The sequence below is a fragment of the Janthinobacterium sp. genome (genome assembly GCF_031995485.1).
In the GTDB taxonomy this organism is placed as follows: Bacteria; Pseudomonadota; Gammaproteobacteria; order Burkholderiales; family Burkholderiaceae_D; genus Janthinobacterium.
Genome location: NZ_DAMAGB010000019.1, coordinates 18688 through 76358, shown reverse-complemented (window position 1 = coordinate 76358; position 57671 = coordinate 18688). Strand labels below are relative to the sequence as shown.

The following is a 57671-nucleotide window of genomic DNA, read 5'->3' as shown; positions in this document are numbered from 1 at the left end:
GACCTGGAACGCGCCGTGGACGGCAAGGCCGAAAGCTTCTTCTACACCCATACCGCGCCCGGCAGCGCGCTGGCCACCGGCGCGCAAGCGGCACTGCAGGAATCGGCTGCCAAGCTGCCGATTCCAAAGCTGATGAGCTACCAGCGTCCGGACGGCACCACGGTGCAGTTCGTGCGCCCGGCCCACAGCCTGATCGCCCTGCACGGCATCAATGTGCTGCCCCTGACCCTCTTGGGCTTGAGCGCCGGCCGCGAGACCCTGGGCCACCGCTTCCTGACCAATGGCGAGCCGATCGTCATCAAGCATGCGGAAAACTATGCCGCCAGCTTGATCCTCGACGCCAGCGTGATCGCCAGCGTCGAAGAGCGCAAGGCCACCATCCGCGCCCAGCTGCTGGAAAAAGCCGGCGCCGACCAGGTGCTGATGCCCGAGTCGCTGCTCGATGAAGTGACCGCGCTGGTCGAATGGCCGGTGGTCTACGAGTGCCACTTCGAGGAAGAATTCCTGGCCGTGCCGCAGGAATGCCTGATCCTCACCATGCAGACCAACCAGAAATACTTCGCGCTGACCGATGCCGATGGCAAGCTGCGCTCGCGCTTTCTGATCGTCTCGAACATCGCCACCGACACGCCCGAGCACATTATCGGCGGCAACGAGCGCGTGGTGCGCCCGCGCCTGTCCGACGCCAAGTTCTTCTTCGAGCAGGACAAGAAGAAAACACTGGCGTCGCGCCTGCCGCTGCTGGCCAATGTGGTCTACCACAACAAGCTGGGCACCCAGGCCGCCCGCACAGACAGAGTCACGGCATTGGCCGGCGCGATTGCCGCCAAACTCGGCGGCGACGTCGAGCTGGCAAAACGCGGCGCGCTGCTGGCCAAGGCCGACCTGCTGACCGATATGGTTGGCGAATTCCCCGAGCTGCAAGGCATCATGGGCACCTACTACGCGCGCCATGACGGCGAGCCGGAAGAGGTGGCGCTGGCCGCCTCAGAACATTACCAGCCGCGCTTTGCCGGCGACGCGCTGCCATCGACCGCCACCGGCACCGCCGTGGCGCTGGCCGACAAGCTCGAAACCCTGGTCGGCATCTGGTCGATTGGTCTCGCGCCGACCGGCGACAAGGACCCGTTCGCGCTGCGCCGCCATGCGCTGGGCGTGCTGCGCATGCTGCTGGAAAAACGCCTGCCATTGTCGATCCAGGGCCTGCTGGCTGACGCCGCAGCCCAATTTGCTGCGATTCCCGGCTTCAAGGACCCGGTGGCGGATGTGGCCACCTTCATGCTGGACCGCCTGCGCGGCATCCTGCGCGAACGCGGTTTTTCGCCGAACGAGATCGAAGCGGTGGTCGCGCAAAACCCGGACCGCCTGGACGACATCGTGCAGCGCCTCGAAGCGGTGCAGGCCTTTGCCGCGCTGCCGGAAAGCGCCTCGCTGGCCGCCGCCAACAAGCGCATCACGAATATCCTGAAAAAGAACGAGGAAGCGGTAAGCCAGGTCGCCGCTGGCGGCGTCAACGTGGCGCTGCTGCAGGACGAGGCGGAGAAAAAACTGGCCGCCGCCGTCTCGCGCGTGCAGCCGGAAGTCGATGCGGCGTTTGCCAAGGGCGACTTCACCGGCACCCTGCAGACGCTGGCGCAGCTGCGCGACGATGTCGACGGCTTCTTCAACGACGTGATGGTGATGGCCGAGGATGTCGCCCTGCGCAACAACCGCCTGGCGTTGCTGTCGTCGCTGCATGGCATGATGAACCGCGTGGCCGACATTTCCAAGCTGGCGGCATAATGGGTGCGCCGGCGATGAAACTGATTATCCTCGACCGTGATGGCGTCATCAATCATGACTCGCCGGACTTTATCAAGTCGCCGGCCGAATGGCTGCCGATCCCCGGCTCGCTCGAAGCGATCGCCCGCCTGAACCAGGCCGGCTACCGCGTGGTGATCGCCTCGAACCAGTCGGGCATCGCGCGCGAATACTTCGACATGGCGGTGCTCAACGCGATCCACCAGAAGATGCACACCCTGGCGCAGCAGGTGGGCGCCGATATCGACGCCATCTTCTTCTGCCCGCACGCTGGCGCCGACAATTGCGACTGCCGCAAGCCCAAGCCGGGCATGTTCCACGAGATCTCGCAGCGCTACAATGTCAGCCTGAAAGGCGTGCCGACGGTGGGCGACTCGCTGCGCGACCTGCAGGCCGGCTTCATCAGCGGCTGCGTGCCCTACCTGGTCCTGACCGGCAAGGGCGAAAAAACCAATGAAACGGGCGGGCTGCCTCCCGGCACCCAGGTCTTTGCCGACCTGGCAGCCGTCGTCAGCCATCTGCTCAAGGCGCCAGCGACAGCGGCGCCGTCGCCCACTGTGGCATTCAGTATTTAATCCGGAGAAGCGATTGCGTAATATTTCCCTGTTTTTGAGGTCCCTGCTGTTCATGGTGATCATGATCGTGGCAACCATCATCTGGGCCTGCGCCTGTTTCTTTGCGGCGCCATTCAGCTATAACAAGCGCTATTGGTTTACCTCGCGCTGGAACGTATTCATCATCTGGTGCGCCAAGGTCATTTGCGGCATCCGCTATGAAGTCAAGGGCGCCGAGAATTTCCCCGACGCGCCGGCCATCGTGCTGTCGAAACACCAGTCGGCATGGGAAACCATCTACCTGCTGCCCAGCCTGCCGCGCCCGCTGGTGTATGTGTTCAAGAAGGAGATCCTGTACATTCCGTTCTTCGGCTGGGCCATGGCGCTGCTGCGCATGATCCCGATCGACCGCAAGCAGGGCAAGCACGCGTTCAAGAGCGTGGTGGCGCACGGCAAGCGGCGCCTGGCCGATGGCCAATGGATTATCATGTTCCCCGAAGGCACCCGCATTCCGGTCGGCCAGGTGGGCAAGTACAAGAGCGGCGGCACGCGCCTGGCGATCGCCACCGGCGCGGTGGTGGTGCCGATCGCGCACAATTCGGGCGAGTGCTGGCCCAAGCAGTCATTTCTCAAGCGGCCGGGATTGATCACGGTCTCGATAGGCAAACCGATTTCGCCGGAAGGGCAAACCCCGGACAGCATGATGCAACAGGTGGAAAATTGGATAGAATCAGAAATGCGCGTCATTTCGCCTCACGCCTACAACGCTGGCTAGACGGCATCAGCGCGGTCATCCAGGAGCCGACCCTGCGCGAGCAGATGAAGACCATCAAGGTCGGCGACCAGCAACTGGATTTGTTCGCGCATGACGTCTCGACCAGCCCGCCCCCGGTGGCGCGCCCCACGGCGCCGCCGGCGCCTTCCATTGCACCAGCGATTGCGCCGCCCCTGGTGGCCCTGGATCCCTCCGCTGCCGTCCCCGTTTCGCCTGCTGCACCTTCCCTGCCCCCGCTTCCTTCTCCACCGCGCACTGCCGACGGCCCGCCGCTGCGCCAGCTGCAGCTCGGCCCCCATCTGCTGGAATTCGCGCTGCGCCGCTCGACGCGCCGCTCGATCGGCTTCATGATCGACGATAACGGCCTGCGCGTGACCGCCCCCAAGCGCGTCACGCTGGCCGAAATCGACAACGCCATCCGCGCCAAGCAGGGCTGGATCATCTCGAAACTGCAGGAACGCGGCGAGCGCAAGGTACAGCGCCAGCAGCGCCCACCCGTGGTGTGGGTCGATGGCGCCGTGCTGCCCTACCTGGGCGGCGAGATCACGCTGCGCCTGCACCAGGCACCACGCCACAGCGCCAGCTTCCAGCACGATACCAATGAGCTCCATGTATGGGTCACGCCGGCCGGCACCGAACAGCAGCTGAAGGAAAAAGTGAAGGCCTGGTTCCAGCACGAAGCGCGCCAGCTGTTCGAGGCGCGGCTGGACCTGTATGCGGCGAAACTGGGCGTGCGCTACGACTCGCTGTCGCTGTCCTCGGCCGGCACGCGCTGGGGCAGCTGCACCGTGCAGCGCAAGATCCGCCTGAACTGGCGCCTGATCCACTTCGCCCTGCCGCTGGTCGACTACGTGGTGGCGCACGAACTGTCGCACCTGCTGGAAATGAACCACAGCCCGCGCTTCTGGGCCACGGTGGAATCGATCTATCCCGATTACGATGGCGCCAAGCAGGCCTTGCGCAAGCGCTCGCAGGAGCTGCCGGTTTTATTCGGATAGGCCGCGTGGGCCGGGCAGGTCGCGTAGGTCGGATTAGCGTAGCGTAATCCGACGCCACCACGGTCAGCGCCAATACTGTTGTCGGATTACGCGCGTAGCGCTAATCCGACCTACGGTCGTTATATCATCCGGGCAGCAAAGGTTTGATCGCCGCTATGGTGCGCGGCGTAGCGCCGCGGTGCTGCGCCGCGAACGCCAGCGCCCTGGCGCCCATGTCGGCCAGGCGCACCGGATCCTGCAGCAGCGATGCGGCCTGCGCCATCAGCGCATCGGCATCCAGCACCAGTACGGCGCCGCCAGCGGCGATGGCCTGCTCGGTCACCAGCGCAAAATTGAAGGTATGCTGCCCGATCAGTACCGGCTTGCCCAGCGCTGCCGGCTCGATCAGGTTTTGTCCGCCCAGCGGCAGTAGGCTGCCGCCAACGAAGGCACAGTCGCAGGCCGCATAATAGGCAAACATCTCGCCCATCGAGTCGCCCAGCAGCACCTGCGTGGATGGCGAAATCACTGCATCGCCGTGCAGCGCGGACCTGCGCTGCACGGCCAGGCCGCGCGAGGCCACCAGTTTTTCCACTTCGTCGAAACGCTGCGGATGGCGCGGCACGATCAGCAGCAGCGCATGGGCGGGCAAGCCGCTGCGCTGGTACGCGTCGAGTATCAGCTCCTCCTCGCCTTCGCGCGTGCTGGCGCACAGCAGCACCGGGCGCGTGCCAATGGCGCTGCGCAGCCGGGCGCCAGTGGCCAGCGCCGCCTCGGGAACCACCACGTCGAACTTGATGCTGCCGGTCACCACCACCTCGCGCACGCCCAGCTGGCGCACGCGGGCCGCATCGTCGGGCGTCTGCGCCGCCACCAGCGTGATGCCACGCGCGGCGTCGAGGATCAGCTTGCCCAGGCGCTGCGCCTTGGCCAGCGAGCGCTGCGACAGCCGTGCATTGGCCAGCACCACCGGCACCTGGTGGCGATTGCATTGGTGGATCAGGTTCGGCCATACCTCCGTCTCCATCAGGATGCAGATTTTCGGCGCGAAGTGGCGGATAAAGCGTGCCGGCATGGCCCCCGTGTCGTACGGCAGATAGCTTTGCACCAGCCGCGCACCGTGTTTCGCAAACAGCGCTTTGCCGGTGGCGCGGCCGGTCGGCGTCATGTGGGTCAGCACGATGCGGCAGTCCGGCCATGCGGCCAGCAGCGCGTCGACCAGCGGCTCGGCCGCCCGCGTTTCGCCGACGGAAACGGCATGCAGCCAGATCGTCAGCGGCGTGTCAGCCGCTTTGCTGCCATAAAAGCCCAGGCGTTCGCCCCAGTGCTGGCGGTAGCCCGGTTCCTGGCGGCCGCGCAGCCATAGCCGCGCCAGCACCAGTGGCAGGGCCAGCCACCAGGCGAGAGTATAGAGAAGTCGCATTGTATGAACCTTGAAGTAAGCCTAGGCTGCCTGGAGTTGCTTTACGGCCGCCAGCACTTCCGCCACGCCGGGCGGCGCCCCCTGGTCGCCCAGGTTGATGATCTTCGGCGACCAGTTGCCCTCGGTTTTCCAGCGCGGCGAATCGGCGTAGATTTCCACCGTCGGGCGCACGAAAGCGGCGGCGATATGGGTCAGGCCGGTGTCGACGCCGATCACCAGCGCCGCGTGGCGCGCCAGCAGCGTGGCATCGCTCATCGACAGTTTCGGCAGCACGCGCGCATTCGGCAGGCTGGCCGCCAGCAGTTCGGCTTCCAGCTTTTCCTTCGGCGAGCCCCACGGCAGCAGGATGGTCATTGGCGCCAGCGCATGGCCCAGCGCGATCCAGTTTTCCGGTGCCCACTTCTTGGCGTCGCGCGCGGTGCCGTGAAAATACACGGCATACGGCGCCTCGCCCATCCAGCCGGGGCGCGCTTCGCTGTCCGACACGGCCGGCAGGCCGAAATCGGCCGGCGTGTCGACCGTATAGCCCAGTGCGGCGGCGGCGACCAGGCGGCCGCGCGCCACCGCATGGGTGCGTGGATCGAGGGGAATGCTGTTGGTATGAAAGATGCGCGATATGCCTTCGTAGCCCGAACCTTCGCTGCCATTGGCGAGACCCACCTTCTGGCCGCCGGGCGCCAGGCGCGCCGCACCCATGATGATGCCGGTCTTGAGCAGGCCCTGGGTGTCGAAGACGTAATCGTAGCGAGTCTGGCGCAGCGTGCGGAAGAAGGCGGCGATTTCGGCGCGCGTTTGCTTCTTGCCCAGGCTCTTGCGCCAGCGCCGCAGCGCGAACGGAAAGATGGTGCCGACGCGCGGGTTCAAACGCACCAGGCTGGTATAACCCTCTTCCACCACCCAGTCGATGGTGGCGTCCGGATAGTGGCGCGCGATATCAGCCACCATCGGCAGGTTATGCAGCACGTCGCCCAGCGAGGAGACGCGCACCAGCAGGATTTTCAACGGCGCCCGCGCGCCGGCCTGGCCCGCCACTGTCTTAAAACGGCAGGACCGCGTCAGGCTTGGCAGCCAGGATCACGCTCTTGAACTGCCCCTGGATGCGCGCCAGCGCTTCCGGCGTTTCCGCCTCGAAGCGCATCACGATCACCGGCGTGGTGTTCGACGAACGCGCCAGGCCGAAGCCGTCCGCATATTCGACGCGCAGGCCGTCGATGGTGATGATCTGTTCATTGCCCGGGAAAACGGCGTCGCGGCGCAGCATGTCCATCAGCGCGACATTTTCGCCTTCCTTCAGTTCCAGGTGCAGCTCGGGCGTGCTGTCCGACTGCGGCAGGGAGTTCAGCAGCGCGGACGGATCGGCCTCGCGCGTGAGGATTTCCAGCAGGCGCGCGCCCGAATACAGGCCGTCGTCGAAACCGTACCAGCGGTCCTTGAAGAAAATATGGCCGCTCATTTCGCCGCCCAGCGGAGCGCCCGTTTCACGCAGCTTGGCTTTCACCAGCGAGTGGCCGGTCTTGTACATCAGCGGCACGCCGCCATGCTTGGTGATGTACGGCGCCAGGTGGCGCGTGCATTTCACGTCGTACAGAATCTGTTCGCCCGGATGGCGCGTCAGCACGTCGGCCGCGAACAGCATCATCTGGCGGTCAGGGTAGATGATCTGGCCATCCTTGGTGACCACGCCCAGGCGGTCGCCATCGCCGTCGAACGCAATGCCGATTTCGGCGTCGGTCTCGGCCAGGCAGCGGATCAGGTCCTGCAGGTTTTCAGGATGCGCCGGGTCCGGATGGTGGTTCGGGAAATTGCCATCGACTTCGCAGAACAGTTCGATCACGTCGCAGCCCATGCCGCGGAACAGGTCGCCCGCAAACGCACCGGCCACACCGTTGCCGCAATCGACGGCGATCTTGATCGGGCGCGCCAGTTTCACGTCGCCCAGGATGCGGTCGATATACGCAGCGCGGATGTCGTGCGTGACATAGCTGCCAGGCGTAGCGCTCTCGCTGCCGTCGTGGTGGACGATGCTCTGGTACAGCGACAGGATCGCCTCACCATGGATCGCTTCGCCGGCCAGCACCATCTTGAAGCCGTTGTAGTCGGGTGGATTGTGGCTGCCGGTGACCATGATGCCCGACTTCGTGTCGAGCACATTGGTGCCGAAGTACACCATCGGCGTGGCCACCACGCCCAGGTCGATCACATCCACGCCAGCCGCTTGCAGGCCCTGGGCCAGCGCTGCAGCCAATTCCGGACCGGACAGGCGGCCGTCGCGGCCGATCACCACGCGCTGTTCACCCTTGGCCAGCGCCGCCTGGCCGAATGCCTGTCCGATCTTTCTTGCCACGCTGGCGTCGAGGGTTTTATCAATGATGCCGCGGATATCGTAGGCTTTGAAGATCGTTTTTGACAGTGGGAGCATGGTGTGAGTGTATGGAGTGGAGATGGTGGCAAATCGGCGCAGCGGACTTGCCACTGCGCCAATAGTATACCGAATTATACGCGCAGCAGATCAATCGACTTGCCCGATTCCACCCAGCTCCTGACCCACAGCGGCTGGCGGCCACGGCCAGTCCATTGCTCGCTCGCATTATTCGGATTGCGGTACTGTACTGCCACCTTGCCCGCGCGCGGGTGCAGGCCATCGAGGATCAGCTGTTTCAGCGGAATCCCGGCCTCTTGTGCAATCGCCATGATCTGTTCGCGTGCCTTGTTCAGGTCCTGCCGTTCGCGGTTCTGCACTTCCTGCCGGACCTTGTCCGCCAGATTGCGCAATTCGGCCAAATTCAATGTCGATAAATTCATGCTTTATTTCCCAAAAATTAATGTACTACACAAAAAACGTAGAATATACACGATACACGGAAACACATTAATTCTTCTTGTTCCCAATCATCCAGCACGGCGACTTGAAACGAATAATCCGCAGATATAACCAGATATAAACGGCAATGAATATCAGGGAACAGCAAATCAGCGACCAGGCAGGGTGCCACCACAGCGGTGCCGGAATCACCACCATCAGGGAAAACAGCCACAGATAAGGCGAGGTCATGGAATTACGGTGTATCAGCGTACGCTTCCTTTTTACCCGCCATCCATTACACGATGCGGCAGAAAATCCAGGCCATGCAAATATATCCCATCGGGCATGACCACGCTGGCCACGGCCAGCACCGTGATGGACAAGCTGAGTCCGATAAATGGAATGGCCCGGCTGGAAAACAGCCGAGCGATGCGCTCGATGCGCGTCTCGATCAGGAAAAACGCCTGCATGACGACAGCCATGGTCAGCCACAAACGCCCCATGGGACTGATCTTGCCGCGAAATCTTCGACGATGCCGATGCGCGTAACGAAATGCGAATGAACTTTTCGCACGCCATGAAAAACCGAATCGAATGCGCATTTATGCAATTGCACCTGTTTGATAATCAACAGTGTCAATGGCGCTGATACGACCAAAGCGCGCGACGGAAGAAAAATTATCAGTAAATTACTATTTCCAACGACGAGAAGTACATCGATTATTGGCCCATCTGCGGCGATGGAGCATGGTTCCCGGCTTGCGCCGGACAGGCACAAAGCAGCGTTTCCAGCCGCTTGTTCCGCTTGAACATCTTCAAGCGCACATGCAAATACACTACCCGCAAATATATTATTCCGTTGCAACGGCAACATAAATTCATCTTATAATTTCATCAATTATACGTTGCGCGATGTCCGTTTCAGCATGGCGAGCGATAGTAGCAATGCATCCCATAATTGCTGACACTATTTGCCATTTGATGCTGCCAGCTTTTGACAAGCAGAAATTCGCTATCGGCAGCGGTGCCGAGAAAATCATGTTTGCGCACTGGCAGGCACGACTTCAGGCATGATGTACCCCATCTCCATACCGCCCCGCGCACCATCACACGACCTGACCTCCATGAAAACTTACTTTATCGGCGACCTGCAAGGCTGCCACGCGCAAACGGTGGAACTCCTCGCACGCATCGCCGATACGGCGGACCAGCCATATCGCCTGCTGTTTGCGGGCGACCTGATCAACCGTGGCCCGGACTCGCTGGCCACGCTGCGCCTGGTGGCCGGCCTGGCGCGCCAGGGCCTGGCCGACAGCGTGCTGGGCAACCATGACCTGCATCTGCTGGCGGTCGTCAATGGCATCCGTCCTGAGCACGCGTCCGACACCCTGGCCGATATCCTGGCTGCGCCCGATCGCGATGTCTTGATCGACTGGCTGCGCCGCCGCCCGCTGGCGCTGCGGCATGAGGACCATCTGCTGGTGCATGCCGGCCTGCTGCCGCAATGGAGCGTGCAACAGGCACTGGCCCTGAGCGATGAAGTGTCGCGCATGTTGTCTGGCGACGGCTGCATCGATTTCTTGCGCAGCATGTACGGCAACGAGCCAGCCAGCTGGAGCGACGAGCTGCGCGGCGCCGACCGCCTGCGCTGCATCATCAACGCCATGACGCGGCTGCGCTTTTGCACGGCCGATGGCGTGATGGACTTCAAGATGAAGGAAAGCGGCAGCGCGCCAGCCGGCTCGAACCTGATGCCATGGTTCGAGGTGCCTGGCCGGCACAGCGCGGGCGGCACGGTGGTCTTCGGCCATTGGTCGGCGCTGGGACTGAGGCTGCTGCCTGACCTGATCGCCCTCGACAGCGGCTGCGTGTGGGGCGGCAAACTGTCCGCCGTCTGCCTGCAGGACCGCACGCTGATCCAGGTGGACTGCCCCACCTTCCAGCAGGCGGGCGGCAAGAAATAAGCTGCATATGCTTACTCGGAATTCATCGTTGGCCTGGGCCGGCGCGCGCCGTATGATCATGCTTTTGCCTTTGCGACCCGATGACTCCTGATACCGACCAGCTGGCGCGCTGGCTGCTGGACAGCCTGCAACTGGATACCGCCGTGCTGCACGTGGGCCAGTATTGCGGCCACTGGCGCGCCTCCACCGCCGGGCGCGAGTTGGGCAGTTTTCACCTGGTGCTCGGCGGCCACTGCTATCTGCATCTCGAGGGTACGGCGCCGATTGCGCTCGGTCCGCGCGACGGCGTGTTCCTGCTGCGCGACCTGCCGCATTTTCTCAGTCCGCACGCGGACCCTTTGCACCCCGTTGGCGCGCAGGCGATGGCGCCGCTGCACACACAGGCAGATGGCGCCGCCACGGCGCTGGCCTGCGGCTTTTTCCAGTTTCATGGCGTGGCCTCCAGGCTGATCGTCGACTCGTTTCCTCCATATCTGCTGATCCGCGGCGGCGCGCCCGCCTTTGCCGCCGCCGCGTCGCTGTTCGACCTGATCCTGCAGGAAGCCGGCGGCGACCCGGAACAGCCGTCGCCGCTGATCACGCGGCTGGTCGAACTGCTGTTCTTTTACCTGATCCGCCATGTGGCGCAGGGCGAACAGGTGGCCGGCGGCCTGCTGTCGCTGCTGCAGCGGCCCGAATTTTCGCCGCTGCTCGAACGCATGCTGGCATCGCCAGCCGCCGACTGGTCGATCGAAAACATGGCCAGGGCGGCATGCATGTCGCGCGCCAGCTTCTGCAAGCACTTTGCCAGCGCCAGCGGCCATTCGCCCGCCCAGTTCCTGCTCCTGCTGCGCATGAAGATCGCCGCGCGCCGCCTGCATGACGGCGCCTCGGTCGAACGCGTGGCCGAACTGGTGGGTTACCGCTCGCACGCCGCCTTCACGCGCGCCTTCAAGCGCGCCACTGGCGAACAGCCGGGCGCCTACCGCCGCGACCAGCGGCAACGGCAACTATCGAACTGAGGTCAAGGATTTCAATATCGCAGACGAATGAGCAGAAAATGGCGACGTTGGCGTCTGTTATGCGCCAGAGCGGGTCGATATAATCAAACGGTGACCAACCAACCTGGCAAGGCTCCCCATGTCCCGACTGACACTGCACACACCAGTTACCGCCCCGGCCGACAGCCGCCCATTCGTGGAAAAGGCGATCGCCAACAACGGCTTTTTGCCCAACCTGATCGGCGTGCTGGCCAATGCGCCACTGGCGCTGGAAACCTACCTGACCGTATCAAGCATCAACAGCCGCGCCAGTTTGAGCCTGATGGAGCGCGAAGTGGTGCAGATCACGGCCGCGCGCATCCATGGCTGCGACTTCTGCATTGCCGGCCATAGCGCCATCGCGCTGAAAAAAGCAGGCCAGACACCCGACACCGTGCGCGCGCTGCAGCATGGCCAGGGTACCGGCGACGCAAAACTCGATGCGGTAGCCGCCTTTGCCAGCGCCGTCATCGCCACGCGCGGCGCCGTCGCCGACGACGAATACCAGGCGTTCCTGGCGGCCGGCTATAACGAACAGCAGGCGCTGGAAGTGGTGCTGGGCATCAGCCTGGCAACGCTGTGCAATTTTTCCAACAGCCTGGCCGGCACGCCGGTCAATCCGCAACTGACGCCCTACCTGCCGGGCGCCGTCTGAGATGGCACACCTGATGCCCAATCTCGTGCACTGGCTGCGCCTGCATGCCGACCGCCTCGACGAATCGAACGAACTGGCTGAAAGCGTGCTGCCGGCGCTGGCCGCCGACCAGCTGCTGGCCGCCGGCGTGCCGACAGAATACGGCGGCAGTGGCGGCGACGTGCGCGACGCCATCGAAGCGATCGCCAAAGTGGCGGAGCTGTCGCTGACCACCGCGTTTGTCTTCTGGGGCCAGCGCTGCTTTATCGAGTTCATGCTGCAAAGCCCGAACCGCGCACTGGCAGAACGCCGCCTGCCTGCCCTGCTGGCCGGCACCCAGGCCGGCGCCAGCGGCCTGTCGAACGCGATGAAATTCTTGTCCGGCATCGAGCAGCTGCAAATCACCGCCGCGCGCGATGGCGACGGCCTGCTGGCCGATGGCGCGCTGGCGTGGGTGACCAACCTGCGCAAAGCCGGTTTCGTCGCGGCCGCCGCCGTCGCGCCGCATGACGGCGCGCCGCCCATGGTCGTCGCGTTCGACAGCCAGCTGGCCGGCGTGCAGCGCAATGCGGACCTGGACCTGATCGCCCTGCGCGGCAGCAATACGGCGTCCGTCAAGCTGACGCAGGTACGCATTGCGGCGGGCGATATCATCAGCGACAATGCGCCGGCCTGGCTGCCACAGGTGCGCCCGGCGTTTCTGGGCATGCAGTGCGGCATGTCGATCGGCCTCGCGCGCGCCAGCCTGGCGCAGGCGGCGCGGATTTCGCAGGGCTCGCAAGGCCGGCACAACGCCCTCTCGCCGCGCATCGCAGCGCTGAAGGAAACGCTGGAAATCGCCGCCGCCACCCTGCTGGCCGGCGTACACGATGGCCGCTTCGTCAAGCAGGCGCCCGCCATGTTCCGCCTGCGCATACAGCTGGCCGAACTGGTGCAGCAGGCGCTGATGCTGGAACTGCAGGCCATGGGCGGACGCGCCTATCTGACCACGCAGCAGCAGGGCTTTGGCCGCCGCTGGCGCGAATCGGCCTTTATTCCCATCATTACGCCGAGCCTGACGCAATTGCAATCGGCGCTGCAGCAGTTCGACAGCCAGCAGGCCTTGAAGCAAGGCGCACAGGCATGACGCCGGACGACTGGGCATTGCAGGCGCAGGGGCTTTCCTACGCGTATCCCGGCCTCGATCCGGTGTTTCACGATATATCGCTGGGCGTGCGCAGGCGCGAAATCGTCTGTCTGCTGGGCGGCAGCGGCTGCGGCAAATCGAGCCTGCTGCGCGTGCTGGCCGGCCTGCAGGCGCCGTCCGCCGGCACCATCGACTTTCTCGGCGCGCCGATGCGCGAGCCCGATCCGCGCAGCGCGCTGGTATTCCAGCAGGCCAGCCTGCTGCCGTGGCTGAACGTCAGCGGCAACGCCGGCTTCGGCCTCGGCTTCAAACACCAGCCGAAACTCACGCGCGAGGCGCACGCCGCGCGCGTGGCGCAGGCGATCGAGGCGGTCGGTCTGAAGGGCCGCGAAAAACTGTATCCGTCGGCGCTGTCGGGCGGCATGGCGCAGCGCGTGGCGCTGGCGCGCGCGCTGGCACGCGAACCGGAACTGCTGTTTGCGGACGAACCGTTTTCGGCCCTCGACGCCATCACGCGCGCCGAAATGCAGTCGCTGCTGGTCGAAGTGGTGCACCGCTGGCATACCGCCGTGCTGCTCGTCACGCACGATATCGATGAAGCGATCCTGGTGGCCGACCGCATCCTGCTGATGGGCGGCAAACCCGGCCATATCGTGCGCGAATGGACGGTCGGTAGCGCCCAGCCGAGAATAGGCCACAGCGCCGATGTCATTGCCCTGAAAATGGAGATCCTCGACGCCCTGCAGCAGCTGCAAAAACCACCATCCATGGCGACCCTTTAATCGAACGGAGCATCCGCATGTCCTTACAAAATCAGAATCCCCTGCATATCTGCGCCTCGTCCGACTGCGACTGCGGCTTGACGCGGCGCGACTTTTTGCGCATGTCGGCGCTGGCCACCGCCAGCGTCGCCTCGCCGCTGCTGTTCGCCGGCGACGCCATGGCCCAGCAGGGCCCAAAGGGCGACGACCAGCCCGTCAAGATCGGCTACCTGCCGATCACCGATGCGACGCCGCTGCTGGTGGCGCACGCGCGCAAGCTGTTCGAAGCCGAAGGCCTGCAAGCGGAAACGCCGCGGCTGTTTCGCAGCTGGGCGCAGATCATCGAAGCGTTCGTGGCCGGCCAGGTCAACGTGATCCACCTGCTGTCGCCGGCCACGCTGTGGGTGCGCTACGGTTCCAAGTTCCCCGCCAAGGTGGTGGCCTGGAACCACGTCAACGGTTCGGCGCTGACGGTGGCCAACGAGATCAACAAGGTGCAAGAGCTCGGCGGGCGCACGGTGGCGATCCCGTTCTGGTACTCGATCCACAATATCCTGCTGCAGCAGATTCTGTCGGCCAATGGCTTGACGCCCGTCACGCGCGCGCGCAATGCCACCATCAAGTCGAATGAGGTAAACCTGATCGTGCTGGCGCCGGCCGAAATGGTGTCGGCGCTGGCCAGCAAGGCGATTGCCGGCTATATCGTGGCCGAACCGTTCAATGCGGCCGCCGAAAACGCCGGCATCGGCAAGATATTGCGCTTCTCGGGCGACGTGTGGAAGAACCACGCCTGCTGCGTCACCTTTTTGTCCGAGCGCGACATCAGCACCCGCCCCGAGTGGGCGCAAAAAGTCACCAACGCCATCGTCAAGGCACAGCTGTGGACGCGCTCGAACCAGGTCGACACGGCCAAGCTGCTGTCGAACGTGGGCGAGCACCGCTACACGCCACATCCGCTGCAGGTGCTGACCAAGGTGCTGGCCACCACCGATTACGCCACCTATGAAAAGCAGGGCCTGATCGTGCACAAGAACTGGCAGCAGCGCCGCATCGACTTCCAGCCGTATCCGTTTGCCTCGTACACGGAAGAACTGGTGCGCGCGATCGGCCGCACCAAAGTCGAGGGCGACACGCGTTTCCTGGCCAGCCTCGATCCGAAGTTCGCCGCGCGCGACCTGGTCGATGACCGCTTCGTGCGCAAAGCGATCAACGCCGTCGGCGGCCCGTCCGTCTTCGGCCTGCCGGCCAATTTGCTGCGCAGCGAAACCGTGGCGGTCTGACGATGGCAAGAACGTGGTTGATGCGCCTGGGCCTGCCTCTGGTGGGGCTGGCCTGTGCGCTGTTATTGTGGTCGCTGGGCGTGTGGCAGCTGGAAAAATCGACGCCGATCGCCAGCGCGTTTGCGCCGCTGCCGACGGCGCTGGCGTTTCGCGAGATGGTCGCTGGCGCCGATATCTGGCTGCATGTGACGCTCAGCTTGCAACGGGTCGCCGTTGGCCTGGGCCTGGCCATCGTGATCGGCGTGCCGCTGGGCGTGCTGGTGGCGATGTCGAAGCGTTTTTCGGGCGCCGCCATGCCGCTGTTCCAGCTGCTGCGCATGATTTCACCGCTGTCGTGGATGCCGATTGCCGTGATGGTGCTGGGCGTGGGCGACGCCCCCGTGTATTTCCTGCTGGCGTTTGCGGCCGTCTGGCCGATCCTGCTCAATACGGCGGCCGGCGTGGCGCGGCTCGATCCGAACTGGCTGCTGCTGGCGCGCAGCCTGTCGGCCACGCGCAGCGAAATCGTTTTGAAGGTGATTTTGCCGGGCATTACCGCCGATATCCTGACCGGCGTGCGGCTGGCGATCGGCATTATCTGGATCGTGCTGGTACCGGCGGAAATGCTGGGCGTGTCGGCCGGTCTCGGCTACTTTATCCTCGACACGCGCGACCGGCTGGCGTACTCGGAACTGATGGCCGCCATCGTGCTGATCGGCATACTTGGTTTTCTTCTCGACTACCTGGCCCGCGCCGCGCATGCGCGCTGGCTGCATATCAAGCGTTAACCGGCAGTCCCAAAGATGTGGCGACGGCGGCATGCGCCGCCAGCGCCAGTTCGCGCCGGTGCGCGCCCACGCTGTCGAGCGGGGCCAGGCATTCCAGGCGCGCCGTGACCGGCTTGCCGCACAGGATGCGCACCATGCTTTGCGCGAACGTCATCTCGCCGATAAAGTCGATGGAATCGTGCGGCATGCCCGCCGCATCGACATACGACACGGCATACGGCTGCACCGGCGCCTGCGCGTCGATGGCCGCCTCGAACAGATTGGCGTGAAACGGCAGCAGCTTGCCCTGCGCCGCCGTGGTCCCTTCGGGAAACACGCCGATCCGTTCGCCGTCCTGCAGCTTGTCGACCAGCCCCTGGAAGATCTTGCGCAGGTCGCGCTTGTTGCCGCGCGAAATGAAAATGGTGCCGGCGCGCGCCGCCAGCCAGCCCAGGATCGGCCACGCGCGGATTTCCGCCTTGGCGACAAAGCGGCAGGGATGAACCGCGTCGATCACAAAAATATCGAGCCACGACACATGGTTGGCCACCACCAGCGCATGGCCGAGTGCAGCCGCGTGGCTGCTTGAGGCCTCCACGGTGACATTGCAGATGGCCAGCAGCTGGCGCGACCAGGCGCGGATGCGCCGGTTGCGGCCGTCGATGTCCAGCCACGGAAACAGCACCAGGCTTTTGGTCATGCCGACGGCCAGGTGAATGGCGACGCGCGCGAGGCGCCAGGTAAGCAGAAGTTTCAAATCACACCAAAGTTGAGAGCAAGGCCGCGTAGGTCGGCTTGGCCGGGCTGCCAGGCCCGGCGTAAGCCGACAGGAGTCGCCACAGGCTCGTCGGATTACGCGTGCCGCCAATCCGACCTGCGGCTGACATGCAGGCTGCAATCAGCGCTGAAACGCCACCCGCCCGCCCACGATGGTCGCCCTGACCACGCCGCTCAGCTCATAGCCGAGAAACGGCGTGTGCTTGCCCTGGCTGGCCAGCGAGGACGAGGAAACGGTCCAGCGCGCGGCCGGATCGAACACGCAGATGTCGGCCGCTTCGCCGATGGCCAGGCTGCCGGCAGGGATACCGGCCACGCGCGCGGCGTCGGCCGTGACCTTGGCCACGGCGCGCGCCAGCGGACGCGCGCCAGATTGCGGCTGCGCCAGCGCATAGTCGTCGGCCCATTTCAGGGCCAGCGACAGCAGCAGTTCCAGGCCGGTGGCGCCGGGCGACGCTTCGCCGAACGGCAGCAGTTTTTCGTCGTCGTCGACCGGCGTATGGTCCGAGCACATGGCGTCGACCGTGCCGTCGAACAGGGCGGCGCGGATCGCGTCGCGGTCGCGCTGGCTGCGGAACGGCGGCGTGACGCGTGCGTTGGGGTCAAAAAAGCCGATATCGGCATCGGTCAGGTGCACATGGTGCACGCCCACGTCGCAGGTCACCGGCAGGCCTTCGGCTTTCGCCGCGCGGATCAGTTCCAGGCCGGCCGCCGACGAAATCCGGCACAGGTGCACGCGCGCGCGGCTGGCGCGCATCAGTTCGAAAATCGTGTGCAGCGCGATGGTTTCGGACATCACCGGCACGCCGGACAGGCCCAGGCGCGAGGCCAGCGGGCCGCTGTGGGCGATGCCGCCACGGCCGATATGCGGGTCCTGCGGGCGCAGCCACACGGTGTAGCCAAAGGTATTCGCATACTGCATCGCGCGCAGCAGCACGGTGGTGTCTTCGATCGGTTCCTCGGCCTGCGCAAAGCCGATGCAGCCCGCCTCCGTCAGTTCCGCCATTTCCGTCAGCGACTGGCCTTTCAGGCCCATGGTCAGCGCGCCCAGCGGGTGCACATGCGCCTTGTCCTGCGTCTTGGCGCGGTATTTCAGCATCTCGACCAGGCCCGGCTCGTCGAGCACGGGGTCGGTGTCGGGCGGGCATACCAGGCTGGTGACGCCGCCTTGCAGCGCGGCCTGCAGTTCCGATTCCAGCGTGGCCTTGTATTCGTAGCCCGGCTCGCGCAGGCGCGCCGACAGGTCGACCAGGCCGGGCGAGACCACCAGGCCGGCCGCGTCAAAGGTGGTGTCGGCCACGAAGCCGGCCGGCGCCGCGCCCACGGCGAGCACTTTGCCGTCGGCGATAAACAGGTCCTGCACGCCATCGATGCCGTTGGCGGGATCGATCAGATGGCCGTTCTTGATATGTAGTGTCGTCATGCTTGCTTCTCGTCCTTGGGCCATCAGCCCTGATTACCAGCCAAAATACTCATCACCGCCATGCGCACGGCGATACCGAAGGTCACCTGCGGCAGGATCACCGCCTGCGGACCATCGGCCACGGCCGAATCGATCTCGACGCCGCGGTTCATCGGACCCGGGTGCATCACGATGGCGTCCGGCTTGGCCAGCGCCAGGCGCTCGGGCGTCAGGCCATAGCTCTTGAAGTATTCCTGCGCCGACGGCAGCAGCGCGCCGCTCATGCGTTCGTTCTGCAGGCGCAGCATGATGATCACGTCCACGCCCTTCAGGCCTTCTTCCATATTGGTGAAGGTGCGCACGCCCATCTGTTCCAGGCCGCCCGGCAGCAGCGTATGCGGGCCAATGGCGCGCACTTCGGGCACGCCCAGCGTGGTCAGCGCGTGGATGTCGGAACGCGCCACGCGGCTGTGCAGGATGTCGCCGACGATGGCCACTGTCAGGTTGGTGAAATCCTTCTTGTAATGGCGGATCGTGTACATGTCGAGCAAGCCCTGGGTCGGGTGCGCGTGGCGGCCGTCGCCGGCATTGACCACGTGGACATGCGGCTGTTTCGTATCGATCAGGTGCTTGGCAATCAGGTACGGTGCGCCCGACTGCGCGTGGCGCACGACGAACATGTCGGCGTGCATGGCCGACAGGTTGTCGATGGTGTCGAGCAGGGACTCGCCCTTGCTGGCCGACGAAGCCTGGATGTTCAGGTTGATGACGTCGGCCGACAGGCGTTTCGAGGCGATCTCGAAAGTGGTCCGGGTGCGCGTCGAGTTTTCAAAGAACAGATTGAATACGCTTTTGCCGCGCATCAGCGGCACTTTTTTCACATCGCGGTCGGAGATGCCGACGAACGAGGACGCCGTGTCGAGGATGTGGTTGACGATAGACTTCGGCAAGCCTTCGATAGTCAACAGGTGCTGCAGTTCGCCGTGTTTGTTCAGTTGCGGATTAAGCATGGTGGGTGTCTATGGTGAGCGTGAATTTATCGCCGGCCTGCTTCAGGACCAGCGCCTGGCCCGGCGGCACGGCGGTAAAGGCGGCCACGAAATCGGCGGCCACCGGCAGCTGGCGCTCGCCCCGGTCTACCAGGGCGGCCAGCATGATCTTGGCCGGACGGCCGTAATCGAACAGCTCGTTGATGGCCGCGCGCGTGGTGCGGCCCGTGTACAGCACGTCGTCGACCAGCAGGATGGTGGCGCCGGCCACGTCAAAGGCGATCCGGGTCGGCTTGACGTCGGCGTGCAGGCCCTTCTGCGCGAAGTCGTCGCGGTAGAAAGACACGTCGAGCACGCCCAGGCGCTGCGTCAGGTCCAGGTCGCGCGCCAGCCGTTCGGCCAGCCAGGCGCCGCCCGAATGGATGCCGACGATGGCCACGTTGCTGGCGCCGGCCAGGCCGCTGCGCACTTGCTCGAGCAGGACCCCGTACAGGGCCTCGGCGTCGAGTTGGGTAGGATTCACAAGATTGGACATAAGTGGAGGATCAGTCAAAAAAACGGTTCAGGACTGCGCGTCGAAATACTGCTGCAGGATGATGGCGGCGGCACGGTCGTCGATCACTTCGCCGCGTTTGGCGGAAATCACGGCTGACGAATAGCGCTCGTCGACCAGTTCCACCGGCAAGCCGAAGCGCCCGTGCACCTGGTTGGCAAAGCGGCGGCAGCGCGCACTCATCTCGTGTTCGGTGCCGTCCGGATGGCTGGGCAGGCCGACCACGATGCGCGTCGCACCCCATTCGGCAATCAGGGCGGCGATGGCGGCAAACTTCGGTTCGTTCGCAATCGCCGTGATCACGCGCAGCGGCTTGGCCTGGCAGATCATGGTGTTACCGATGGCCACGCCGATGCGTTTCAGGCCAAAGTCGAAAGCGAGGACAGTGTCGATGGCCGCGCCGTTCATGCGTGGCCGGCCTCGCTGGCCAGCATCAATGGATCGATGCCCAGCAGCTTGATGGCGGCCACGTAGCGCTCGGCGATCGGGAAGTCGAACAGGATGTCGGCCGAGGCGCCGACCGTCAGCCAGCCGTTGCGGCCGATTTCTTCTTCCAGCTGGCCCGGGCTCCAGCCCGAGTAGCCGATCGAGACCAGCATGCGCTCGGGGCCTTCGCCCTTGGCAACCGCTTCGAGCACATCGATCGAGGTGGTAAACGCCACTTCGTCGGTCACCGTCAGCGACGACGAATAGCGCGCGCCGGGCGTATGCAGCACGAAGCCGCGGTCGTCCTGCACCGGACCGCCGAACATGATCGGTTCGTTGACGATCGGCGCATCGCTGCCGGCCGCCAGTTTCAGGTCGATGCGCTCGAACAGCACATCCATGGTCATGTCGGTGGGTTTGTTGATGACCACGCCCAGCACGCCGTTTTCATTGTGCTCGCACACATAGACAACGGTGCCGCCGAAAATCGGATCTTGCATCGCCGGCATGGCGATCAGAAAATGGTTGGCCAGGTTCAAGGTGGACGAACCGGGCGCAGCGCCTTCGCTGGCGCTCTGCATCAAACGATGTCCCGGCAGCGTGTGGTCGATTTTACTCTTTTTCATACGCGGTGCTCTCTCTGTGGGCTTGCTGGCAAGACACTTTACCCCTGCTGTCGTTATTGTTTTTTAAATGCGGTTTTTACAATGCGGCTTGTTTAGTGCGCGTGGCTTGCGTGGGGAGGTCGATTGTAAAATCGTTACCGTTCTGCTGGCGCACGCGTAAGCACTGCGAAATCAGGCGCTAGTTTACACTGAATTGCCACACCGGCGACGTCCAGGGCACGGCGCGGGAAGGCATAATGCGCTGCCAGCGGCGAAAAATCGCTCTTTCTTGACCTTTTACAACGCAACATACGCGAAATCGCTTACTCATGACAATTCATACTTCCCTGGTCTGGTTCCGCCGCGACCTGCGCGCGTTTGACCATGCTGCGCTGCATCATGCCCTGCGCCAGAGCCAGGCCGTGCACTGCGTCTTTGTCTACGACACTGCCATCCTGGACCGCCTGCCGCGGCGCGACCGGCGCGTCGAGTTTATCCACGCCAGCATCGCCGAACTGGCCGGCGAACTGCGCCAGCTGGGCGGCGATCTGATTGTGCTGCACGGCAATGCCGCCGAAGCCATTCCCCGCCTGGCGGCCGAATTGAAAGCGGATGCCGTGTTTGCCAACCACGACTATGAGCCGCAGGCGATCGCCCGCGATGCCACCGTGGCCGAGGCGCTGACGGCCGATGCGCGCCTGTGGTTCAGCTTCAAGGACCAGGTGATCTTTGAAAAAGACGAGGTGCTGACCCTGTCCGACAAACCGTATACCGTCTACACGCCATATAAAAATGCCTGGCTGAAAAAAATGCGCGCCGACCCGTCCTGCCTGGCGCCGTTTGATATCGAGCCGCACGCCAGCCGCCTGGCGCCGCCGCGCGTTCAGGGCGCTACCCTGCCGACCCTGGCCGAGCTCGGTTTCGAGCCCGGCAACCTGGCCGAGCTGTCGATTCCCACCGGCATGTCCGGTGGCGCGCATCTGTTCGAGGATTTTTTGAAACGCGTCGACAAGTACGATGTGGCGCGCGACTATCCCGCCCTGAAAGGGCCATCCTACCTGTCGCTGCATCTGCGTTTCGGCACCATCTCGCTGCGCTACCTGGTGCGCACCATCATCGACCTGATGGAACGCGGCGGTGGCGGCGATGGCGCGCCTGTGTGGCTGGCCGAACTGATCTGGCGCGACTTCTACGCCATGATTCTGTACCAGAACCCGCAGGTGGAACACGGCGCCTTCAAGCCTGCCTACGACGCCATCGCCTGGGAAACGGGCGAGCTGGCCGACGAGGCGTTTGCCGCCTGGTGCGAGGGCCGCACCGGCTATCCGCTGGTGGACGCGGCCATGCTGCAGCTGAACCAGACCGGCTACATGCACAACCGCCTGCGCATGGTGACGGCCTGCTTCCTGATCAAGGACCTGGGCATCGACTGGCGCCGCGGCGAAGCCTATTTCGCGCTGCACCTGAACGACTTCGACCTGGCCTCGAACAACGGCGGCTGGCAGTGGGCCTCGTCATCGGGCTGCGACGCCCAGCCCTACTTCCGCATCTTCAACCCGATCACGCAGTCGGAAAAATTCGACGCCAACGGCCGCTTTATCCGCCGCTACCTGCCGCAACTGAAAGCGCTGGGCGACAAGGAAATCCACGCGCCATGGATGCTGCCGCGCATGCTGCTGGAGCAAAAGGGCATCGTGCTGGGACGCGATTATCCGGTCCCCATCGTGCAGCATGACGAGGCGCGCAAGGAAACGCTCGAACGGTATGAGGTGGTGAAAACCGTCAAGGTCGCGTAGGTCGGATTAGCGGGGCGACGCCCGCGTAATCCGACAACATGGTTGGCGCATGCGGTATGTCGGGTTACGTTGCGCTAACCCGGCCTACGAGATGTGAAACGTTATGCTCCCGTCAACAGGCGATCGACCTCCGCCAGCAATTCCTCCTCCTGGAACGGCTTGCCGAAATACGCATTCACGCCCAAGGTCAATGCGTGCTCGCGGTGCTTGTCGGCGCTGCGCGAGGTGATCATGATGAGGGGGATGGCGCGCGTGCGGTCGTCGCTGCGAATATTGCGCGTCAAATCAAAACCGTCCATGCGCGGCATCTCGACGTCCACCAGCAGCAGCGCCGGCAGCGCCTCCGGTTCCAGCTCGTGCAATTGCTCCAGCGCGTCGACGCCGTCCTTGGCCAGCAGCACCAGGTAGCCTTCGCGCTCGAACAGGCGCTGCATCACGCGGCGCACGGTAAGCGAGTCGTCGACCACCATCACGCAGGCGCGTGGCGCCGGCAGCGCCACGCTGCCTTCGCCGGCGGCCGCCGCATACTGCGCCAGCAATTCCGGATGATGGGCGAGGTGCTGCGCCAGCGCCACCGGGTTCAGGATCAGCACAATGTCGCCGGTGCCCAGCACGGTGGCGCCGGCGATGCCCGGCATGCGCGCCAGCTGCGGTCCCACGTGCTTGACCACCACTTCGCGGTTGCCCAGCACATCGTCGACCTGCAGCGCCAGCCGGTCGTTGCCGTTACGAAGCAGCAGCACCGGCGCATGGCGCGCCACGGCTGGCGCGGCCGGTGCGTCGCCCAGCATGGCCGACAGATGGTGCAGCGCCAGCATCTGGCCGTGCGCGTCGATCTGCCCCGCTGTTGTCACCTGTTCCAGCTGCTCGCCTTTCAGGTGCAGCACCTGCTCGACCAGCACCGAGGGCAGCGCGTAGGTCTTGCCGTTCGCCGCCAGCAGCACCACCTGCGTGACGGCCAGCGTCAATGGCAGGTGTATGGTAAAGCGCATGCCCTGGCCCGCCTCGCTGCTGGTGTCGACGCGCCCGCCCAGCGCCAGCGCTTCCGAGCGCACGATGTCCATGCCCATGCCGCGGCCAGCCAGTTCGGTCAGGCTGTCGGCGGTGGACAGGCCCGGCGCGAAGATCAGCTCGACGGCCTGCGCGTCGCTGATATCGGCGCCCGGCGCCACCAGGCCGGCGCTGCGCGCCTTGGCGCGGATGCGCTTGAGATCGAGTCCGGCGCCATCGTCGGAAAACGCGATCGCCACTTCATTGCCCTGCTGACTGACCTGCACCAGCAATTCGCCGGTCTCGCTCTTGCCGGCGTCCAGGCGCGCGCCGCGCGGTTCGATGCCGTGCACGATGGCGTTGCGCAGCAGGTGTTCGAAGGGCGCGGCCATGCGTTCCAGTACGCTGCGGTCGATCTCCACGCCACCGCCGCGGATATCGAGATTGACGCGCTTGTCGACTTCCTTGGCGCTTTGCCGCGCCACGCGGAACAGGCGTTCGGCAATGCTGGCAAACGGCACCATGCGGATCTGCATCAGGTCGCGCTGCAGTTCGCGCGTCAGGCGCGCCTGCAGCACCAGGTCGTCGCCGACCGTGCCCACGCTCTGGCTGAGGTTTTCATGGAACGAAGCCACGTCGTTGACGCTTTCGGCCATCATGCGCGTCAGTTCCTGCAGGCGCGTGAAACGGTCGAATTCGAGCGGATCGAAATCGCGCTCGCTGCCGACCGCCATGCGCGAGGCGATCTGCGATTCGGCCTGCATTTCCACTTCGCGCAGCTGGCGCCGCAGGCGCGCCAGGTTGTCGGAAAATTCGCCCAGCGAGGCGCCCAGCAGATTGATCTCGTTGTCGATCTTCGAGCGCGTGATCGACACTTCGCCAGCCTGGTTGACCAGCCGGTCGAGGATGTCGGCGCGCACGCGCACCAGCGCCGCCTTCGGCTCGGGCGGCGCCACTTCCATGCCCGGCAATGGCAGCAAGGGCTGCTGCAACTGCTCGAACAGATGCAGCGCATGGTCGTAATGGGCCAGCAGTTCCTCGAACGCCTGCGGCGTGGCGGTACCCGCATGCAGCATGTTTTCGATATGCGTTTCGATTTCATGCGCGTGCTGGCCCAGGCGCATGGCGCCGGCCATGCGCGCGCTGCCCTTGACAGTATGCAGGGTACGCAACAGCATCTGCGCCTGGCTGCTGTCGTCGGGATGCTGCTGCCAGTTGCGCAGCGCTTCGCCGATCTGCGGCAGCAGATCGGCGCCCTCTTCCAGGAACACCGGCAGCAGGTCGAGGTCGAGTTCGTCGCTGATGCCGGCGCTGGCGGCCAGCAGCGCCAGTGCGTCGGCCGGCACAGCGGCCGGCGCGTCCGGTTCGGGTTCGGATTCAGGTTCAGGTTCGGGTTCCGGTTCCGGTACCGGTACCGGCATTGCTGGCGGCGCGGCCGGCGCCATGTCGAACACGGAATCGAACAGGTCGTCGATATCGCTGGTGTCGGGCGCCGGCGGCAGCTTGATGCGCGCTGGCGGCGCGTCGGCTGGCGGCGGCGCAGCACCCTGGCCCGGCCCGTCGGCCACGATGCTGGCATAGGTGGCGGCAAACAGCGCGTCGAGGCCGGACACCGGCGCGATCGGCGCCGCGCCATCTTCCATGATGCTGGCATAGGTGGCCGCAAACAGCGCGTCCAGGCCGGTTTCAGGTTCTGCCTTGGCTTGCGCCGTGGCCGGCGGCGCCGTCAGCGCGCGCCACAATGTGTTGAGTTCCTCGACCAGCGCCGGCTGGGCCGGCGCCAGGTCGCCCAGCGCAAACGCCTGCAGCATGTGCGCGATGCCTTGCGTGGCCCGATCGAGCACATCGTGCTGCGCAGCGGCCAGCCCGGCACGCGGCGCCACCACCGTTTCGATGGCGATTTCCAGCGCATGCGCCAGGTCGCGCAAGGCCAGGAACCCTACCGTGCCCGAGGTGCCGGCCAGCGTATGCACGGCCTGCAGCGCCTCGGCGCTGACGGCGCGCTGTTCATGGCGCCACTCGCCGAAGTCGCGCGTGAGCACGCGCAGCAGTTCATCCGTCTCGGCCAGGTAAATGTTGTACAGCGGCAGGCTGATGCGCAGCTCGCCCACGTGTTTCAGGTTGTCGTCGGGCGCCTCACGCAAGGCTGGCGCGGTAGCCAGCGGCAGGCCGATCACATTGCCGTTGCTGGCGACCGCTGCTGGCGCAGCCTCCTTGCCGGGAGCCCGCCGCTTGCGCAATTCGAACGGCCCGCCTTCGCGCACGCGCTCGGCCGCGTCGATCAGCATGCCCGCTTCCCGTCCGCGCGCGCCGCCGCCCTCCAGTTCGGCCACCCATTCGCTGAGCTGGTACCAGCCATAGTTGAGCAGTGTGAACAGGTCGTCGCTGACGGGCTGCGCTTCGGCCAGCCAGGTATTGAGCACGCGTTCGATGGCGCCGGCCGCCTCGGCAAACTGGGCCAGGCCGATCATGCGGCTGCTGCCTTTCAGCGTGTGCCACGAGCGGCGCAGCATGGCCAGGTGTTCGCCGCTGCCGGCCTCGGCGCGCAGCGCGGCCATGCTGGTGTCGATAAAGGCCAGCACTTCGCGCGCCTCGGCCAGAAATATCTCGAGCATCTCGGCGTCGACATCGCCGGCGCCGGGCGCCGTGGCTTCGCCTTCGGCGTGCAGGTCCGGCGCCGGCGGCAAGGCCTGGTCCAGTACCGGCACGGGGACGCTGCCGGCGGCGGCCACCTTTTCAAATGGCAGCGCGCGGAAAGCGCCGCTGGCCGCATCGAACTGGAAGCGCGCCCTGGCTGCCTGCGCATTGCGGCCCAGCATGTCGACAAAGAATCCCAGTGCACTGACGTTTTGCGCGATCTCGTCGAGCGCTTCCAGTGGCGCCTGGGTGCCGCCTTCGAGCAGCCGCAGCACGTCAGCGTCCACCTGCTCCACGGCGGCGCCGGCAGCCGTCTGCTCGAGTTCCTCGAGCGTGCGCCGCATCGGTGCGAGCAGCGGCGCCACGCCGGCCAGTTCCGCGCGCCGGCCAATATCGGCGTAATAAGCGTTGAGCAGCTGCTCGACCTGGCGCAGGCCCGCCTTCATGGTGTCGGCCAGCGCGGCCGCGGTCTGTCCCTGCGCGATCTGGCGCGACAGCTCGCCCTGCGCCGGCGCGGGCGCCTCGCCGGCCAGCAGCGCCTGCAGGCGCGCGGCGATGGTTTCGGCATTGCCGGCGAAATCGTCGGGCAGGCGGCGCAATTGATCCAGGCCGGTTTCGGCAAACAGCAGCGCCGTGTCCATTTCTTCGGCCAGTGGCGAACCGCGCCCGCTGGCCAGCACTTGCGTCGCGGCTTGCGCGCACTGGCGCAGCAGGCTGGCCAGCGGCGCCACCTTCAGGGCATCGGCATGCCGCGCCACGTCATCGAGCGCCTGGGCGAAGGAGTCGCCCGGCCCGGCGCCGTCCCAGCTGGCGCGCGCCTGCGCCAGCGCCGCGCGCGCCGCGTGCAGGGCGTCCTGGTCGACCTGGCCATAGCGGCGCGCTTCCACGTCGTCCGGCACCAGGCCATCGAGTCCGAACGCGTCGCGCAGTTGGTGCGCCGCCGGGGTCGGCTCAGGGGTGGCGGCAATCAGGAACAGCGCATCGCGCAGCAGCTTGTCGGGCAGGCTGGCCGTGCCTTGCGCCAGATGGCGCAACTGCAGGTTGACCAGGCCGAACAGCTGTTTCATGTACAGGCTGTCGCCGCCCTGGCCGGCCGCCGCCAGGCCTGCCACAGCCTGCATCACGAACCAGAAAGTACGCGCGGCAGGCTCGGCTTGCGCGTCGGCCACCAGCTGCAAGGTGTCGTGCAGGGCCTGTGCATGCAGCTGCCGCGCATCCAGGTCAGGCGCCTTCAAAAACGGCAGCAGCGACTTTTCAAAGCGCGATCGCCAGGCAGGATAGTCGGCGGCGATGACCGGATCGGCCAGCGCAATCGCGTGGGACTTGCCTGCCGGCGGGAAAAACAGTTCGGCCGGATGCACGCGCTCAAAGCCCAGCATGGTTTGCAGTGCGCGGTAGTAAGGAAACAGGCGGGTCGCTTGCGGCGGCGCGCCGGCCAGCAGGTCTTCCAGGTATTCGACCAGCGCCTGGTACAGCTCGGCCACCACCTGCGCATGGTCGACCGTATATTCCAGTGTACCGTCGCGAAAGCGCGTCAGCGCCTGTTCCGCGCCGGCCGTCAGCAATCCGGCGCCGGCCACGTCGACCATCACCAGCGCGCCATGCGCCTGGTGCAGGTGCGAGCGCGCATGCTGCAGGGCGGTCGCGCGTTCCTCGCGTTCGCGGCCGCCCGCTTCGAACAGGGCGGTCCGGGAGCGGCCCAGCGCTTCGCGGATTTCCACCATCACCCAGGACAAGGGCTCGCTGTCAAACGGCTTGGAGTGCTGCGGCCTGGACTGCTGCGAATTGTCTGCTGTGCTCATGCATGCCTCGGTAAAGAATTCATAACGCGAAAATCGGCGCGCGCCGGGCCCTGGCTCAGGCGGCGACGCGGAAGCGCGACACCGAATTTTTCAGCTCCTGCGCCAGCAGCGACAGTTTATGAATCGACTGCGCCGTTTGCTGCGTGCCATCCTGGGTCTGTTCCGTCACGCTCAGGATATGCTGGATGTTCAATGCCACGCCGCTGGCCGAACCGGCCTGCGTGCCGGTGGCGAACGACATGCCCTGGATCAGTTCGGCCAAATGCTTCGACACCTGGCTGATATCGTTCAGCGCGGCGCCGGCCGCGTCCGACAGGCGCGCCCCTTCCACCACGCCCTGGGTCGATTTTTCCATCGCCCGCGTCGCATCCTGGGTATCGGCCTGGATGGTGCGCACCAGCGCGCCGATCTGCTTGGCGGCGCCGGCCGAGCGTTCGGCCAGGCGCTGCACTTCCTCGGCCACCACCGAAAAGCCGCGCCCTGCCTCGCCAGCCGATGCGGCCTGGATGGCGGCGTTCAGCGCCAGCACATTGGTCTGCTCGGTGATGTCGGAAATCAGTTCGGTGATCTCGCCGATCTCCTGCGACGATTCGCCCAGGCGCTTGATGCGCTTGGAGGTGTCCTGGATCTGGTCGCGGATTTCATGCATGCCCTTGATCGCGTTTTCCACCGCCGTCGAGCCTTGCAGGGCGGCCGCCACCGACTGGCGCGCCACGTCGGCCGACACACTGGCCGACTTCGACACTTCCGTGATCGCATTGGCCATATTGACCACCGTGGCGCTGACGCCCTGGATTTCGCGCGACTGCTGCTGCGAGGCGATCAGCAGTTTGCTCGATATGCTCTGCGCCTGCGTCGAGGCGCGGTTCACCTGTTCGGCAGTGGCGGTGACGCGCCCCACCAGGCCGCGCAACTCCTCGACCGTGTAGTTGACGGAATCGGCAATCGCGCCGGTGATGTCTTCCGATACCGTTGCCTGCACCGTCAGGTCGCCATCGGCCACTTTCTGCAATTCGTTCATCAGGCGCAGGATCGCCGCCTGGTTCTGGTCGTTCTGCGCCTTGGCCGCTTCTTCCTTTTCCTGCGACAGCAGGCGCCGGATTTCCGCCTCCTGGCGGCGCCGCTCGGCGTCGCGCGTGCGGTTGGCCGAGTCCTGCAGCAGCACGCGGCCCATGCCGGCCGCCGCGATCAGGGTCAGCAGCACGCCGCCCACCATCAGCCAGAACGGGGTACCCAGCGCTTCCTGGTTCACATGGTACATCTGCTGCAGCAGGGTCAGGCGCTGGCGCAGGTCTTCGTTCTCGCTGAAGATCAGCTGCTCGGCGCTCTTGGCCGCACTGAATTTGTCAAGACCGTCGAGCAGGGTCGAGACCTGCTTCTGGTAGCTGTCGAAGCCCGCCTTGAGCGCCACCAGCTGCTCGCGCAATTGCGCGTCGCGCGTGGGCGCCAGCTGCAGCGCGGCGCTGCCATCGAGCAGGCCATCGACGGCGGCGCGGAAATACGTGGTGTCGCGGCCCAGCGCGAATGCCGTTTCGGAACTGATGCTGCCCGAGCCGATAAAGCCGCTGGCGCTGCGGCTCATGCGCTGGGTCAGCATCATCAGGCGGCCGATCACGGCCAGCTCGCGCGCATTGCCGCCCTTTTGCACCTTGAGCGCGGCAATTTCTTCGGTCTGCGCCAGCAGCGCCGGCGAACGCGCGTTCAGCTGCTGCAAGGTGCGGTCGAAGTCGCCCAGCTCCGCTTTCAGGCGCAGGATGGTGCCGGCCGCGCGGTCACTGCTGGCCCATTTTTTACGCGCGTCGGCCACCGCCGCCAGCAGGCCGGCGCGCGATTCGCCGATATCGCGGCCATGATAGGTGCCGCCGCGTACCATCAGGCGAAAATCCTGGTTCAGTTCATTGCGGCTTTCCTCGAGCTGGCGGAACGCTTCGGGATTGCCCTGCACCGCATTCGGCGCCGCCTTGCCCAGGCGCTGCGAGTGCATCAGCGCGTCGCTGGCCAGCTGCGTCTGCGCCGAGGCGATATTGCTGTTGCGCGTGTTGAGACCGACAAACAGCAGGCTGGCGGCCAGGCTCAGCGCCATCACGGTGGTCAGGATCGACAGCTGGCGCTGCAGCGGCAAGTGGCCGATCAGCGGCAGTTTCAGGTCGGCCGCCGGCGCGCTGGCCAGCGTCTTGCGCCGGCCCAGCGCATCGCGCAGGCGCAGCGGCAGGTCGTTCGGCGCCACCGCCTCGGCCAGCACGGCGGCTGGCGGCTCGGCCGGCGGCGCAACGTCGGCCAGGATCGAGGAATGGTCGCCCATCAGCGCATATCCTTGACAGCAAGAGCACCGGCAAAGCCGGCGTCGAGAAAACGTTCCGCCTGCGCCAGCTGCGCCAGGTCCAGGCGCAGCCACTGCTGCTGTTCGCTGTCGCGCAGCGCGTGCGCGGCCCACGGAAAAGCCGCCATGTCCGGCGGCGGCGCCACGGCGCGCATGCCGCGCTGCTGGCGCAGGCCCAGCACGCGCTCGACCAGCACGGCGCAGTCCAGCCCGAGCCGCGGCGCAAACGTGATCAGGCGGCTGTCGGCCTTGATGGCGCCAGCCGGCTCGCCCATGTAGCGCGCCAGGTCGATGATGGCCGTCAGGCGTCCGCGCATGGCCGCCAGTCCCAGATACCAGTCCTGAGCCAGCGGCACGCCCTGGATGGCCAAACCGGCCGGGATCACGATTTCACCGAGCTGCGTCAGGTCGAGCAGGCAATGGCGTCCGCCCAGCACTACGCCCAGGTCCTTGCGCCCGGCCAGCGCGCCGCTGCGCGCGGCCTGCACCCGTTCGAGCAACTGCAGCTGGTACTGGCGCAAGCGGCCATGCCGCGCGCCGCCCTCGAAGGGCTGCGCTACGGAAGCGGCCATGCCGGGCGTGATCTGCATGGGTCAGGACAGCGCCGCGATCTTGGCCAGCAGGTCCGCTTCGACCACCGGCTTGACCAGGTAATCGCGCGCGCCCTGGCGCAGGCCCCAGATGCGGTCTGTCTCCTGGCTCTTGCTGGAACAGATAATCACCGGCACGTGTTCGAGTTCCGGGTCGCGCGCAATCGCACGCGTGATCTGGAAGCCATTCGCACCCGGCATCACCACATCCATCAGGATCAGGTCGGGCCTGGCCTGCTTCAGCTGCGCCAGCGCATCGGCGCCGTCTTGGGCCGTGGAGACGGCGTAACCGGCGCGCACCAGCATCTCGCTCAGGTAGTAACGTTCCGTCGGCGAATCATCGACGATCAGAATTGTATGTATGGCCATCTGTTTTTCTGCTTCCTGCTGCGTTGAATATGTCATGTTAAGAACCGGCGGCCAGATGCTGCCGCACGGCCGCCAGCAACGCTTCGCGCGCCAGCGGCTTGGCCAGGCAGGCGCTGGCGCCGGCCAGGCTGCCGCGCGCCCGGTCGAACAAACCCTCTTTCGACGACAGCATCAGCACCGGCGTGGCATGAAATCCGGCGCTCGCCTTCACCAGCGCGCAGGTGCGGTAGCCATCGAGGCGCGGCATCAGGATGTCGCACACGATCAGCGCCGGCCGCCAGTCATCGATCTTGGCCAGTGCATCGAAGCCATCCTCGGCCAGCACCACCTGGTAGCCGGCGTCGCGCAGATAGCTGCCCACGCAGGTACGCATGGTGGCGCTGTCGTCGATCACCAGGATGGTCGTGCCGCCGGCGTCACGCAGCGGTGTCGTCACGGCTTGTTCACGGGTTGTTCATATTTATTCATTCGGCAATCATTCACACCATAGCATAGGCTGTCGCCGCATGCTGCGCTGCCACAGCCATGGCGCGCAACATGACTATCGTATAAAATTGCTTAAATAGCCACCATCTCGAAGTCGTCCTTGCGCGCGCCGCATTCCGGGCAGGTCCAGTTCATCGGCACATCGGCCCAACGCGTGCCGGGAGCAATGTCTTCGTCTGGCAGGCCGGCCGCTTCATCATAAACCCAGCCGCAAATAAGACACATCCACGTCTGGTATTGCTGCGTTGTTTCGTTGCTACTCACGTTCTGCCACCCTTCAATCAAGTAAAATGCTGAATTAGGTATCTTAATCTACCCGCCGTGCAAAACCAAACTTCTCCTCTCATATTAAGCTTCGGCGTGTCCGATCCCGTCGGCGCGATCGGCATCCAGGCCGACCTGGCCACCTTTGCCGCATTCGGCTGCCATGGCCTGTCGGTCACCACGGGCCTGCTGATCAGCGATACGGCCCGCGTCGAAGACATGCAGGCGGTCGATCCGGACTGGGTCTCGGACCAGGCCCGCGTGCTGCTCGAAGACATGTCTGTCGCCGCCATCAAGATCGGCGCGCTGGGCAGCGTGGAAAACGTCACGGCGATCGCCGAAATCGTTTCCGACTACCCGAACGTGCCTTTGATCCTCGATCCCTTCATTTCGGCGCTGCCGGAGCAGGGCATGGACGACGAGGATATCCTGACCGCCGTGCGCCAGCTCCTGATCCCGCAAACCACGCTGCTGGTGCTCTCGCCGGTGGAGCTGGAACGCCTGGCCGAAACGTGGCGCGACAGCGACCCGTCCGACACCCTGCAGAACGATGTCGACTACCTGGTCGCCCTGGGTTGCGAATACGTGCTGGTGACCTGCATGCCGGCCGACGCCAGCAAAAGCGGCACCGGCGAAGGCAAGCTGCGCGCCAATACCCTGTTCGGCGAAGACGGCGTGGTGCGCCACGATGTCTGGCGCCACCTGCCCGGCATCTTCAACGGCGCCGGCAGCACGCTGTCGGCCGCGGCCACCGCGCTGCTGGCGCTCGATAACGGCCAGGACCAGCAGGGCCAGGACGGCGACCAGAGCGACGTGCAGCAGGCGGTAGTGGCGGCGCAGGAATTCACGGCCGGCGCGCTGACGCATGCGCGGCGCTTCGGCATGGGCAAGCTGGTGCCGAACCGCCTGTTCAAGGCCGGCATCTGACGCTCCCACACTTACAACCCATTCAAGGCATACTCATGACGACGACTTCCCACAACGACACCCTGTTTGCCCGCGCCCAGAAAACCACGCCGGGCGGCGTCAATTCGCCGGTGCGCGCTTTCCGTTCGGTGGGCGGCACGCCGCGCTTCATCACGCGCGCCGAAGGCCCGTACTTCTGGGATGCCGACGGCAAGCGCTATATCGACTATATCGGCTCGTGGGGCCCGGCGATTGTCGGCCACGCCCATCCTGACGTGGTGAAAGCGGTGCAGGATGCGGCCGCGCTGGGGCTGTCGTTCGGCGCGCCGACCGAAGGCGAAATCCTGATGGCCGAGGAAATCACGCGCCTGGTGCCATCGATCGAACAGGTGCGCCTGGTGTCGTCGGGCACGGAAGCGACCATGAGCGCGCTGCGCCTGGCGCGCGGCGCCACCGGCCGCGACAAGATCGTCAAGTTCGAAGGCTGCTACCACGGCCACGCCGACTCCTTGCTGGTGAAGGCCGGCAGCGGCCTGCTCACCTTCGGCAACCCGACCTCGGCCGGCGTGCCGGAAGACTTCGTGAAACACACGCTGGTGCTCGACTACAACAACGTCGAACAATTGAAGGACGCTTTCGACAGCTTCGGCAGCGAAATCGCCTGCGTGATCGTCGAGCCGGTGGCCGGCAACATGAACCTGGTGAAAGCCACGCCCGAATTCCTGCAGGCGATGCGCGAGCTGTGCACGCAGCACGGCGCGCTGCTGATTTTCGACGAAGTCATGTGCGGCTTCCGCGTGGCGCTGGGCGGCGCGCAGGCGCTGTACGGCATCAAGCCGGACCTGACGGCCCTGGGCAAGGTGATCGGTGGCGGCATGCCGGTGGCGGCGTTTGGCGGCAGTGCCGCGCTGATGCACAATATGGCGCCGCTGGGCGCCGTCTACCAGGCCGGCACGCTGTCGGGCAATCCGGTGGCGGTGGCCGCCGGCATGACGACCCTGAAACTGATCCAGCAGCCGGGCTTCTACGAGCAGCTGGGTGCCACCGCCAAACGCCTGGCCGACGGGCTGACGGCAGCGGCGAAAGAAGCGGGCGTGGTGTTCTGCGCCGACGCCATCGGCGGCATGTTCGGCATCTATTTCAGCGAAACGCCGCCAGGCAGCTATGCCGAAATGATGGCCGGCGATCGCAGCAAGTTCAACGCCTTCTTCCACGCCATGCTCGACGAGGGCGTGTACTTCGCGCCAGCCGCTTTCGAGGCGGGCTTTGTCTCGGCGCAGCATGACGACGCCGTGATCGACGCCACCATCGCCGCCGCGCGCAAGGTGTTTGCGGCATTGAAGTAATCCTGTTGAAGTAATCAGCTGTTTTTCGCGGCGGCCGTCCTGGCCGCCGCAGCACTCTCCCGTGTTCCCCTCTCTCCTGCTATATTCACTGCATAAAAAAGGAGACTGCATGGACTATGTGATCGGTGTCGATATCGGCACGCAAAGCACCAAGGCTTTACTGGTTGACAGCACGGGCGCCATCGTCGCCCAGCATGCGCACGGCTACCAGGTCGATACGCCCAAACCCCTGTGGGCCGAACAGTGGCCCGCTGTCTGGTACGACGCCGTGGCCGCCTGCGTGCGCGAAGTGGCGGCAAAAAGCGGCGTGGCCGCTGCCGCTATCAAGGCCATCTGCGTCAGCAGCCTGTATGGCGGCTCCGGCATTGCCGTCGACGAGGCCATGCAGCCGCTGCATCCCTGCCTGATCTGGATGGACCGGCGCGCCACCGGCGAAGTGGAATGGGTCAACCGGCATGTGGACCTGGCTCGCCTGCACGCGGTGACCAGCAATGGCGTCGACAGCTACTACGGCTACACCAAGATGCTGTGGCTGAAAAACCACCGGCCCGACGTCTGGCAGCGCACGCGCTACCTGCTGCCGCCGAACAGCTATATCAATTACCTGCTGTGCGGGGAAGTGGCGGTCGACCATAGTTCGGCCGGCAATATCGGCGGCGTGTACGACATGGCGGCGCGCGGCTGGTCCAACGAAATGCTCGACGCGCTCGGCATCCCGGCACGCATAATGCCCGAGCGCCTGGTCGATTCGTCCGAAGTGGTCGGCACGCTGCTGCCGCAGGTGGCCGCACAACTGGGCCTGCTGCCCGGCACGCCGGTGGTGGCCGGCGGCGTCGATGCGGCCGTGGCCACCTTTGCCGCGGGCGTCAGCCGCGCCGGCCAGCATGTGGCGATGATCGGCACCAGCATGTGCTGGGGCACCATCCGGCAAGAGGCCGATGCCGGCCATGGCCTGATCAGCATGCCCCATGTGTTCAACAGCCAGCACGATCTGTATGTGTTTGGCGGCGCAATCACGGCCGGCGCCTCCGTCAGCTGGTTCCGCGACGAATTCTGCCAGGCCGATGTCGACGACGCCAAGCGCCAGGGCTATCAGGATGTGCACCAGCTGATGGAAGAAAACGCCGCCAAAGTGCCGCCCGGCGCCGAGGGCGTGCTGTTCCTGCCCTACCTGATGGGCGAGCGCAGCCCGATCTGGGATGCGAAAGCGAGCGGCGCATTCCTGGGCCTGAACCTGTACCATGGCCGCGCCCACCTGTACCGCGCCGTATTGGAGGGCGTGAGCTTTGCGCTGAAGCACAATATCGACGCGGGCAGCCAGGGCGCCGCCACGCTGGACGACAAGCTGATCGTGGTGGGCGGCGCGGCCCACTCGCCGCTGTGGATGCAGATCATCGCCGACATTACCGGCTACCAGGTTTACACCATTGCCGAAAACGTCGAGGCGGCGCTGGGCGCGGCACTGCTGGCGGCATTGGGTACGGGCTTGATCACGCGCGAGACGGCGCAGCAGGGCTGGGTCACGCTGGTGCCGCGCAGCACGCCGCAGCCTGACGCCAGCGCCGCCTACCGGCGCACCTTCAGTCTGTACCGCGATGCCTATCCGGCCCTGCAAAACCTGATGCATGGCCTGCACCAGGGCGCGCAGGATTGAACACTGCCAAAGGATAGGCACCATGCGACCAACAAAACCCGGCTGCGCAAAAAACAACAGCCGGCATAATTGCCAAGCAGCCGCTTCCAGCATTACAATGAGAATAATTCTTATTTGCAATCACGAAACGACTGCCCATGCCGGCCGCCTATCCCGCCTCTCCCCAGCCCGTTGCCTCCCTGTATGCCGACCATCATGGCTGGCTGCAGGCCTTGCTGCGCCGGCGCCTGGGCAATGGTTTCGACGCGGCCGACCTGGCGCATGACGCATTCGTACGCCTGCTGGCCAAACCACGCAGCTTCGACAGCTTCGACGGCGCGCGCGCCTATCTGAGCACGGTGGCGCGCGGCCTGTGCGTGGACCTGTGGCGGCGCCGCGAAATCGAACAGGCCTGGCTGGCCGCGCTGGCGGCCCAGCCCGAGGCATACGCCTGCTCGGCCGAACAGCAGGCCAGCGTGCTGCAGGCGCTGGGCGAGGTCGACGCCATGCTGCGCAGCCTGCCCGCGAAAGTGGCGCAGGCCTTTGTGCTGGCGATGGTGCATGGCATGACGGACAAGGAAGTGGCGGCGCAACTGGGCGTGTCGGACCGCATGGTGCGCAAGTACATGGCCAAGGCGCTGCTGCACTGCATGCTGCTGGAAGCGTCAATGGAATCGGCGTGAGCACGCCCCACGCCGCCATGCAGCAGGCGGCCGAATGGTTTGCGCTGCTGCGCTCGGGCGAGGCCAGCGACAGCGACCGCCATGCCTGGCAAGCCTGGCTCAATCAGAAACGCGAACACCGCGACGCCTGGGCCCATGCCGAAACCATCGCGCAACGCTTCGAACCGATGCGCGCGCCGGAAGCGCGGCACGCCGCCGTCGATGCACTGTACGGCGCGCGCACGACATCGCTGTCGCGCCGGCGCGTGCTGGGCGTGCTGGCCATGCTCGGCGGCGGCGCGCTGCTGGGCGTCGAAGCGTGGCGCAGCCATCCCTTTTACCTGCTGGCGCAATACCGCACCGGCATCGGCGAAGTGCGCGCCATGACGCTGGCCGACGGCAGCACGGTGTGGCTCAATACGGCCAGCGCGTTCGACACCGACTACAGCGCCAGCCTGCGCCGCCTGCATCTGCTGGACGGCGAAATGCTGATCGAGACGGCCCACGACACCACGCGCCCTTTCGTGGTCGATACCGCGCACGGCCGCCTGCGCGCGCTGGGCACGCGTTTTACGGTACGTATCGTTGAAGACGCCAGCTTCCTGGCCGTGTACGGCGGCGCAGTCGAAGTGCGCAGCAGCGGCGGCACCACGCGCATCGTCAACGCCGGCAGCCAGGTCAGGTTCGGCGCAAGCGGGATCGGCGCCACAGAGGCGGCCGATCCGGCGCGCGCAGCGTGGTCGCGCGGCGTGCTGCTGGCCGATAACATGGCCTTGCAGGACGTGGTGGGCGAATTGAACCGCTATCACCGCGGCCATATCGGCGTCGCGCCCGAGGTGGCCCAGCTGCGCGTGCTGGGCGGCTATCCGCTGCACGACGCCGACAAAACGCTCAATATGCTGGCGGCCGTGCTGCCGCTGCGCGTGCGCCGCACCCTGCCATGGTGGACCACGCTGGAATCGGCATAAAAAATTATCGTCTGACGGTTCCGCATTTGGCGCGCTGGTTCGATACACAGGACAAGACGGCATCGCCGCATCCTTTTACCGAACCCTTGACCCCAACCTGTCCATGTCCAACTCTTCCTACCTGATGCGCCTGGCCGTTGCTGGTGCTTTTATGGCACCTGTCGCGGTGTACGCTCAACCAGCTGCGCCAGTGCGCGCCTACCAGATTCCCGCCGGCCCATTGAGCTCCGCGCTGGCCCGCTTTGTCGGCGAGTCCGGCATCCTGCTGGCCGGCAGCACCGGGCTGGCCACTGGCAAGACCAGCCCCGGCCTGCAGGGCAGCCATGGCGTGGCCGACGGCCTGAAGGCGCTGCTGGCCGGCAGCGGCCTGGAGGCAGTGCGTGGCAGCGATGGCACCTATACGCTGCGCCGCGCTGCCGCGCCTGCCGAAGTCGATGCCACCGGCTATGCGACCATGAGCGCGATCCAGATCGTCGGCGCGCGCGACAATACCAGCGAAGGCAGCGGCGCCTATGGCGGGCGCGCCCTGTCGCTGGGCAAGGACAACGCCAGCCTGCGCGAGACGCCGCACAGCGTCACCATCGTCTCGCGCCAGCAGATCGAAGACCAGGCCCTGACGGATCTCGCCGATGTGCTGCGCAGCACGCCCGGCATCGAAGTATTCAACACCGATTCGGAACGCGTCGGCTATTACGCGCGCGGCCAGGAAATCACCAACGTGCAGTTCGACGGCAATGCCGCCATCACGCCCGGCAGCGGCAACGGTTTCTATATCCAGCCCGACATGGCCACGCTCGACCACGCGGAGGTGCTGCGTGGCGCGGCGGGACTGATGCGCGGCGCCGGCAGCCCGTCCGGCGCCGTCAACCTGGTGCGCAAGCGCCCCACTTCGCAGTTTTCCGCCGGCGGCGCGGCCACCGTCGGCAGCTGGGACACCTACCGTGCCGAAGGCGATATCTCGGCGCCCTTGAATGCCTCGGGCAGCGTGCGCGGCCGCGTGGTGGCCGTCGAGGACCGCCGCCACCATTTCCAGAAGGCGCGCAAGTCCGGCAAGAGCGTGCTGTACGCGGTGGTGGAAGCGGACGTCGCGCCGGCCACCACCGTGCTGGCAGGCCTCGAATGGTCGACCCTGAAAACCAATGGCGCCTGGGGCAACCTGCTGGCCAATATCGACGGCAGCCCGATGCCGTTCGCGCGCGACACCTACCTGGGTTCCTCGGAAAACCACTGGGACCGCGAAAACAGACAGGCCTTCGCCAGCCTGGAACACGACTTCGGCAATGGCTGGAACGCCAAGGCCAGCTTCAACTTCATCAACATGAAGCGCATGCATGGCGCCGACGGCTATGTGCAGACGCTGATCTCGCGCAACGCAAAAGATCCGTCGAAGATCAACTACCAGATCAGCCGCTGCGGCGAAAAGGACTACACGGCGCAGCAGACCAGCTGGGACCTGTACGCCAGCGGCCCGTTCACCCTGCTGGGCCGCCAGCATGAACTGGTGGTGGGCGCCAACGGCACGCGCGACTATGCGCAGCCGACGGCCGGCTCCTGCAGCACGCTGGCAGGCCTGCCGTCGATGACGGGCCTCGATCCCTACACCTGGGACCCGTACCACGTGGCCATGCCGCCGATGCCCGCGTTTACCGGCACCTATGTCAAGAACCTGACCGAGCAGCAAGGCGTGTATGGCACCGCGCGCTTCAGCGTCAGCGACCCGTTGACCGTGATCGTCGGCGCGCGCATGAGCTGGTGGGACTACAAGCCGAACAACCGGGCCGGCGCCTACAGCGTCGACGCGGAATTGACGCCGTACGTGGCGGCCCTGTATGCGCTGAACCGGAACCTGAGCCTGTACGGCAGCTATGCCGATGTGTTCACGCCGCAGCGCGCTTTCGACCTCACCGGCAAGGCGCTGGCGCCGATCACGGGCCGCAATCTCGAACTGGGTGTGAAAGGCGAATTCTTCAATAAGAAGCTCAACACCAATTTCGCCATCTTCCAGCTGGAGCAGAATGGCAAGGGTGTCGACGATCTCGGTTCGCCCAACCCCTGCCTGCCCGAGTACAGCAATGGCTACTGCCAGGTCGCCCAGGGCGAACAGCGCAGCCGCGGCGTCGAGGCGGAAGTGTCGGGCCAGATCGGCAGCAACTGGAACCTGTCGGCCGGCTACACCCTGAACAACACGAAAAACGTGCGCGACACGGCCAGCAACACGGGCAAGGCGATCCGCACCACCACGCCGCGCCACCTGCTGCGTTTGTTCTCCAGCTACACCCTGCCCGGCGACCTGCACGCCTGGTCGGTCGGCGGCGGCATCAACCTGCAAAGCGAGATCACCAGCCAGAGCGGCACCGCCTTTGCGCGCCAGGGCGGCTACACCACCGCGTCGACGTTTGTCTCGTACCGCATCAGCCGCAACCTGCAAGCGCAGCTCAATGTCAGCAATCTGTTCGACAAGGTGTACTACGAGAAGATCCGCGAGTATGGCCCGGGCTACTACTATGGCGCACCGCTCGGGGCGATGCTGACGGTGCGTGGCCAGTACTAGGCACGATAGGCGTCTAGTCCGCACATTTTTACCCCAAAAGCAAGTTCTGTGGTCAGACCCTCAGGGTCTGACCCCGGCATTAGACCTTGGGGTGAATTTCAAGTTTCCACGCCGCTCCTGCCAGCAGCAGCCCCACCACCAGCGCCACCCAGTCAAAGCCCGCCAGAGCGACCTGGGTGGTCAGCAGATTCAAGGGCATCAGTCCGCACCACAATCCCGCCCCCAGCCATAACTGAAGCCGCCACATGCCACGCGTCGGACGCACCTGCGCCAGCAGCGCCGCCACGGCCCAGGCTCCGAAGAAGCAGGCGATCTCGCTGTCCGCGCGCTGCGCCATCTCGACCGGCAGCAGGCGGTTGGCCCAGAAAAACGCGGCAAACGCGATCGGCAGTCCGCCAATCGCGCCGAGATTGAGCGCTTCGACCAGCCGCAAGCCAAAACCCGTGCGCCCGGATTTCATTGCCTGCGCGCGCGTGCGCACACCCCACAGCACGGCGCCGGTGGCCACCATCACGCAGCCGGCCAGGCCGCACAGAAAGAACAGCACGCGCAGCAGCGGATCGGCAAAGCGTCCCAGGTGCAGCCCATACATGGCGCGCCGCGCTTCGGATGGCGTGATGGCGTCGTAGTCGGTAGCGGCGAGCAACTGGCCGGTGGCGCCCTGGAACAGGACGGTCGGCTCGATATTCGAAAATGACTGCCCTGCCTGGCGCGCAATCGCAATGGTGGCGTTGGCGTCACCCGGATAGTCGATCACGATGCGCCCTGGCTCTGCGCCGTGCCAGCGCGTACTTGCCTGCGCCAGCAGCGGCGGCAGTTCCGTCAATGGCGCGAGCTGGCCCGATGGCGTGACCTTGCGCGCCGTCTGCGGATACGCTTCCTTGAGCCACGTCTTCTGGTCGCTGCCATACAGCGCCTGTTTCGGCGCCGGCATATACATGAACATCAAGGTTACCAGCCCCGTATAGGTGATCATCAGGTGGAACGGCAGCGCCAGCACGGCCACCGCATTGTGCGCGTCCAGCCACGAGCGCTGTCCCTTGCGCGGACGGAAGGTAAAGAAATCCCTGAAGATGCGCCGGTGCGTGATCACGCCACTGAGGATGGCCACCAGCATGCCCATGGCGGCAATGCCGACGATCCAGCGGCCCCACACGATCGGCATATAGTGCAGATCGAAATGCAGGCGAAACAGGAAGTCGCCGCCCTCGGTGGCGCGCGGCGGCGGCAGCGCCATGCCGGTGAACGGATCGAGCAGCAGCTGATCCTGGCGCGCGCGGCGTTTTTTGGCGGCGGTCTTCGGCTCGACCCAGCTGACGGCGACTGCCGGCTGGCGCAGGCTGGGCAGCTCGATCACCCAGCGCGTCGCGTCGGGCGCATGCTGGCGCAGATAGTTCAGGGCCGATGCCGCCGCCTGCGCGGGTGGCACGGCTTTGGCGCTGGCGGCGGACTGCAGCTCCGGCTTCATCCACAAACTGATTTCATCGCGGTAGTACGAGGCCGTACCGCTCATGAACACCATCAGCAGCAGCCAGCAGACAAACAGCCCGGCCCAGGTATGCAGCCACGCCATCGCCTGGCGCCAGTGACCGCGCTTGCCGAATACGCACAGAATGATCGCGGCGTAGACCAGGAAGGAGACCAGGGTGGCGGTCATCACCGCATCGACGCGGCTCTGTGGAAGCAGCACGGCCAGCAGCCAGGTGATGGCGACGGTCAGGGCATAGCCGCCAGCGATGGCGGCCAGCAGGCGCGCAAAGACGCGCAGGCGGTAGCGGGTGGAGTCTGGCAAAGGCATGGGAGGGTGGCTTTCATCGGTTCATCAGTGGCGCGTACGCCTTGTTGATGAATCGGATGAAGCCTTTAAAAGCGGAACCCCAGGAGCAAAAACTGGAGTCGGACGGGGACGCCGAGTCCCTCAGGGTCCGACCCCGGCAGTTCGCCGTTGGGGGTAAATATTCAAACGGCTGCACCTTCCATGATACTGGCCACCAGTGCCGGCAGCTTGGCCATATCACTGAACACATGCTTTGCCCCAGCCGCTTTCAAACGCGCTTCCTGCCCCTCGGCGATATGCCCGCCACCGATAAAGCCCAGCACCGTCATGCCGGCGGCTGCCGCAGCGGTGACGCCGGTCACGCTGTCTTCCAGCACCAGGCATTGGCCTGGCGGCACGCCGAAGCCGGCGGCGGCGGCCAGGTACAGGCCCGGGTGCGGCTTGGCGTGGCCGACCAGGTCGGGCGTGAAGTAGCGGCCGCCGAACAGGCCGGCCATGCCGGTACGGGTCAAGGCGGAATGCACGCGCGCGCTGACGCTGTTCGAGGCGACGGCTTTCGGCAGGTCGATGGCGGCCAGCGCCTGCGCCACGCCGGGCACGGCGCTCAGTTGTTCGTCGCACATGACGTTGACGGCGTGGCCAATGGCCAGCAGTTCTTCTTCCGGCAACTGCGGCAGTCCCAGCTCCGTATAAATATCATGCATCAGCGGCACCAGGCGCAGGCCCAGCCGCGGTTCGATCAGGCCTTGCAGCGTCACGCCGGCAGGCAAATTGGGCAGGCGCGGCGCCAGCAGGGACAGCAGCGCCTGCAGCGCCACGGCTTCGCTGTCGATCAAAACGCCATCGCAGTCGCTGATCAGGTGGGTGTAAGGGCTGTGGTGGGGAACGGTGTCCGGCATGCATGCTCCAGTTGGTGCGCCATCAGGGAACGATGGCGCGGATCATTCGGCACACAAGCTGTTGCTTTTATCTAAATTTTGGAGGCATACTTCAGCTTGTTCTGATCGCTTGAATCAGACCCAACCGGAACCCATGCCATGAAGCACAACAGCTTGCAGAACCATCGATTATCCCTGATTTCGGCCATGGCCGCGTTTGCGCTGTCCGCTACCGTCGCGCTGCCTGCGCTGGCGGCGGACGACCAGGCCGACGTCTTGAGCCTGGTGCGCCAGCATGTGGCGGCGCAGACGCAGTTCGATGTACCGGCCCTGGCCGCGCTGACGGCCGACAATTACGTGGAAGTGTCGCCGATGGGCGAAGTCGATACGCGCGAGAAGATGCTGGCCTTTTATGCGCCGGAAAAAAAGACCGCCACGCCCGTCATCACGGTCGAGGAACCGCTGGTGCGCGTGAGCGGTGATACGGCCGTCTTGATCGGCAAGCTGGCAATTTCCGTCAATGCCGGCGGCCAGCAGCGCCAGATGGCCATGCGCGCCAGCTATGTGGCGGTCAAGCAGGGGCAAGCATGGAAGCTGATGTCGGCGCAGTACACGGGGATTGCCCCGAAGCGGCCGGCGCAATAATCGAGGCATCAACAATGTTGTCGGATTACGCGCTTGCGCGCTAATCCGACCTGGGTGAGACCACGATAATTTCCACGGTCGCAGGTTGCATCAGGCGGGGCCGCCGAGGCCCGCAGGGCCGTGATCCAACAACATCGTTGACCGTTTATTTCAACCATCCCCGATGGCGGAAATACAGGAACGGCGCGATCGCGCTGGTAATCATCAGGCCCCAGGCCCATGGATAGCCGAACGTCCATTCCAGCTCCGGCAGGAACTTGAAGTTCATGCCGTACACGCTGGCGATCAGGGTTGGCGGCAGGAAAGCCACGCTGGCCACCGAAAAGATCTTGATGATCTTGTTCTGGTTGATGTTGATGAAGCCGACGGTGGCGTCCATCAGGAAGTTGATCTTGTCGAACAAAAACGAGGTATGGCCGTCCAGCGATTCGATATCGCGCAGAATCTGGCGCGCTTCCTCGAACTGCTCGGAATTGAGCAGGCGGCCGCGCATCAAAAAGCTGACGGCGCGGCGCGTATCCATCATGTTGCGGCGGATCCGGCCGTTCAAGTCTTCCTCGTGGGCGATCGCGTTCAGCGCTTCGGCCGCGTGCGCATCGGTAAATTCCTTCTGCAGCACGCGCGTGCTGACTTCTTCCAGGTTCTGGTAGATGCCTTCCAACACGTCAGCCGAATATTCGGCGTCGGTGGCGTACAGGTCCAGCAACACGTCCATGTAGTCGGCGATCGAGCCGGGCCGCGAACGGGCGCGCATGCGCACCAGGCGGAACACGGGCAGGTCGTCCGTATGCATCGAGAACAGGATTTTTCGGGCCAGGATAAAGGCGACCGTGATCACGCGCGACGGGCCGTCATCCTCTTCCAGCAGGAAATCGGTGCGCAGGTGCAGGTCGCCGTTTTCCGCTTCGTAGTAGCGGGCCGACGCTTCGATATCCTTGACTTCGTCTTCACCCGGCAAGGTGACGTTGTAGGTGGCCTTGACCCAAGCCCGTTCATCATCGGTCGGGTCGGTCAGGTCCACCCACACCGGTTCGGCATTTTCAAGGTCTGCGCGGCTGTCGATCGGCACCTGGTTGAGCCGGCCATTCTGTAATACAAAGACATTGATCATGCGCGCTCTCAGCCGGATGTTGGGTTATCGTGGTAGGTGTGGCGCTGGCGCCAGAAATCAAAACAGCGCAAGTGTACTCGCAAAGGCCTTTTCACGACCACCCCCGCGCCTGCCTTTTTCACCGAAATAGTGCGGCGCAGCATCCATACCACGCTGCCTTTCTGGCATGCTTGCCTATTCGGACACGCCGCTCGCTGGGCAAAATCATAGTGGTAACTTATTGCGGCAGCTCCGCCGCGCCCATGCGGCGCAGGATCACGCCGGTGCGCCGGTTCAGGTAGCCCGTGTCGCGATGGCGGTCGTAATAGCGCGGATTGGGCAGCATCACGGCCAGCCTGGCCGCCTGGCCCGCGTTCAGCCTGGCCGCCGTGGTGCGGTAGTAGTGGCGTGCCGCCGCTTCCGCGCCAAACGTGCCGCTGCCGAACTCCACCACGTTCAGGTAAATTTCAAAGATGCGCTGCTTGTCCATCAGGCTTTCCAGCATGTAGGTAATGATCAGCTCCTGGCCCTTGCGCACATAGCTGCGCGAACCGGACAGGAACAGATTCTTCGCCAGTTGCTGCGTGATGGTCGAGCCGCCGGCCACCACTTTCTGCTTCTTGCTGTTTTTCTCGTAGGCCTTTTGCAGCGCCTCCCAGTCCACCCCTTCATGTTCGGAAAAGTTCGCGTCTTCCGAAGCGATAATGGCGCGCTTCAGGTTATTCGAGATGCGCTCGTACGGCACCCAGGTCTGCTGGATCACCGCTTTCGGATTTTTTTCCTGCAGGGCGGACAGCTGCTCGCGCATGAAGGCGGTGCTGCTCGGGTTATGGTCGACCCACCACCAGATCTGCAGGAAGAAATACAGCTGTACCACGATAAAGGCCAGCACCGGCACGATAAACAGCCATTTGATCCAGCCATAGCGGCTGGCGGACGCGCCCTTGCGCGCGCCCTTCTTGCCCGCCTTCACAGCGCGCCGCGCAGCAGCGCCAGCAAGTCCTGCGTTGCGGGCCGCACGCCGCGCCACACATAAAACGCTTCGGCCGCCTGCTCGACCAGCATGCCCAGGCCATCGCGCACCTGCGCGCCGTTCTCTGCTGCAAAGTCCATGAACACGGTCGGCGCCGCGCCATACATCATGTCCAGCGCCAGCGTGTTGGCCGCGAACACGGCCGGCGGCACCGGCGGCAGGTCGCCGGCCAGGCTGGCCGAGGTGGCGTTGATGACGAGATCGAACACGCCGTCGGGCTGCTCGAAGCCGCCCGCGCGCAAGGCGCATCCGGCCGGCACGGCATCCTGGAATTGTTCGACCAGCCTGGCCGCCGTGGCGACGGTGCGGTTGGCGATAAAAATTTCCGCAGGCTGCTCCTGCAGCAGCGGCAGCACCACGCCGCGCGCCGCGCCGCCGGCCCCCAGCAGCAGCACGCGCTTGCCAGCAACAGCTACACCGGCATTGCGCACGATATCGGCCACCAGGCCGGCGCCATCGGTATTGTCGCCAAGAATGACGTCACCATCGAAGCGCAGCGTATTGACCGCGCCGGCGGCCCTGGCGCGCGGCGTCAGTTCGGTGGCCAGTGCGCAGGCGTCGAGCTTGAACGGCACCGTGACATTGGCGCCGCGGCCGCCTTCGGCCGCAAAGCCGCGCGCCGCCAGCGCAAAGCCGTCCAGCGGCGCCAGCCGGCGTTCATAGACGATGGCCTCGCCCGTCTGCTGGGCAAAGGCGGCATGGATGGCGGGGGATTTACTATGGGCAATCGGGTTGCCGAACACGCAATACGCGTCGGGAGTGATCTCTTGGGTGCTCAATTGCCGCCGCCTGTCAGGTTAGCTTCCATTTTTTCTTCGCGGGTAAATTTGAATCGGGTAATGACGACCCACAGATCATCCTTGTCGCTCGACAGCATGTTCGGCGGAAAACGCCCGAACGGCGCCGCGCGGCGCACGATGGCGATCGCCGCCGCATCGAGCGCCGGATTGCCCGAGCTTTTCTCGACGCGGATGCCGCCTTCCTTCTGGTAAATAGTGCCGTCCTGGAAGATCGGGATATACACGACCAGCTCGCCATACATCTTGCGGCCGTTTTTCTGCGGAAAATTCAGCGTGCCGATATCCTCGACCCGCTTTTGCAAGGTCTTGTAATACATGGCATAGCCGACCTCCTGCGTGCTGGGCGTAATGAAGGTCTTGCGCGGGCGCTTGTTCTGGTCTTCCACGGTCTGGCTGATTTCGGCCGCCATGCGCGCAATCGCCTTGCTGCTCTCCAGCAGATCGGAGCCCGTCGCCAGCGGATTGGGCTTGTCCTTTTCCGTGATCGGCGCCGCGCTGTAAGGCGTGGTCTTGTGCGCCTGCGTCAGCAGCTCCTGCTGCTTCTGCTCCAGCTCGGTAATCCGGCGCGCATTGGCCTTGACGCTGTCGCCCTCCTCCACCTTGCGCATGTCCGGCAGCGGCGACTTGGCGCGGCCCTTGTCGGCCTGGCCGCCTCCGTCCAGGTTGGCTTGCGCCAGCGCATCGGCCTTCAGGGGCTTGGCGTCATGCTTGGCGTTGACCAGGATAACTTCCAGGCCGGGATCGGTCGCCTCGGCGCGCTGCGGTGCCGGCGCGACAAAGCGCACCGCCAGCAGGGCGCCATGCGCCAGCAGCGAGGCGCCGATGGCAATGGCCAGAAAGCGATGTTGTGGAAGTAGCTTCACGCGGGCAACAGGTCCGTGACGTCGGGGAAATGCTGAATTTTACGTCAAAGCTGGCGTGCGACCGGCAGTTTTTGTGCGGGGCGGGGGAAAGAGGGCATGGCCATGCCGGAATCAACAAAAGGCAAACCAAGCCTTGCTTGCATTTTGAGCAAGCAACGTCGTACACTCGCCATTGACGACGTCCTGTAATCTCGCCATCGTCATATCCTGTCACGACAAGGTAAACACGAAAGCCCAAACCATGCTGATCATTGCCGAAGCCGCATTCCATTTGATCATGAATATTGTCATGTACAGCATAGGACGCGGCACGCTCATTGCCCTGTCCCTGGGCCATATCCGCCCCATGAGCCTGAAAGACGTCTGGCGTGCCCGCACGCAGAAAGACCGGGCCATGGCAATGGAAACCTGTTTTGCCGTCATGGGTATCAATCTCGTTGGCGTGGCAGTGGTCGTCGCAATCGTGGCCCTTACTTTTTTCCTGAAAAAATGAACAAACTCACGGTCGTGCTGGTCGATCCGCCAGATGATGAAGCCGCCTCCGTTACCCTGCGCAGCGAAGCCGGCGAGCTCACTGCGTTCTGTTATCCCTGCAGCTTGAAAGCAGGCGACGTGATCGGCAATCGTCTGTCTGCCCTCGATGCCGAGATGATGGCTACTTTCCTGTCCGACTGGCCGGACGATGAAAAAGCGGCCTTGTCCACGGAATGGATCGAACGTACCGGACACTGCTCGTACAAGGGTCGAGGCCGCGTGATCGATCAGGTCGAAGGCCTGGTCGAGGTACTGGGATTTATCATCGAGATGGACGCGCCATGCGCGGGGTACGTCGACTTCAATCTCAGGCGCATTGATATCGGGACATGAACATTTTGCGTCATGCGCCTGCAGTGCATCTTCATCGGAAGCGGCGCCGGCTTCCTCTGGCGCGGACAGCAATCACCCAGGAAGAACATTCATCATGACACTTCAGTACGCCGCCATGTTCCTTGTCGTGCTTGGCGTTTCAGCCCAGGCCAGTGCGCAACAGGCGCATTGCGACGCCACCGGCGGCAAGGCCGTGACATCGCTGGACCAGCTTCCCGCGCAGGTGCAGGATTTGCTGGGGCGCGACAAGACGGGCACTGAGGGCATTGCGGAGATTGGCGGAAAATTCAATTCAAGCGACGCCATCGTCGATGCTTCCGTACCGATGCGCAGGCTGGCGGGCGGTGCCGCCGGTCCGCAATGCATCTGCTTGACAGTCGAATACGGCGGCATCGGCCGCTATCAGAAAAAGCTGGAATACTGGCTGGCCGATGATCGCTGGACGCAGCTGCAGGGTGCGAACGCGGCAAGGGCGCCCGCCGCGCCGCCGGCAAGCATGCCCACGGCATCACATCCACAGGTCCGTGGCAGATAAGCCATGCGCCCTGCTGCCCCATAAGCCGCACGGAGCAGACTGAATCCAATGCGGCTGCGCAACAGGAAACAACACCTGCGCCAGCGTGCCGCGATTTTTCCAGGAAGGAAATTTTCAATGCAAAACAAGAAACTGTCAGCCATCTACAGCGCTTATCTTGCCTGTCTCAATCACCAGGAGTGGGAAAACCTCGGCAATTATGTTGCGGACCACGTCGCCTATAACGGTCACTGCATCGGTTATGCCGGCTACCTTCATGCGCGGCAGGACGAGTTCCGTACTATCCCCGACCTGCATTTCAGCGCCCAGCTATTGATTGCGGACGAAGCGATGGTGGCGTGCCGTCTCGATTTCAATATCACGCCGTCGGGCGATTTTCTGGGCCTGCCTGTCAATGGCAAGCGCATATCGTTTGCCGAACATGCCTTTTACGAATTCGAGAACGGCAAAATTGCAAAGGTCTGGTCTGTGCTGGACCAGGCTGCCATCGAGTCGCAGCTGTTCCCTTGAGCAGGAAAACCCTGTTACGGCGCCGCCATCAGAATCCCGCCTCGCGCCACAACAGCGCCGCCACGCCCCGCACCAGCCGCGCGCCGGGCGCTTCCCAGTCGGCGGCGATCACCACCTTGCCGCGCCAGCTGCGTCCGGCCAGCGGGCCCGATGATTCGGCCACCGTGAACGTCACGCGGTAGACGGCGTGTTCGGGATACCAGTAGCCCTGCTTTTCGCGCGCCGTCACCGAGCCGCCGTGCTGGGCCGACCACATGCCGCTCGGCAGCACATGGGTGGCATCCTGGTCGATGCCGGCTACCTTCAGGCGGACGAACGGGCCTTCCAGGCCATCGGGGTAAAAGCGCGCGCTGTCACCAATAGCCACGCGGCGCACCGTGTCTTCGTCGAGATAGGTGCTCGCTTCCTCGCCCTTGTCGCTGACCAGCACGCCCACGCGCTCGTTTTTGCCGACCCAGACGCCGGGCGCCAGTTCGCTGTCGATATCGCGCAGGGTGCCGGCGAATGGCGCCACCGGGGCGTAGCGCGCGGCCTGTTCCCTGAGCAGGTCGAGCTTGGCTTCGGCGCTGGCCAGCTGCTCGCGCAGCACCATGCTCTGGGCGCGCTGTTCGGCGTCGAAACCGGCGCCTTCGCTGCGCCAGCGCAGGCTGTCGATCTGCGCTTCGATGCCCTGGCGCTGGCTGGCGTTTTCGGCCACCGCGAACTGCAGCATCACGTCGCCCGCCTTGACCTTGGCGCCGTCGCGCAGCGGCAGCGCGGACAGCATCGCATGCTCGGGCGCATGGATGGGAAACACCTCGGCCGGACGCAGCACGCCGCTCGACTGCACGCGCGTGGGCCACGGCAGCACGAACAGCAGCGCGGCAGCACCAAGCAGCCAGGCCGTGCGGCGCGTGCGGCGCGTGGTCTTGATCTGCGGCCACAGCTTGCGCCAGACGCGCAGTTCGGTCGCCAGCGGGCGCAGGATAAACCAGCTCATTTCAATTGCAAACAAAAAGATCCCCACCAGTTTGATGAAAAAGTGATACACGAGTATGGCGATGCCGAGGAACAGCGTCAGGCGGTACAGCCAGACGCCCCAGGCAAACAGGATCAGGCCCCAGTGCCGGCGCGGCGGAAAATATTCGGGTGGCGGCGCGCCCAGGCCGAACAGGCGTTCGCGCAGATCCCAGCGCGCCAGCGCGAACGAGCGCCCGTGCAGGTTCGGCATGTCGAGCCAGTCGGAGACGACAAAATAGCCGTCGAAGCGCATGAACGGACTGGCGTTAATGGCCAGCGTGGCGATCCAGGTGGTGGTCGCCAGCGGAAACACGATCGCGCGCAGCACGCCGTCGGGCAGCATGGCCCAGGCCAGCGAAGACCAGATGGCGATGATCAGTTCCGTCGCCACGCCGGCCGCCGCCACCTGCTGGCGGTGGTGCTTGTTGTTGAGGCGCCAGACGTCGTTGGTGTCGGTGTAGGGCACTGGCCACATCACCAGGAAAGCCAGCCCCATGGTCGGCACGCGGCAGCCGCGCCGCTTGGCCGTGATCGCGTGGCCCAGTTCATGTGCGCACTTGACGCCGGCCAGCGCCAGGCCGTAGCAGGCCAGGCCGGTGGGCGTGAAGGTGTCCATCAGCATGCTGCCCAGGCGGTCCCATTCGCGGTAGATCTGCACCCCGCTGATGACCAGCGCCAGCAGGGTCAGGCGCGCAAAGGTATTCGAGAAGATCCATTCGAACGACGGCGCCACGCGCGTCAGCCAGCGGTCCGGCTTGACCAGCGGGATGCGGAAAAACAGGTAGCTGTGCAGCAGCTGCGTGTACCAGGCGCCCCGCTGCGCCTGGTGGCGCGCGGCCATCACCTTGACCGACGATATGGGGTCGGGCTGCAGCAGCTGGTTCTGGTCGAGAAAACTGAGCACCGCTTCGATTTCATCGAGGCCGATATCGAGCGGCGTGGCATGTTCGATATCGTCGAGCACGCGCTGCGGCGTGCCCAGCGACCAGCGCCGCAGCACCTCGAACGTCAACCAGTCGATGCGGAAGAACTGGTTGCGCACCGGGTCTTCCAGCGTGTAGCTCGGCTCCCCCGTGGCCAGCGCCGGGCCGGCGTGCAGGCTCAGTTCCTCGCGCAGCGGCGGCAGGCGCAGTTGCGCGAACTGGCGCTGCGGCAGGCTGTGCACGGTGCCCTGCACTGCACTGCCAGCGACACTCCCCATGATCGTCTCCACGCGCTACAGCCCTACCATCTGGCGCATTGCCGCCAGCGGCCGGCGCATGATCCAGTAGGCGGCCGGCACCCAGTGGCCGCTCAGCTTGGCCGTGCCTTTCAGGCCCACGCGGTGGTCGGTGGGGCCGTCGAGCGTGGCGCGCACGCGATATGCATAGCTGCCATCGGGCCGCGGCAGCGCTTCGTACGATACATAGCGCACCTTGGCCGTCACCGCCTGCAGGGGACTGGCGCCCAGGTACAGGCTGGTTTCGGCGCCCGCTTCGAGCGGAATCGCGTCGCCCACGCCCAGCCAGGCCTCGACCTCGACGTCTTTCGGCGTGGCGATGCGCATGATGCGCTCGCCCGTCATCACGGGGCGGCCTATCCATTCGCTGGGGTCGTCGAACAGCGCAATGCCGTCGCGCGGCGCGACGATGCGGGCGCGCTCGGCCTGGCCGCGCAGGAATTCGCTTTCGGCGCGGCGCTCTTCGATCTTGCCCTGCAGGGACGACAGCAGCCCTTTCGACTTGCTGTCGGTCAGCGCCTGCTGCAGCGACTGGCGGTATTCCGCTTCGGCCGTGGCCAGCGCCTGGCTGGCCACCTGGTAGCGGCTGTCCAACTGGGCCTGGTCGAAGTCCAGCAGCGGATCGCCCTTCTTCACCATCTGGTTCGGTTTCACATGGAAGCGTTCGATCACGCCTTCCAGCGGCGAACGGATGGCGGCCGGGCTGGCCGGCACCAGTTCACCGGGCGCCAGGATGGTCAGGCGCACGGGAATGCACAGCAACAGCGCGATGCCCAGCGCCACCTGCACCTTGCGCCGGCGCCACCATGGCAGGGCCGCGCTTTTTTCCTGCGCCATGCGCGCCTTCCAGCGCGACTTCAATGCAAACGGCGACCATGGCGCCGGCTTGACCGTGGCCGCATACGCGTGGCGCAGCACATCGCACCATTCGGTCAGCAGCGATATTTCATGCTCCAGCCACGGCGTGTCGCGCGTCAGCAGCAGGCCGCCGCGTGCCGACGGCTGCTTGCCTTCACCTGCCGGCAGCGGCAGCCACAGGGCGTAAGCCGGCAGCCACTCGGCCCATTCGGCGGCGAGCTCGCCATCGAAGTCCAACGCCGTCAGCGCGCCGGCCGGCGCTTTTGCGCACAGCCGCTCCAGCCACTGCACATACGGCGCATTGGCTTCGATCTGCACCACACCCGACAGCGCACACACCTTGCGGTCTTCAAACCACAGCGCCGCCTGGCGGTATGGCGCCAGCGCATGGCTGCCGTTGACCGCCAAAAAATCCAGTTCGACCCGCTCGCCGACATGGCGCGCGCGATGCGCCATGTCGAGCAGCGTGACCAGCGGATCGGTGCCGGTACCGGCTGCCGCTTGTTGCGTGTTTTCCATCATGTTGCCTTGTGCTTCTTTCTTGAGTAATGCTGCGTGCTTTGGTGCCCATGCCGTCAGGTTGACGTTTTTTCCAAACCCCAAAAGCAAATACCGGGGTCGGACCTTCAGAGTCCGACCCCAGCTTTTTTCGCCGTCAGGGGTGAATGCGAACTATGCCTGCCTCATCAAGCCCTGGCGCGATACGCCGCATTGACTGCGCTCACCTGGCGCAGCTGCTCGCTCAAACCGCTCTTGCCCATCGCGCTTTTCGCCTGGCCCACATTGATGCGGAACAGCGCCGTCGCTTCGTGGCCCTTGACGTCGCGCGCCATCAGCTTGATGCGCAGTTCGCCCACCATGCCTTTTGGTACTTCGCCGGTGAACTTGCCGGTCTGGGCATCGAACTGCACCCACGACGGCAGCGGACGGCCATCCTGCAAGGTTGCGGCCAGGCGCACCACGGCGTCGGGCTGGGTATGCACGAAGGCGTCGCTCGGTATCGTCAGCACCAGCGGACGGCCGTTGTCGGTGTACTGGTCGGGCACGCCCTGGAACAGCATCAGCGCCGGGTTTTCCGCCTTTGCCACCACCGTGCGGAAGCCATTATTGTCGGTAAACAGATCGCTCATCTCTGCAGCGCGGCGATACTCGCCGTTCGACAGGTCGGCGGCGCGGATGCCGCGGCCATCGAGCTGCGCCAGCGTATCGTTGCCGGTCACGCTGACCGGCTCGACCGGATTGATGCGCGTATCGACGATGGCGGTGCCAGGCACGAAGGTCGGCAGCGGCGGCAAGGCGGCGACCGGCAATGGCGCCTGCACCGGCGGCGTGTCCACCACCACCGGCGCAGGTACCGCGACCGGCTCCGGCGCGGCTACTGGCTGCGGCGGCAACGGCAGCACGGTGAAGTTGACGGACACGCTGCCCGACGCCGTGCCATCGCTGGCGCGCACGATCACCGTGTAGGTGCCGGCCGCGTCGCTGGCCGGCGTGCCGCTGAAGGTGCGCGTGGCCGAGTCGAATGCCAGCCAGCCCGGCAAGGCGGCGCCATTGGCCAGCGTGGCCGTGTAGTTGAGCGAGGCGTTGTCGATGTCGGTAAACGCCGGCACCGTCAGCGCCGGCATCGCCACGCCGGCGGACAGGTCGGCCGGCGTCGGCACGCTGCCTGGCGCGACCGGCGCGTCGTTGACCGGATTGACGGTGATATTGACGGTATAGGTATTGCTGCCGCCCTTGCCATCGCTGACCGTGTAGCTGAAGCTATCTGTCCCGTTGTAGTTGGCCGCCGGCGTATAGACATAGCTGCCGTCGGTATTGACGGTCAAGCTGCCATGCGCAGGATCGCCGGCCTTGACATAGGTCGCGCTGTCGCCATCGACATCGGTCACCGCCGGCAGCTTGCCCGACAGGACCGCGTCTTCATCCACGCTGGCCGTGCCGTTCGAGGCGGTCGGCGCATCGTTGACCGCAGTGATAGTGATCGCCACCGTATAGGTGCTCGAGCCGCCCTTGCCGTCGCTGACGGTATAAGTGAAGCTGTCGGCGCCGTTGTAGTTCGCTGCTGGCGTGTAGACATAGCTGCCATCCGGATTGACCGTCACCGTGCCATGCGCAGGGTCGCTGCCCTTGCCGTAGGTGAGCGTATCGCCATCGACGTCGGTGGCCACCGGCAAGGTGCCGGTCTTGACCGTGTCTTCGCTGGTGGTGATGGTGGTGCCGCTACCGACCGGTGCGTCGTTGACCGCCTCGATCACGATATTCACCGTATAGGTATTGCTGCCGCCCTTGCCGTCGCTGACGGTGTAGGTAAAGCTGTCGGCGCCGTTGTAGTTGGCGGCTGGCGTGTAAACATACGTGCCATCCGGATTGACCGTCACCGTACCATGCGCAGGGTCGCTGCCCTTGCCGTAGGTGAGCGTATCGCCATCGACGTCGGTTGCCACCGGGAAGGTACCGGTCTTGACCGTGTCTTCGCTGGTGGTGATGGTGGCGCCGCTGCCTACTGGCACATCATTCACCGGGCTGATGGTAATTGCCACGGTGTAGGTATTGCTGCCGCCCTTGCCGTCGCTGACGGTATAGGTAAAGCTGTCGGCGCCATTGTAGTTGGCCGCCGGCGTGTAGACGTAAGTGCCATCCGGATTGACGCTGACCGTGCCATGCGCAGGATCGCTGCCTTTGCCGTAGGTCAGCGTATCGCCATCGACGTCGGTTGCCACTGGCAGGGTACCGGCTTTGACCGTGTCTTCGCTGGTGCTGATGGCCGTGCCGCTGCCGACCGGGGCATCGTTGACCGGAGTCACCGTGATGGCCACCGTGTAGGTGTTGCTGCCGCCCTGGCCGTCGCTGACGGTGTAGGTAAAGCTGTCGGCACCGTTGTAGTTGGCTGCCGGCGTGTAGACGTAAGTGCCATCCGGATTGACGGTGACCGTGCCATGCGCAGGGTCGCTGCCTTTGCCGTAGGTGAGCGTATCGCCATCGACGTCCGTTGCCACCGGCAGGGTACCGGTCTTGACCGTGTCTTCGCTGGTGGTGATGGTGGTGCCGCTGCCGAGCGGTGCGTCGTTGACCGCCTCGATCACGATATTGACCGTATAGGTATTGCTGCCGCCCTGGCCGTCGCTGACGGTGTAGGTAAAGCTGTCGGCGCCGTTGTAGTTCGCTGCGGGCGTGTAGACGTAGCTGCCGTCCGGGTTGACCGTCACCGTGCCATGCGCAGGGTCGCTGCCCTTGCCGTAGGTCAGCGTGTCGCCATCGACGTCGGTAGCCACCGGCAGGGTGCCGGTTTTGACGGTGTCTTCGCTGGTGGTGATGGTGGCGCCGCTGCCCACTGGTGCGTCGTTCACAGGGGTGACGGTAATGGCGACCGTGTAGGTATTGCTGCCGCCCTGGCCGTCGCTGACGGTGTAAGTGAAGCTGTCGGCGCCGTTGTAGTTGGCCGCCGGCGTGTAGGTGTAGGTACCGTCGGCATTGACCACTATCGTGCCATGCGACGGATCGCCAGCCTTGGTGTAGGTGACGGCATCGCCGTCAATATCGGTTGCCACCGGCAGCGTGCCGGTCTTGACCGTGTCTTCGCTGATGACGATGGCGTCATTGGCGGCTACCGGCGCGTCGTTCACCGGGGTGACCGTGATCGCCACTGTGTAGGTATTGCTGCCGCCCTGGCCATCGCTGACGGTGTAAGTGAAGCTGTCCGCGCCGTTGTAGTTGGCTGCCGGCGTGTAGGTGTAGGTACCGTCGGTATTGACGACCACCGCACCATGCGCAGGATCGCTGGCCTTGCCGTAGGTGACGGTATCGCCATCGACGTCCGACGCCAGCGGCAGCGTGCCGGTCTTGACGGTGTCTTCGTTCAGGGTGATGGCGTCGTTGCCGGCCACCGGCGCGTCGTTGACCGGCGTGACGGTGATCGCCACCGTGTAGGTACTGCTACCGCCCTTGCCGTCGCTGACCGTGTACGTAAAGCTGTCGGCGCCGTTGTAGTTGGCTGCCGGCGTGTAGGTGTAGGTACCGTCGGCATTGACGACCACTGCGCCATGCGCAGGATCGCTTGCTTTGCCGTAGATGACTGTATCGCCATCAACGTCGGTAGCCACCGGCAAGGTGCCAGTCTTGACCGTGTCTTCGCTGGTGGTGATGGCGGTGCCGGAACCGGTTGGCACATCGTTGACCGGCGTGACATTGACCGACACGGTATAGGTGTTCGAGCCGCCCTTGCCGTCGCTGACGCTGTAGGTAAAGCTGTCGGCGCCGTTGTAGTTGGCGGCCGGCAAGTAGATATAGCTGCCGTTCGGATTGATGACCACCGTGCCGTGCGACGCATCGGTCACCCTGGCATACGTGACCGCGTCGCCATCGACGTCGGTGGCGGCAGGCAGGGTGCCCGACTTGATCACGTCTTCCGCCGTCGTAATGCTGTCATTGCCCGCTACCGGCGCATCGTTGACCGGGCTGACCGTGATGGCCACCGTGTAGGTATTGCTGCCGCCATTGCCGTCATTGACGGTGTAGGTAAAGCTGTCGGCGCCGTTGTAATTGGCGGCCGGGGTGTAGGTATAGCTGCCATCCGCATTGATCACCACCGTGCCGTGCGCCGGGTCGCTGCCCTTGCCGTAGGTGACGGCATCGCCATCGACGTCGGTAGCGGTTGGCAGGTTGCCGGTCTTGACCGTGTCTTCATTTGTCGTGATCGCCGTGCCGGATGCCACCGGCTTGTCGTTGACCGGCGTGACGTTCACCGACACCGTATAGGTGTTCGAGGCGCCGTGGCTGTCCGTTACCTTGTAGGTAAAGCTGTCGCTGCCGTTGTAGTTCGCCGCCGGAATATACAGATAGCTGCCGTCGTCGTTGACGACCACCCGGCCGTGCGCGGGAGCCGTGCCCGTGCTGTAGATAAAGGTGTCGCCTTCCAGGTCGGTGGCGGCCGGCAGGGTGCCCGACTTGATGGTGTCTTCGGGCGTGGTGATGGAATCGTTGCCCGCCGTTGGCGCATCGTTGACCGGTGTGACCGTGATGGCCACCGTGTAGGTATTGCTGCCGCCGTTGCCGTCATTGACGGTATAGGTAAAGCTGTCGCTGCCGTTGTAATTGGCCGCCGGCGTATAGGTGTAGGTGCCGTCGGTGTTGACCACCACCGTGCCATGCGCCGGGTCGCTGCCCTTGCCGTAGGTGACGGTATCGCCGTCGATGTCGGTGGCCGCCGGCAGCGTGCCGGTCTTGACCGTGTCTTCGGCAGTGGTAATCGCCGTGCCCGAAGCAGTCGGCGCATCGTTGACCGGCGTGACATTGACCGACACCGTGTACGTGTTCGACGCACCCTGGCTGTCCGTGACTTTATAGGTAAAGCTGTCGGCGCCGTTGTAGTTGGCGGCCGGCAGGTAGATATAGCTGCCGTTCGGATTGATGACCACCGTGCCGTGCGACGCATCGGTGACGCGGGCATAGGTGATGGCACCGCCTTCGATATCCGTGGCGGCCGGCAGCGTGCCCGACTTGATGGTGTCTTCCGCCGTGGTAATGCTGTCGTTGCCCGCTACCGGCGCATCGTTGACCGGGCTGACCGTGATCGCCACCGTGTAGGTATTGCTGCCGCCATTGCCATCGCTGACGGTATAGGTAAAGCTGTCGCTGCCGTTGTAATTGGCCGCCGGCGTATAGGT

The 57671-nt window shown here is 64.9% G+C and carries 50 protein-coding genes (1 of these 50 running past the window's edge); 23 read left to right on the top strand and 27 right to left on the bottom strand.

Annotated elements, in window-relative coordinates:
- The 4 genes in view from glyS to RTQ46_RS12945 are tightly spaced (at most 44 nt apart) and all read left to right on the top strand, a layout consistent with a single transcriptional unit that may run on beyond the window.
- Window positions 1–1782, top strand: partial view of a glycine--tRNA ligase subunit beta gene (gene glyS / locus RTQ46_RS12960; RefSeq protein ID WP_312437088.1) — the 3' portion only. It extends 321 nt beyond the left edge of the window; 1782 of the gene's 2103 nt are visible here — the last part of the coding sequence; its start codon lies off the left edge, out of view; its stop codon occupies window positions 1780–1782.
- A 14-nt stretch (window positions 1783–1796) separates the two neighbouring features.
- Window positions 1797–2375: a D-glycero-beta-D-manno-heptose 1,7-bisphosphate 7-phosphatase gene (gene gmhB, locus RTQ46_RS12955; protein ID WP_312437087.1), complete on the top strand. Its 579-nt coding sequence runs from the start codon at window positions 1797–1799 to the stop codon at window positions 2373–2375.
- Window positions 2376–2388: 13 nt separating this feature from the next.
- Window positions 2389–3129 carry a lysophospholipid acyltransferase family protein gene (locus RTQ46_RS12950; protein WP_312437086.1) on the top strand — a complete coding sequence of 247 codons (741 nt, stop codon included), beginning with the start codon at window positions 2389–2391 and terminating at the stop codon, window positions 3127–3129.
- A gap of 44 nt (window positions 3130–3173) precedes the next feature.
- Entirely contained in the window at window positions 3174–4127 is a 954-nt protein-coding gene (locus tag RTQ46_RS12945) for a SprT family zinc-dependent metalloprotease (RefSeq protein ID WP_312437115.1), read from the top strand.
- 124 nt (window positions 4128–4251) lie between these two features.
- Here RTQ46_RS12945 and waaA read toward each other — a convergent pair whose 3' ends face one another.
- From waaA to RTQ46_RS12915, 6 genes are all read right to left on the bottom strand, one after another.
- A complete protein-coding gene (waaA, locus tag RTQ46_RS12940; RefSeq protein WP_312437085.1) occupies window positions 4252–5529 on the bottom strand; it encodes a lipid IV(A) 3-deoxy-D-manno-octulosonic acid transferase in 1278 nt (425 codons plus the stop codon).
- A gap of 21 nt (window positions 5530–5550) precedes the next feature.
- Window positions 5551–6561 (bottom strand): lipopolysaccharide heptosyltransferase I, encoded by a 1011-nt coding sequence (gene waaC, locus RTQ46_RS12935; protein WP_312437084.1) that lies wholly within the window; start codon window positions 6559–6561, stop codon window positions 5551–5553.
- Between the two features lie 4 nt (window positions 6562–6565).
- Window positions 6566–7948 (bottom strand): phosphomannomutase/phosphoglucomutase, encoded by a 1383-nt coding sequence (locus RTQ46_RS12930; RefSeq protein WP_312437083.1) that lies wholly within the window; start codon window positions 7946–7948, stop codon window positions 6566–6568.
- Between the two features lie 74 nt (window positions 7949–8022).
- The gene (locus RTQ46_RS12925; protein ID WP_312437082.1) at window positions 8023–8331 is read right to left on the bottom strand and encodes an H-NS histone family protein; all 309 of its coding nucleotides are present in this window, start codon (window positions 8329–8331) and stop codon (window positions 8023–8025) included.
- A 282-nt stretch (window positions 8332–8613) separates the two neighbouring features.
- Complete coding sequence (locus tag RTQ46_RS12920) at window positions 8614–8835, bottom strand: hypothetical protein (protein ID WP_312437081.1); 222 nt, start codon at window positions 8833–8835, stop codon at window positions 8614–8616.
- Entirely contained in the window at window positions 8817–9206 is a 390-nt protein-coding gene (locus RTQ46_RS12915; protein ID WP_312437079.1) for a hypothetical protein, read from the bottom strand. Before RTQ46_RS12915 ends, RTQ46_RS12920 begins: the two co-directional genes overlap by 19 nt.
- 250 nt (window positions 9207–9456) lie before the next feature.
- Between RTQ46_RS12915 and RTQ46_RS12910 the strand changes: the two genes are divergently transcribed.
- The 7 genes from RTQ46_RS12910 to RTQ46_RS12880 all read left to right on the top strand — a co-directional run bounded on the left by RTQ46_RS12910 (window position 9457) and on the right by RTQ46_RS12880 (window position 15883).
- Window positions 9457–10296 carry a symmetrical bis(5'-nucleosyl)-tetraphosphatase gene (locus RTQ46_RS12910; protein ID WP_312437077.1) on the top strand — a complete coding sequence of 280 codons (840 nt, stop codon included), beginning with the start codon at window positions 9457–9459 and terminating at the stop codon, window positions 10294–10296.
- An 80-nt stretch (window positions 10297–10376) separates the two neighbouring features.
- The gene (locus RTQ46_RS12905) at window positions 10377–11297 is read left to right on the top strand and encodes an AraC family transcriptional regulator (protein WP_312437076.1); all 921 of its coding nucleotides are present in this window, start codon (window positions 10377–10379) and stop codon (window positions 11295–11297) included.
- Between the two features lie 118 nt (window positions 11298–11415).
- The gene (locus tag RTQ46_RS12900; RefSeq protein WP_312437074.1) at window positions 11416–11970 is read left to right on the top strand and encodes a carboxymuconolactone decarboxylase family protein; all 555 of its coding nucleotides are present in this window, start codon (window positions 11416–11418) and stop codon (window positions 11968–11970) included.
- Window positions 11971–11983: 13 nt separating this feature from the next.
- A complete protein-coding gene (locus RTQ46_RS12895; RefSeq protein WP_312437073.1) occupies window positions 11984–13075 on the top strand; it encodes an acyl-CoA dehydrogenase family protein in 1092 nt (363 codons plus the stop codon).
- On the top strand, window positions 13072–13857 hold the full coding sequence (locus RTQ46_RS12890) for an ABC transporter ATP-binding protein (RefSeq protein WP_312437072.1): 786 nt from the start codon (window positions 13072–13074) through the stop codon (window positions 13855–13857). The genes RTQ46_RS12895 and RTQ46_RS12890 overlap by 4 nt, the downstream gene beginning before the upstream one ends.
- A gap of 17 nt (window positions 13858–13874) precedes the next feature.
- Entirely contained in the window at window positions 13875–15116 is a 1242-nt protein-coding gene (locus tag RTQ46_RS12885) for an ABC transporter substrate-binding protein (protein WP_312437071.1), read from the top strand.
- Window positions 15117–15118: 2 nt separating this feature from the next.
- Window positions 15119–15883 (top strand): ABC transporter permease, encoded by a 765-nt coding sequence (locus RTQ46_RS12880; protein WP_312437070.1) that lies wholly within the window; start codon window positions 15119–15121, stop codon window positions 15881–15883.
- Here the strand turns inward: RTQ46_RS12880 and RTQ46_RS12875 are convergent.
- The 6 genes from RTQ46_RS12875 to RTQ46_RS12850 form a co-directional block, all read right to left on the bottom strand.
- Window positions 15873–16619, bottom strand: coding sequence for a lysophospholipid acyltransferase family protein (locus RTQ46_RS12875; RefSeq protein WP_312437069.1), 747 nt, complete (start codon window positions 16617–16619; stop codon window positions 15873–15875). The genes RTQ46_RS12880 and RTQ46_RS12875 overlap by 11 nt on opposite strands.
- Before the next feature lie 141 nt (window positions 16620–16760).
- Window positions 16761–18062 carry a dihydroorotase gene (locus tag RTQ46_RS12870; RefSeq protein ID WP_312437068.1) on the bottom strand — a complete coding sequence of 434 codons (1302 nt, stop codon included), beginning with the start codon at window positions 18060–18062 and terminating at the stop codon, window positions 16761–16763.
- A gap of 23 nt (window positions 18063–18085) precedes the next feature.
- Window positions 18086–19051, bottom strand: a complete 966-nt coding sequence (locus RTQ46_RS12865; RefSeq protein ID WP_312437067.1) for an aspartate carbamoyltransferase catalytic subunit — start codon at window positions 19049–19051, stop codon at window positions 18086–18088.
- Window positions 19044–19565: a bifunctional pyr operon transcriptional regulator/uracil phosphoribosyltransferase PyrR gene (pyrR, locus tag RTQ46_RS12860; RefSeq protein WP_312437066.1), complete on the bottom strand. Its 522-nt coding sequence runs from the start codon at window positions 19563–19565 to the stop codon at window positions 19044–19046. Before pyrR ends, RTQ46_RS12865 begins: the two co-directional genes overlap by 8 nt.
- A gap of 27 nt (window positions 19566–19592) precedes the next feature.
- Window positions 19593–19991: a Holliday junction resolvase RuvX gene (gene ruvX / locus RTQ46_RS12855; protein WP_312437065.1), complete on the bottom strand. Its 399-nt coding sequence runs from the start codon at window positions 19989–19991 to the stop codon at window positions 19593–19595.
- A complete protein-coding gene (locus RTQ46_RS12850) occupies window positions 19988–20635 on the bottom strand; it encodes a YqgE/AlgH family protein (protein ID WP_409518330.1) in 648 nt (215 codons plus the stop codon). The genes ruvX and RTQ46_RS12850 overlap by 4 nt, the downstream gene beginning before the upstream one ends.
- 308 nt (window positions 20636–20943) lie before the next feature.
- On the opposite strand from RTQ46_RS12850, the gene RTQ46_RS12845 reads away from it, so the two are divergent.
- Complete coding sequence (locus RTQ46_RS12845) at window positions 20944–22410, top strand: deoxyribodipyrimidine photo-lyase (protein WP_312437064.1); 1467 nt, start codon at window positions 20944–20946, stop codon at window positions 22408–22410.
- Between the two features lie 101 nt (window positions 22411–22511).
- On the opposite strand, the gene RTQ46_RS12840 is transcribed toward RTQ46_RS12845, so the two are convergent.
- The 6 genes from RTQ46_RS12840 to RTQ46_RS12815 form a co-directional block, all read right to left on the bottom strand.
- A complete protein-coding gene (locus RTQ46_RS12840; RefSeq protein ID WP_312437063.1) occupies window positions 22512–27839 on the bottom strand; it encodes an Hpt domain-containing protein in 5328 nt (1775 codons plus the stop codon).
- A gap of 55 nt (window positions 27840–27894) precedes the next feature.
- Window positions 27895–30141, bottom strand: coding sequence for a methyl-accepting chemotaxis protein (locus tag RTQ46_RS12835; protein ID WP_312437062.1), 2247 nt, complete (start codon window positions 30139–30141; stop codon window positions 27895–27897).
- Complete coding sequence (locus RTQ46_RS12830) at window positions 30141–30749, bottom strand: chemotaxis protein CheW (RefSeq protein WP_312437061.1); 609 nt, start codon at window positions 30747–30749, stop codon at window positions 30141–30143. Before RTQ46_RS12830 ends, RTQ46_RS12835 begins: the two co-directional genes overlap by 1 nt.
- 3 nt (window positions 30750–30752) lie before the next feature.
- Window positions 30753–31118: a response regulator gene (locus tag RTQ46_RS12825; RefSeq protein WP_312437059.1), complete on the bottom strand. Its 366-nt coding sequence runs from the start codon at window positions 31116–31118 to the stop codon at window positions 30753–30755.
- A 37-nt stretch (window positions 31119–31155) separates the two neighbouring features.
- Complete coding sequence (locus tag RTQ46_RS12820) at window positions 31156–31554, bottom strand: response regulator (protein WP_312437058.1); 399 nt, start codon at window positions 31552–31554, stop codon at window positions 31156–31158.
- Window positions 31555–31676: 122 nt separating this feature from the next.
- Window positions 31677–31829, bottom strand: coding sequence for a rubredoxin (locus RTQ46_RS12815; RefSeq protein WP_038488910.1), 153 nt, complete (start codon window positions 31827–31829; stop codon window positions 31677–31679).
- Between the two features lie 96 nt (window positions 31830–31925).
- On the opposite strand from RTQ46_RS12815, the gene RTQ46_RS12810 reads away from it, so the two are divergent.
- From RTQ46_RS12810 to RTQ46_RS12785, 6 genes are all read left to right on the top strand, one after another.
- Window positions 31926–32795: a hydroxymethylpyrimidine/phosphomethylpyrimidine kinase gene (locus tag RTQ46_RS12810; protein WP_409518329.1), complete on the top strand. Its 870-nt coding sequence runs from the start codon at window positions 31926–31928 to the stop codon at window positions 32793–32795.
- Between the two features lie 35 nt (window positions 32796–32830).
- Window positions 32831–34120: a glutamate-1-semialdehyde 2,1-aminomutase gene (gene hemL, locus RTQ46_RS12805; protein ID WP_312437056.1), complete on the top strand. Its 1290-nt coding sequence runs from the start codon at window positions 32831–32833 to the stop codon at window positions 34118–34120.
- Window positions 34121–34229: 109 nt separating this feature from the next.
- Window positions 34230–35774, top strand: coding sequence for an FGGY-family carbohydrate kinase (locus tag RTQ46_RS12800; RefSeq protein WP_312437055.1), 1545 nt, complete (start codon window positions 34230–34232; stop codon window positions 35772–35774).
- Between the two features lie 137 nt (window positions 35775–35911).
- Entirely contained in the window at window positions 35912–36436 is a 525-nt protein-coding gene (locus tag RTQ46_RS12795; RefSeq protein WP_312437054.1) for a sigma-70 family RNA polymerase sigma factor, read from the top strand.
- A complete protein-coding gene (locus RTQ46_RS12790) occupies window positions 36433–37383 on the top strand; it encodes a FecR domain-containing protein (protein ID WP_312437053.1) in 951 nt (316 codons plus the stop codon). Before RTQ46_RS12795 ends, RTQ46_RS12790 begins: the two co-directional genes overlap by 4 nt.
- A 103-nt stretch (window positions 37384–37486) precedes the next feature.
- Complete coding sequence (locus tag RTQ46_RS12785) at window positions 37487–39934, top strand: TonB-dependent siderophore receptor (protein WP_312437052.1); 2448 nt, start codon at window positions 37487–37489, stop codon at window positions 39932–39934.
- A gap of 79 nt (window positions 39935–40013) precedes the next feature.
- Here RTQ46_RS12785 and RTQ46_RS12780 read toward each other — a convergent pair whose 3' ends face one another.
- Complete coding sequence (locus tag RTQ46_RS12780) at window positions 40014–41732, bottom strand: PepSY-associated TM helix domain-containing protein (RefSeq protein ID WP_312437051.1); 1719 nt, start codon at window positions 41730–41732, stop codon at window positions 40014–40016.
- A 161-nt stretch (window positions 41733–41893) separates the two neighbouring features.
- The gene (locus RTQ46_RS12775) at window positions 41894–42610 is read right to left on the bottom strand and encodes an HAD-IA family hydrolase (protein ID WP_312437050.1); all 717 of its coding nucleotides are present in this window, start codon (window positions 42608–42610) and stop codon (window positions 41894–41896) included.
- A gap of 138 nt (window positions 42611–42748) precedes the next feature.
- On the opposite strand from RTQ46_RS12775, the gene RTQ46_RS12770 reads away from it, so the two are divergent.
- On the top strand, window positions 42749–43234 hold the full coding sequence (locus RTQ46_RS12770; protein ID WP_312437049.1) for a nuclear transport factor 2 family protein: 486 nt from the start codon (window positions 42749–42751) through the stop codon (window positions 43232–43234).
- 145 nt (window positions 43235–43379) lie between these two features.
- On the opposite strand, the gene corA is transcribed toward RTQ46_RS12770, so the two are convergent.
- The 4 genes from corA to RTQ46_RS12750 form a co-directional block, all read right to left on the bottom strand.
- Complete coding sequence (corA, locus tag RTQ46_RS12765; RefSeq protein ID WP_065309743.1) at window positions 43380–44345, bottom strand: magnesium/cobalt transporter CorA; 966 nt, start codon at window positions 44343–44345, stop codon at window positions 43380–43382.
- A 217-nt stretch (window positions 44346–44562) separates the two neighbouring features.
- Complete coding sequence (gene mtgA / locus RTQ46_RS12760) at window positions 44563–45240, bottom strand: monofunctional biosynthetic peptidoglycan transglycosylase (protein WP_312437107.1); 678 nt, start codon at window positions 45238–45240, stop codon at window positions 44563–44565.
- 53 nt (window positions 45241–45293) lie between these two features.
- On the bottom strand, window positions 45294–46136 hold the full coding sequence (gene aroE / locus RTQ46_RS12755; protein WP_312437047.1) for a shikimate dehydrogenase: 843 nt from the start codon (window positions 46134–46136) through the stop codon (window positions 45294–45296).
- Window positions 46133–47020 (bottom strand): TonB family protein, encoded by an 888-nt coding sequence (locus tag RTQ46_RS12750; RefSeq protein ID WP_312437046.1) that lies wholly within the window; start codon window positions 47018–47020, stop codon window positions 46133–46135. The genes aroE and RTQ46_RS12750 overlap by 4 nt, the downstream gene beginning before the upstream one ends.
- Before the next feature lie 241 nt (window positions 47021–47261).
- On the opposite strand from RTQ46_RS12750, the gene RTQ46_RS12745 reads away from it, so the two are divergent.
- From RTQ46_RS12745 to RTQ46_RS12730, 4 genes are all read left to right on the top strand, one after another.
- Entirely contained in the window at window positions 47262–47513 is a 252-nt protein-coding gene (locus tag RTQ46_RS12745) for a hypothetical protein (protein ID WP_312437045.1), read from the top strand.
- Window positions 47510–47887: a hypothetical protein gene (locus tag RTQ46_RS12740; protein WP_312437044.1), complete on the top strand. Its 378-nt coding sequence runs from the start codon at window positions 47510–47512 to the stop codon at window positions 47885–47887. The genes RTQ46_RS12745 and RTQ46_RS12740 overlap by 4 nt, the downstream gene beginning before the upstream one ends.
- Before the next feature lie 115 nt (window positions 47888–48002).
- Window positions 48003–48422, top strand: a complete 420-nt coding sequence (locus tag RTQ46_RS12735; RefSeq protein ID WP_312437043.1) for a hypothetical protein — start codon at window positions 48003–48005, stop codon at window positions 48420–48422.
- A 48-nt stretch (window positions 48423–48470) separates the two neighbouring features.
- Entirely contained in the window at window positions 48471–48932 is a 462-nt protein-coding gene (locus RTQ46_RS12730; protein ID WP_409518328.1) for an ester cyclase, read from the top strand.
- A gap of 28 nt (window positions 48933–48960) precedes the next feature.
- On the opposite strand, the gene RTQ46_RS12725 is transcribed toward RTQ46_RS12730, so the two are convergent.
- From RTQ46_RS12725 to RTQ46_RS12715, 3 genes are all read right to left on the bottom strand, one after another.
- Entirely contained in the window at window positions 48961–51132 is a 2172-nt protein-coding gene (locus tag RTQ46_RS12725; RefSeq protein WP_312437042.1) for a secretion protein HylD, read from the bottom strand.
- Between the two features lie 15 nt (window positions 51133–51147).
- Window positions 51148–52530: an HlyD family efflux transporter periplasmic adaptor subunit gene (locus RTQ46_RS12720; RefSeq protein ID WP_312437041.1), complete on the bottom strand. Its 1383-nt coding sequence runs from the start codon at window positions 52528–52530 to the stop codon at window positions 51148–51150.
- A 164-nt stretch (window positions 52531–52694) separates the two neighbouring features.
- Window positions 52695–57671 (bottom strand): tandem-95 repeat protein (locus tag RTQ46_RS12715; protein WP_312437040.1); only part of this gene is annotated, 4977 nt, incomplete at its 5' end.

Excerpts from the sequence above, each read along its gene's own strand:
- RTQ46_RS12835 (WP_312437062.1), bottom strand. The coding sequence starts at position 30,141 with ATGGGCGACCATTCCTCGATCCTGGCCGACGTTGCGCCGCCGGCCGAG.
- RTQ46_RS12920 (WP_312437081.1), bottom strand. The coding sequence starts at position 8,835 with ATGGGGCGTTTGTGGCTGACCATGGCTGTCGTCATGCAGGCGTTTTTC.
- RTQ46_RS12770 (WP_312437049.1), top strand. The coding sequence starts at position 42,749 with ATGAAGCACAACAGCTTGCAGAACCATCGATTATCCCTGATTTCGGCC.
- RTQ46_RS12910 (WP_312437077.1), top strand. The coding sequence starts at position 9,457 with ATGAAAACTTACTTTATCGGCGACCTGCAAGGCTGCCACGCGCAAACG.
- RTQ46_RS12795 (WP_312437054.1), top strand. The coding sequence starts at position 35,912 with ATGCCGGCCGCCTATCCCGCCTCTCCCCAGCCCGTTGCCTCCCTGTAT.
- RTQ46_RS12870 (WP_312437068.1), bottom strand. The coding sequence starts at position 18,062 with ATGACGACACTACATATCAAGAACGGCCATCTGATCGATCCCGCCAAC.
- RTQ46_RS12800 (WP_312437055.1), top strand. The coding sequence starts at position 34,230 with ATGGACTATGTGATCGGTGTCGATATCGGCACGCAAAGCACCAAGGCT.
- RTQ46_RS12740 (WP_312437044.1), top strand. The coding sequence starts at position 47,510 with ATGAACAAACTCACGGTCGTGCTGGTCGATCCGCCAGATGATGAAGCC.
- RTQ46_RS12775 (WP_312437050.1), bottom strand. The coding sequence starts at position 42,610 with ATGCCGGACACCGTTCCCCACCACAGCCCTTACACCCACCTGATCAGC.
- RTQ46_RS12885 (WP_312437071.1), top strand. The coding sequence starts at position 13,875 with ATGTCCTTACAAAATCAGAATCCCCTGCATATCTGCGCCTCGTCCGAC.
- waaA (WP_312437085.1), bottom strand. The coding sequence starts at position 5,529 with ATGCGACTTCTCTATACTCTCGCCTGGTGGCTGGCCCTGCCACTGGTG.
- RTQ46_RS12780 (WP_312437051.1), bottom strand. The coding sequence starts at position 41,732 with ATGCCTTTGCCAGACTCCACCCGCTACCGCCTGCGCGTCTTTGCGCGC.
- RTQ46_RS12905 (WP_312437076.1), top strand. The coding sequence starts at position 10,377 with ATGACTCCTGATACCGACCAGCTGGCGCGCTGGCTGCTGGACAGCCTG.
- RTQ46_RS12720 (WP_312437041.1), bottom strand. The coding sequence starts at position 52,530 with ATGATGGAAAACACGCAACAAGCGGCAGCCGGTACCGGCACCGATCCG.
- ruvX (WP_312437065.1), bottom strand. The coding sequence starts at position 19,991 with ATGAACGGCGCGGCCATCGACACTGTCCTCGCTTTCGACTTTGGCCTG.
- RTQ46_RS12745 (WP_312437045.1), top strand. The coding sequence starts at position 47,262 with ATGCTGATCATTGCCGAAGCCGCATTCCATTTGATCATGAATATTGTC.
- RTQ46_RS12895 (WP_312437073.1), top strand. The coding sequence starts at position 11,984 with ATGCCCAATCTCGTGCACTGGCTGCGCCTGCATGCCGACCGCCTCGAC.
- RTQ46_RS12725 (WP_312437042.1), bottom strand. The coding sequence starts at position 51,132 with ATGGGGAGTGTCGCTGGCAGTGCAGTGCAGGGCACCGTGCACAGCCTG.
- RTQ46_RS12730 (WP_409518328.1), top strand. The coding sequence starts at position 48,471 with ATGCGGCTGCGCAACAGGAAACAACACCTGCGCCAGCGTGCCGCGATT.
- RTQ46_RS12880 (WP_312437070.1), top strand. The coding sequence starts at position 15,119 with ATGGCAAGAACGTGGTTGATGCGCCTGGGCCTGCCTCTGGTGGGGCTG.
- RTQ46_RS12930 (WP_312437083.1), bottom strand. The coding sequence starts at position 7,948 with ATGCTCCCACTGTCAAAAACGATCTTCAAAGCCTACGATATCCGCGGC.
- RTQ46_RS12865 (WP_312437067.1), bottom strand. The coding sequence starts at position 19,051 with ATGCTTAATCCGCAACTGAACAAACACGGCGAACTGCAGCACCTGTTG.
- gmhB (WP_312437087.1), top strand. The coding sequence starts at position 1,797 with ATGAAACTGATTATCCTCGACCGTGATGGCGTCATCAATCATGACTCG.
- RTQ46_RS12900 (WP_312437074.1), top strand. The coding sequence starts at position 11,416 with ATGTCCCGACTGACACTGCACACACCAGTTACCGCCCCGGCCGACAGC.
- hemL (WP_312437056.1), top strand. The coding sequence starts at position 32,831 with ATGACGACGACTTCCCACAACGACACCCTGTTTGCCCGCGCCCAGAAA.
- RTQ46_RS12845 (WP_312437064.1), top strand. The coding sequence starts at position 20,944 with ATGACAATTCATACTTCCCTGGTCTGGTTCCGCCGCGACCTGCGCGCG.
- pyrR (WP_312437066.1), bottom strand. The coding sequence starts at position 19,565 with ATGTCCAATCTTGTGAATCCTACCCAACTCGACGCCGAGGCCCTGTAC.
- RTQ46_RS12945 (WP_312437115.1), top strand. The coding sequence starts at position 3,174 with ATGAAGACCATCAAGGTCGGCGACCAGCAACTGGATTTGTTCGCGCAT.
- RTQ46_RS12825 (WP_312437059.1), bottom strand. The coding sequence starts at position 31,118 with ATGGCCATACATACAATTCTGATCGTCGATGATTCGCCGACGGAACGT.
- RTQ46_RS12850 (WP_409518330.1), bottom strand. The coding sequence starts at position 20,635 with ATGAAAAAGAGTAAAATCGACCACACGCTGCCGGGACATCGTTTGATG.
- RTQ46_RS12735 (WP_312437043.1), top strand. The coding sequence starts at position 48,003 with ATGTTCCTTGTCGTGCTTGGCGTTTCAGCCCAGGCCAGTGCGCAACAG.
- RTQ46_RS12915 (WP_312437079.1), bottom strand. The coding sequence starts at position 9,206 with ATGTTGCCGTTGCAACGGAATAATATATTTGCGGGTAGTGTATTTGCA.
- corA (WP_065309743.1), bottom strand. The coding sequence starts at position 44,345 with ATGATCAATGTCTTTGTATTACAGAATGGCCGGCTCAACCAGGTGCCG.
- RTQ46_RS12785 (WP_312437052.1), top strand. The coding sequence starts at position 37,487 with ATGTCCAACTCTTCCTACCTGATGCGCCTGGCCGTTGCTGGTGCTTTT.
- RTQ46_RS12925 (WP_312437082.1), bottom strand. The coding sequence starts at position 8,331 with ATGAATTTATCGACATTGAATTTGGCCGAATTGCGCAATCTGGCGGAC.
- RTQ46_RS12815 (WP_038488910.1), bottom strand. The coding sequence starts at position 31,829 with ATGTGTCTTATTTGCGGCTGGGTTTATGATGAAGCGGCCGGCCTGCCA.
- RTQ46_RS12890 (WP_312437072.1), top strand. The coding sequence starts at position 13,072 with ATGACGCCGGACGACTGGGCATTGCAGGCGCAGGGGCTTTCCTACGCG.
- RTQ46_RS12830 (WP_312437061.1), bottom strand. The coding sequence starts at position 30,749 with ATGCAGATCACGCCCGGCATGGCCGCTTCCGTAGCGCAGCCCTTCGAG.
- RTQ46_RS12840 (WP_312437063.1), bottom strand. The coding sequence starts at position 27,839 with ATGAGCACAGCAGACAATTCGCAGCAGTCCAGGCCGCAGCACTCCAAG.